A 57,671-nucleotide genomic window follows, 5' to 3' on the forward strand; every position below is an offset into this window, starting at 1 on the left:
TCTTGTACTCCTCGGGCGCGTCGGCCTGGATGACGAGCGTGATGTCATCCACGTGGATGCCACGGGCCGCAACATCGGTCGCCACGAGCACGTTGACCCGGCCGCTGGTGAGCAGCTGCAGGTTGCGCGTACGGCGCGACTGGTTGAGATCACCGTGAAGGCTGGTTGCCGGGATGCCGGCATCCTCCAGGTAGTCGCTCATTTCTTCGGCGAACGCACGCGTGCGGGTGAAGATGAGGGTCTTGCCCTCGCCGCGGGCGAGTTCCTGGATGATCTCGCGCTTGTCTCGCTGCTCGATGAGCAGCACACGGTGATCGATGGTGGATGACGCCTGGTCTTCACCGGCGACCTCGTGCACAGCCGGGTCGACGAGGAACTGCTTGACGAGGGTGGCGACGCCCTTATCGAGGGTGGCCGAGAACAGCAGCTTCTGGCCGCCCTTGCTCGTCTCCTGCAGGATGCGCTGCACGGGCTCGAGGAATCCGAGATCGCACATGTGGTCGGCCTCGTCGAGCACCGTCACGATGACGTTGCTGAGGTCGAGACGACCCTGCTCGATGAGGTCCTCGACGCGGCCGGGCGTGGCGATGACGATGTCGACGCCGCGCTGCAGCGCAGAAACCTGCTTGAACTGGGGAACGCCACCGACGATCGTCGTGGTGAACAGGCCGACCGAGCGGGCGATCGGCTGGACGGTACGGTCGATCTGCATCGCCAGTTCACGGGTCGGCGCCAGGATGAGTGCGCGAGGTTTGCGACCCATCTGGCGGTCCTTGCCACCGTTGTTCTCCATGAGGCGCTCCACCAGGGGGGCGCCGAAGGCGATCGTCTTGCCTGAGCCGGTCTTGCCGCGTCCGAGAACGTCGCGGCCCGAGAGCACATCCGGAATCGTCGCTGCCTGGATCGCGAAGGGGGCCTCAGCACCCATGCTCGCGAGCTGGCGGACGATGTTGCTGCCGAGGCCGAGGTCTGCGAAGCTCACGCCCTCGACATCCGTGGCCGTGATGACGGCGGCTTCGAGGCGCTCGAGCACGACATCCTCGACCGGGCCGGTCGTGGTGCGGGCCGTGTAATAGTCGCTTTCGCGCTTGGGGGCACGGTCGTCGAAGTCACGGCGGGGAGCGCGGTCTGCGCGGTCGTAGCTCGGGCGCTCGGTGCGGGCGCTGTACGCCGGACGCTCAGCGCGGTCGCTGTAGCTCGGGCGGTCGTTGCTGCGCGCCGGACGGTCGCTGTTGTAGCTCGGGCGATCGTTGGAACGTGCTGGACGATCTGCGTTGTACGCCGGACGATCGTTGCTGCGCGCCGGACGGTCCGCGTTGTACGCCGGACGATCGTTGGAACGTGCTGGACGATCTGCGTTGTACGCCGGTCGGTCATTGCTGCGCGCCGGACGGTCCGCGTTGTACGCCGGACGATCGTTGGAGCGCGCCGGACGATCGCTGTTGTACGCCGGTCGGTCATTGCTGCGCGCCGGACGGTCGCTGTTGTAGCTCGGGCGGTCATTGGAACGTGCCGGACGATCGGCGTTGTACGCGGGGCGATCGTTGCTGCGCGCCGGGCGATCCGCGTTGTATGCCGGACGGTCATTGCTGCGCGCCGGACGGTCGCTGTTGTAGCTCGGGCGGTCATTGGAACGTGCCGGACGATCGGCGTTGTAACTCGGACGATCGTTGGAACGTGCCGGACGATCGCTGTTGTAACTCGGGCGATCGTTGGAACGTGCCGGACGCTCGTTGCGGTCGCCGTATGACGGGCGGGCCGGACGATCCGAGTTGTAGGCCGGGCGCTCGGTCCGGGCGGGACGGTCGCCGTATGACGGGCGCTCTACTGCCGGGCGGTCGCCATACGAGGGACGGTCGGGCTTGCGGTCGCCGTATGACGGGCGGGTGCCGCGATCCTGGGCCTGGCGGTCCTGGTAGGACGGCTTCGAGTCGCGCGGGCTCCAGTCTGGACGACGGTCGTCGCGGGCCGGGCGTGCCAAACCGGTCGAGCGGTCGCCAGTACGGGCGGCGCGGTCATCCCCGGTCCAACGCTTCTTGGGAGCGCCGGATGCGCCACCGCGGGCGCTGGATGACGGAGTGGACTTATAGGGCTTCTTGCCGCCAGCGGGCGGCTTGGAGTAATTAGGCATAGCTCTTCCTGGGTTCTCTGTTGTGAATTAACACGCATGAACATCACGCGTGAGCAAACACAGAGCGCATGAAGGTAGGGCGCCGACTGAGCTGGATAGACACAGCCACGCAATACTGAACCCGGGCGATCTTTGACCGGGGCCGTCACATACATTCGTGTGATTGTCGCCAGCTCCTGCATCCATGACGCATTAGCTGGCAAACCGGCCCGCAAGACTACAAACCCATGCGCGATAGATCGCGCTGTCTTGAGCCGACTTGCCAACGTTACTCCATCGGAAGCCACACGGCTACAGCCGTGCCATGCCTCCATCCACCAGCCCGCCCCTCAGCCCACCCCACGACCCGCCCACATGAAGGAGTTTTCGGCAGGCGACCCCGCTGTGGCAGCAGAACGTGCCAGAAAGCGGGAAATCGCCTTCATTTGAGCGAGAAGGGGTGCACCAGACTGGCGGGATGCAGATCGAGATCGAAGCGGCCCGGCAGCCGGACGTCGAGGCCATGTTGGTCGCCGGCGAAGAATTCGCGCTCAGCGTCTACCCCGTCGACGAGTGCTTTTTGCTCGATGTCTCCGAACTCGAGCATCCAGGCGTTGCCGTGTGGGTCGCTCGTCGGAACGGTGTCGCGCTCGGCATGGCCTCGCTCGTCACGAGCGGCGAACTCCCCGAGCTGAAGCGCCTCTTCGTCTACGACAGTGCCCGCGGCTCAGGCGTTGCCGGCCGGCTTCTCGACGCTATCGAGAATCAGGCGCGGGATGCCGCGGCAGCGGTCGACCGCGGCGGTCGCGCTCTACGAAAAGCGCGGTTACCGTCACATCCCGCGCTTCGGCGACTACGTCGATTCGGCCTCGAGCGTCTGCATGGAGCTGGCGCTCTAGAAGCCCCGGCCCTCGCGCCGCTATGCGGCCGCAGGCTCTGCCGCTGCGCGGACGGCGCGCTTGTCTTCGCGCCGCTCCCTGGCGCCCTCGACCAGATAGTAGAGCACCGGCAGCACCACGAGTGTGAGCAGCGTGGATGACACGAGTCCGCCGATCACGATGATCGCGAGAGGCTGTGAGATGAATCCGCCGCTGCCGGTGAGCCCGATCCCCAGGGGAAGCAGCGCGAAGATCGTTGCGGTCGCGGTCATCAGAATGGGCCGCAGACGCCGGGACGCTCCCTGCAGGATCGCCTCCCGAACCTTCATGCCTCGCGTGCGGTACTGGTTGATCAGGTCGACCAACACGATGGCGTTGGTCACGACGATCCCGATCAGCATGAGCACGCCGATGAGCGATGCAACACCGAGCGGGATGCCCGAGATGACCTGGAGCGCGATGGCACCGGTCGCCGCGAACGGCACAGACACAAGCAGCAGCAGCGGCTGGCGCAGGCTCTTGAATGTGGCCACCATCACGACGTAGACGATCAGGATGGCGACCAGCAACGCGAGGCCGAGCTGGCTGAACGCGTCACCCTGCTGGGAGGTGACTCCACCGAGTTCGGCGTCCGCACCGATCGGCAGCGTGGCATCCTGAAGCGCCGCAGCGACAACAGTCGAGGCCGTACCGACGTCGTCACCGTTCGGGGTGACGCTGACCGTGGCGCTGCGCACGCCCCTGATCGCCGTGATCGAGGCCGGGCCGTTCTGCTGGTCGACGGTCGCAAGGTCAGACAGCGGCACGAGCCCCGTGGCGGTGGGGATCGTGAAGTCGCGCAATTGCTGGATCGTCGTCGGGGCGCTCTCGTTGAGGATGTAGATCGACAGCGTCTTCTCGTCGATGACGACAGAACCGACGGCAGAGGGATTCATCGCCGCCGTGACGATTCCGCCGACCTGAATCTCGCTGAGCCCGGCGGCCGCGGCCTTGGCGCGATCGACGGTGATCGCGATGAACGGCTGGTCGTTGGACAGGTTGCTCGAGGCCTCGGCGACGACGTCGAGACCCTGCACCGCCGCGAGCACCGCGTCAGCGGCATCCCGAAGCTCCTGATCCGACGTGGCGGTGATGTTCACTTCGATATTGGATGACGCGAACCCGCTGCCGGCCGCTGTCAGCGAGATGTTCCCGCCGTCCCTAATGTCGGCTACGGCTGCTCGCACATCGGCCTGCAGCCTGGCCTGGTCGGCGTCGGGATCGGTTGTCAGGGAGAAGGTAGAGCTTGCCGTGCCGGAGAAGGCGGCACGCAGCGAACTCCCGCTGGAGCCGATCGACAACTGGATCGTCTCGACACCATCGATGCCCTGCAGCACCTCCTCGACCTTCCCGGCCGCGGTGTCGCGCGCGTCGAGGCTGGTACCTGGCGGGAGGGTCTGGCTGACCGTGAGGGTGTTCTGGCCGCTGTCGCCGATGAAGTTGGTCTTCATGAAGGGCAGCAGTGCGGCGGTTCCTCCGAGCAGCAGGACGGCCGCGAGGATCACCGCGATCGGCCGCTTGAGCGTGAACTCGAGCACCGGGAGGTAACCCTTCTGTAGGCGTGTCGGCGTTTCCAGCTCGCCGGCGGGCCGGCCATCCGCCGCGACGGCACCCACGTGCTTGTGCGGCTGCTTGCTTCCGAGGAACCAGTATGCGAGCACCGGGACGATGGTCAACGAGACGAAGAGGGATGCCGCCAGCGCAATGGTGACAGTCAGCGCGAAAGGACGGAACAGCTCGCCGGTGATGTCGCCGACGAGCGCGATCGGCAGGAACACCGCCACCGTGGTGGCCGTCGATGCTGTGACGGCTCCGGCGACCTCCTTGACCGCGCTGAGGATGGCTGGCAGCTTCTCCTCCCCCAGGCCGATGTGTCTCTTGATGTTCTCGATGACGACGATGGAGTCGTCGACCACTCGCCCGATCGCGATCGTGAGGGCACCGAGGGTGATGATGTTGAGCGTGTAACCGGCAGCCTGCATTCCGATGAAGGTGATCAGCACCGACGCTGGGATCGAGATGGCCGTGACGAGGGTCGAGCGCACCGAGAGCAGGAACAGCAAAATTACGATCACGGCGAAAGCGAGCCCGAGCAAGCCCTCGGTAGCGAGCGAGTTGATTGACTCCTCGATGAACGGCGCCTGGTCGAAGGCGATCGTGAACTTCGTGTTCTGGCCAAGAGCCTTCTCGAGCTCGGGGATGAGATCGCGCACGTCCTGCGACACGGCAACGGTGTTGCCGGCCGGGGTTTTCGTGATCGCCATGGTCAGCGCAAGCTCGCCATCGACCCGCGAGATGCCCGTCACCGGGTCGGTGGCGAGAGCGACGGTGGCGACGTCTGACAGCGGGATAACCGCGCCGGTGTTGCCGCCGAGCAGCGGAAGGGCTGCGATCTCATCGGTCGACGAGATACGCGCACCGGCCTGCACGGTCAGGGTCGTGTCGTTCTCGGTGATCTGCCCGGCCGGCAGCAGCACACCGTTGGCGTCGAGCGCCTCGGTGATGGCCTGGTTGCTGATGCCGCGCTCTCGGAGCGCATCCTGGTTGGGAGTGATCACGAGTCGCTGTGCCGTGGTGCCGAGCAGGCTGACGTCGCTCACGTCGGCGACCTTCTTGAGGTCGACGATCGTCGAGCTCTCGAGTTTCGCCGAGAGGCCGTCGGCGTTCATGTCACTGGATACGGCGATCTGGATCACCGGGAGGTCGGAGAAGCTGAACGTCAGCACCTGGGTGGTTGCGGCATCCGGCAGGCTGGCGAGGCGGTTGATCGCGAGCTGAACCTTCTGCTCTGCGGTGGCGATGTCGGTGCCGTAGGCGAACCCGGCTGTCACGCTCGACAGGTTCGCACTCGAGGTCGAGGTGCTCGACTCGAGCCCGGCGACGCCCTGGATGGCCGCTTCGATCGGGGTCGAGACATCGCTGTCGACAACGGCAGGCGAAGCGCCGGGATAGTTCGTGATGATGAAGATCTGAGGCAGCGAGAGGCTGGGGATCAGCTCCTGCTTCAGCGAGGTCAGCGAGAGGCCACCGAACACGCCGATGACGATCGTGACAAGCGCGATGAGAGCGCGATTGCGCAGGCTGAAGACGGAAAAAAGGTGCACGTGATTACTCTCTGCTGCTCGGAGGTCGTACTGCTTAGCGAGAATCAGCTCGCTCGTGTGCCTGCGTCGAATTATCCCTGCGGATGCTGTGAACCACATGCTCCGTGCGGATTACACCGTGCGGCCCTGCCCATCACACGACGTGCCTCACACGACACTCGATGCGAAGTCGGGTGCGGGCTGGGCGAATGGATGGCGGCCCACGGTCGCCCAGGCTCGCACGAGGGCATCCACGCCCCGCTCGGTCTCGTCGGCGGAATACGAGAATGGGATGCGCAGGAACCGCTCGAAAGCGCCGTCGACGCCGAAGCGCGGACCGGCCGCGATGACCAGCCCCTCGTTGCGCGCCGCGAGTGCGAGCTGCGAGCTGACGGCATGGCCGAGATTCACCCACGTGGTGAGGCCACCCCCGGCGTGCGGAACTGTCCACTCCGGCAGGCGTTCATGCAGCAGTCGCTCAAGCCTGGCGCGACCCTCGCGCAGGTAGGCCCTGCGGGAGTCGAGAATCGAGTCGAAGTCGCGCAGGAGGTTCAATACGATCAGCTGCTCGAGCAGCGGAGTGCCGAGGTCGCCGGCCGATCGCGCTCGCACCAGTCGCTGGATGACCGTGCGATCGGCCCGGATCCAGCCCACCCGCACGCCGCCCCACACGGTCTTACCGACCGAGCCGACGAGGATGGCACTGCCGTGCGCCGCGAATGGCAGCACCCGGCCGTCGTTGCCCAGTCCCAGCTCGCCCATCGTCTCGTCGGCGATGATCGTGGTGCCGTGCCTCGCGGCAAGGGACAGCACTTTCTGCTTCAGTTCCACAGGCATGGTGACGCCGGTGGGGTTGTGGTTGTCTGGCATGAGGTAGCCGAGCGACGGGCTGGTGCGCTGGATGGCCTGTTCGATCGCGAGCTCATCCCAGCCGCCATCCGAGGTGACGCTGACGGGCACGAGTCGCGCTCCCGCCGCTTTCAGGGAGTCGAGCGCGTGCGGATACGTTGGATTCTCGATCAGGGCCCGGTCACCCCTCGCCATGACGGTGCGGGCGATCAGGGCGATCGCGTGCTGGGCGCCGATGGTCACCATGATCTGGTCGGATTCCGTGGGCAGGCCCCTGGCCGTGTAGCGCTCCGCGAGCGCCTCTCTCAGCGCGGGGATGCCCACGGGGTCGAATCCGGAGTCGCCGAGGTAGGTGGGTAGTTGCTCCACCGATTGCTGCGCGGCCGCCACGATCCCCGGGATAGCGGGCAGGGTCGCTTTGCTGAAGTCGAGAAACCCCGGCTGGAACTCGGTCTGCACGGGCACCTTGAAGGGAAGCTGCACCACGCTGCCCGATCCCCGGGTACTGAGCAGGTATCCGGCCTCCCGCAACTCCGCGTACGCCGCGGTGACCGTCGTGCGGCTGACCGCAAGCTGGGCCGCGAGTTCGCGTTCCGCCGGCAGTCGGGTACCGGCAGCGACCCTCCCGTCGAGGGCGAGCAGCCGGATGCGGCCCGCAAGCGAGGTGTAAGCGACTCCGCCGTCGCGCCACCCGGTCAGCATCGAGGCCAAAACGCGTGAGGAAACCAAATTCATGATGCCACTATACGGAATTGGCATCTTGATTACAGTCCAATCCTGCAATTGGATTGCTTTCGTGCTCATGACTCGGCGTATCGCGCAACTGCTCACCGGATTATTCCTCTACGGATTCGCGATCGCGATGATGCTTCGCGGCGGGCTTGGCGCCTCACCCTGGGACGTGCTGAGCCAGGGAGTCGTGCTGAAAACCGGTCTCAACTTCGCCATCGTCACCAACATCATCGGGGTTCTGGTCCTGCTGCTGTGGATCCCCCTCCGCCAGCGGCCAGGGGTCGGTACCGTCATGAACGTGCTGCTGATCGGTCCGTCCATCGAGGTCGGCCTGTGGATACTGCCGGAGCCCGATGGGCTCTGGGCGCAGATCCTGCTGCTCGCGAGCGGCCTGGCGCTGCTGGCTGTGGCCACGGGGCTGTACATCGGGGCCAGGTTCGGCCCCGGCCCACGCGATGGGCTGATGATGGGCATCCATCGTCGAACCGGCCTGCCGATTTGGGCCGTACGCACCTCCATCGAGGTGACGGTGCTCGCCATCGGCTGGCTGCTCGGCGGCACGGTCGGGCTGGGGACCCTCGCGTTCGCATTGCTCATCGGCCCGATGGTGGGCGTCACGCTGCCACTGCTGCGAATTCCGGAAGCGCAGGTTTCGGAAGCGATTGGTCGCGTCGACGGGCCGGCCCCGGACGAGCAGCAACCAAAGGAATGGTCGGCTGGGCATCTCGGAAAGAGCGTCAGCGCCACACGACGGGGTGACGGCGTCCAGTAGCAAAATCACCAGCCCGCCGGTGCTCTCCGATCCGGACTGGGAATACTGGGCGCGCGGTAATTGTTGACAGCGCCTCCGCGAGGAGTAGGGTCGACCCTCGTGACAAACGAAGCGCGGTCGCCCAAGAGGTGGATCATCGGGGAGCCTCTTGCCTCCGAAAAACTCGAGGGCCAGCTGCTTCCGAAGCACCTCGCGCTGCCCATCTTCGCCAGCGACCCGCTCTCATCTGTGGCATACGCTCCCCAGGAACTCCTGATGATCCTGCTGATCGGCGGGCTCGCGTTCCTCTCCTTCGCGCCATGGGTAGCGATGGCCGTCGTCATCCTGCTGATCGTCGTCGTGCTCTCATACCGCCAGCTGATCAAGGCATATCCGAGCGGGGGCGGCGACTACGAGGTCGCGTCGAAGAACCTCGGCGAAAAGGCCGGGCTGGTGGTGGCGTCTGCCCTGCTGGTCGACTACGTGCTGACGGTCGCGGTGTCTGTGGCATCCGGTGTCGACAACATCATCTCGGCCATCCCGGCATTGAACCCCTTCCGCATCGAGATCGCGGTCGGATTCATCATCCTGCTGGCCGCCGTCAACCTGCGCGGAGTTCGCGAATCGAGCAAAGCGTTCGCCATACCGACCTACCTCTTTATCGGCAGCATCGCCCTCATGGTTGTGGTCGGCATCGCCCGCACCATCGCCGGCGACCCTCCCGTCGCCGAGAGCGCCGGCTACGTCGTGCAGGCCGAGAACCTGGCCCAGGCGGGCATGATCCTGCTGCTGCTGCGCTCGTTCGCCAGCGGATGCGCCGCCCTCACCGGCGTCGAGGCCATCTCCAACGGCGTTCCCGCGTTCCGCAAGCCGCACGTGCAAAACGCCCAGAAGACCCTCGTCGCGATGGGTGCGATCGCCATCACCCTCTTCGTCGGACTGATCACACTCGCCCTCATCGCCGGCGTTCACTACGCCGAAGACGCCTGCAGCCTCATCGGCTACGCGAGTTGCGAAGACGTCCCGCAGCGCAGCCTGGTCGCGCAGCTGGCGGCATCCACCTTCGGCAACAACAGCATCCTGTTCTTCATCATCCAGGGCGCCACCGCCGCTGTGCTGCTGCTCGCGGCCAACACCGCGTTCAACGGATTCCCGCTACTCGGTTCGGTGCTCGCCACTGACCGCTACGCACCCAAGTCGCTCTCCACCCGCGGCGACCGACTGATCTTCTCAAACGGTGTGCTCATCCTCGCGGTCGTCGCGGCCATCATCCTGGTGATCTACCAGGCCGAGGTGACCGCACTCATCCAGCTGTACATCATCGGGGTTTTCCTCTCGTTCACGCTCGGCCAGATCGGCATGGTGCGACACTGGCTCAGGGTGCTTCGCGACGGCTGCCCGGATCGCGCCGCAGTGTGGCGCAGCCTCGCCATCAACGCTCTCGGTGCGACCATGACCGCGATCGTGCTGATCGTCGTGACGGTCACCAAGTTCACCCACGGTGCGTGGCTCGTCTACGTGATCATGCCCATCCTGTTCCTGCTGATGCTCGGCGTGAACCGCTACTACCGCGACGTCGACAAAGAGATCGCCGCAGACCCGACGACCATGTTCGGCTCGGACGGCGACCACGCGATCGTGCTTGTCGGCCGCATGCAGAAGCCCGTGCTGAAAGCCCTCGACTATGCGATCGCCGCCCGCCACAAGTCGATCGAGGCCGTGCACGTCTCGATCGACGATGCTGCCACGGACCAGCTCGAGAAAGACTGGATCGCGCAGAACATCACGGTGCCCCTCAACATCCTCGAATCGCCGTATCGCGACATCAGCGCGCCGCTGGCCAAGTACATCCGGTTCCGCCGCGAGCAGCACGGCTCAGAGGTGATCACCGTCTACACACCGCACTACATCGTGGGTCACTGGTGGGAGAACCTCCTGCACAACCACACGGCGAGGCGCATCCGCCACAAGCTCGCACTGACCCATGGCGTGGTCATCGCCCTGGTTCCGTGGCTGCTGGACTCGTCGACGCTCATCTACGGTCGGCGATCGCGGCCGCTGCCCGGCCAGGATCGCCGAGGCGAACTGCGCCGACCTGTCGCCCGCAAGCCGATGCCCCCCGCAGCAGCGGTGGTGCGGCCGAAGTCCCCCGCAGCCAAGGGTGGGCTTTCGAAGGCTACCGCCAAGCCCACGAGCAAGACCGCCACGGCCGTGAAGAAACCACCGAAATCGCCGAAAGAGCCGGAATGACACGTGACCTCGCCGCCGTTATCGCGGGCGGCGCGGTCGGTACCACCCTGCGACTCATGCTCGATGCCCTCATCCCCCACGGCGACGACACGTTTCCCGTGTCGACCCTCGTCGTCAACGTGGTGGGAGCGTTCGCGCTGGGGCTGCTCGTGGCGCGGCTCCGGAGCTCCGCACCGTCCTGGTTGCTGGCCGGACTCGGCCCTGGCCTCCTCGGATCGTTCACGACCTTCTCGGCGTTCGTGATCCCACTCGTCACCCTGGCGTCATCCGACCGATGGATGACCGCGATCGGCTACCTCGCAGCGACCCTGCTGCTCGGCTTCGGTGCTGCTGCCGCAGGCCTCGCGCTCGGGCGCGGGCGCGGGCGGGCCGCCGTGGCTCCCCTTGCTCCCGTGGCTCCCCGGGCTCCCCGGGACGAGGTCGACGAGTGAACGGATCCCTGCCTGACAACGTCCGCGAGCTGCACTCATGATCGTCGTACCCATGACCGTCGCACTCATCACCGTGGCGGCCGGAGCCGTCGGCGCGATGATCCGCTACCTCGTCTCCCGTGCTGTCGCGGGACACGACGGATTTCCGTGGGCTGTGCTCGTCGTGAACGTGGTCGGCTCGGCCATCGGCGGAGTCGTCGTGGGGCTCGCCACCAGCGGGGGCGTGAGTAGCGACATCCGGCTCATTCTGGTCTCGGGGCTCTGCGGCGGGCTCACCACCTTCAGCACCTGGAGCGTCGAGACCATCCAGCTCGTACAGGACGGCAGGTGGCGCATCGCCGCGGCGAGTGTGACCGCGAATCTCGTGCTCGGCAGCGGCGCCGCAGCGCTCGGGTACCTGCTCGCGAGCTGATCCTGCGCGTCGGCCGGCTGCACTCTCCTCCGGTATCCGTGGCTCGGTGCCACCGCCGAATGAAGGAGATCCGGCCGCCACCCGCGCGGATGACCGGCGAGGCAGCCCTCATCCGGGAATTCTCCTTCATTTGGGCGGCCAGGGTGTTCGTTTCGGCAGCGAGGGCGTTCATTTCGGCGGCGGCGGGAGGCAGAGAGTCGGCGCCCTGGCCGCCGTCAGCCCTTCTCGCCGCCGTCCGTCGTGTTCATGAGCCGCTTCTGGAAGATGAAGAAGATCACGACCACCGGGATCGACATGAGTACGGCCGCCGCCAGTTGCAGCGGATACTGGTTTCCTGTGCCGAGTTCGCCCGAGGTGAGGGATGCCACACCCGTCGTCAGCGTGTTCAGGGCGGGGTCCTGGCGGGAGATGACAAAGTGCGAGAACTCATTCCACGAACCCTGGAAGCTCAGGATGAACAGCGTGATGATCGCGGGTCGCGCCATCGGCAGCACGACTGTCCAGAAGGTGCGGAAGACCCCGGCCCCGTCGATCCTGGCCGCTTCCTCCACACTGACCGGAATCGATTCGAAGAACTGCTTCATGATGAATATGCCGGCCGCGTCGATGACCAGCGGCAGGATCATCCCTCCGAAGCTGTCGTAGAGCCCGAGCTCTTTCAGCATCAGGAAGCGCGGGATGAGGAGCACCACGCCGGGGACGGCCATGACTGCCACGACGCCCGCGAAGATGATGGTGCGGCCGCGGAACCGCAGCCTCGACAGCGCGTAGCCTGCGAGCGAGTCGAAGAACACCCTGCCGATCGTGACGATCACAGTGATGAATGCGGAGTTCGCCGTCCACTGCAGCAGCGGAACGCTCGTGAAGAGCCGCTCATAGGCTGCAGAGGTCCACGTCGCCGGGATCAGCGATAGCGGATCCTGGGTCGCGTCACTGTCGGTCTTGAAGCTTCCCGCGATCGAGATGAGGAACGGGTAGATGTAGATGAGCGCCAGCAGGATGAGCACGAGGTAGCTCAGCACTGCGGTGGTTCGGACCCGCGCAGAGAGCTGATGCTTCCGGTTGGGCGGGGTGAGTGTGGCCGGCGGTGTCGCCACTCGGATCGCCTGCTCTGTGGTGGTCATCGTCGTTCTCCCTGCGAAATGGAGTCTTCTTGTTTCCGGGCGATCTGGGCCGCCCCTACGGCTGCTTCGTTTCTGAACTGCTTCTCTCGCTTCGCGGCCCGACGCTCGCCGGATCGGCCGAGGTCACGGTCGCGCAGCACGTAGCGCTGCAACAGCGTGAACGACACGATGATGATGAACAGGATGAACGAGATCGCGGCACCCTCGCCCCAGTTGAGTCCCTTGAAGGACGTGTCGTATGCGAGATAGGCGGGGGTCAGGAGGGTCTTGCCCGGGGCGCCTTTGCCGGTGAGATAGATCTGGTCGAAGACCTGCCAGGTGCCGATGAGGCCGAGGGTGAGCACGGTGAAGAGTGTCGGCTTCAGCATGGGCAGTGTCACCGAGAAGAACTTGCGGAACGGCCCGGCACCATCCACCATCGCTGCTTCGTCGATATCTCCGCTCACATTCTGGAGGGCCGCGAGGAAGAGCAGCATGAACGTGCCGGAGGTGGTGAAGATCGCGAGGATGATGAGCACGCACATCGCCACCGAGGGTCCGCTGAGCCACGACCACCAGTCGAGCCCGAGCGGGCCCGCCGCGAGCAGGGCATCCGGAGCACTCGTGACTCCGACGCCGGCCAACAGGTTGTGGATGATGCCGCTGGGGTCAGCGAACCAGTTGGGGCCGTCTGCGCCGAAGAAGCCAAGGATGGCGTTGACCGCGCCAGAGGCGGTGAACAGGAAAATGAAGATGGTCACGATTGCCACCGAGCTGGTCACCGAGGGGAAGTAGAACGCGGTACGGAAGAAGCCACGGCCGCGCAGGATGCGCCGGTTCACCTGCACCGCGAGGAACAGGGCGAGCGCGGTCTGCAGCGGAACAACGATGATCACGTAGTAGAGGTTGTTGCGAATTGAGAGGCCGAAGTCGCGCTGGGCGAGCCCTGGTTCGACGAGCACCTTGGCATAGTTATCCACTCCGACCAGCGCGGAGTTGTTCAGCGGTGAACCGAGTCCGTTCCAGTTGCTGAAGCTCACGAACAGCGCGAGGAAAATCGGTATGACGAGAAAGACGCCGATGATGAGAATGGCGGGTGCCACGAAGGCCCAGCCGTAGCGGGCCTCAGCGCCACGGATGCCCCTGCCTCGAAAAGTTGTGCCCCGAAGACTCTGTGCCATGGCGCTCTCCCTGGTCAGGTTGGACCGGATAATCAGGATGGTCGGGCCCACCGGAGCTCTCGCTCCAGCGGGCCTGGCTCACTGGTATCGCTATTCGTCGGCTCGCTAGTTGCCGTTGGCTTCGTCGAGCGCAGCCTGCAGGTTGGTCTGCAGGGTGCCGAGGATCTGCTTCGCATCCCCTCCGATGAGGCTTTCGAGCTGTGCATTGAAGTCGCTGATCACGGTCGCGGACCCGGCGAAGTTCACCGGGCTCACGGCATAGTCGGCGCCGGCGACGAACGAGGCGTTCTCCGGGTATTTCGTCGCGTACTCCGCGGCGCCGGACTCGGTCGACGGGATGACGCCGAACGCGTCAGCTGCAGCGAGCTGCTGCGCATCCGAGGTGAGGAACTCGACCAGCGATACCGCGGCATCCTTCGTGTCGGAGTTGGCGGGGATTCCCCAGCAGTTGGTGAACGTGAACGTCGACGGGCCAGCCGGACCTGCCGGAAGCTCGAACGCCGCGTAGTTCGTGTCGGGGAAGTCGCCCTGGATGCCCTTGATCCACGGGCCCTCGATCACCATCGCCGCTTTTCCTGCACCGAGTGCTTCGCCAGCCCAGCCCGCGGAGATCTCGGACGGCCACTTCAGCACGCCGGCATCGTGCAGCTTTTGCAGGTATTCGAGCCCGGCGACGTTCTCGTCGCTGTCGGCGACAACCGTGTCACCGTCGACGAGCTGGCCGCCGGCCTGGTTCATGAAGACACCGGCGCGGGCATATTCGAGCCCGAACGACAGCCCGACGGTGGTCGGCGTGGTCAGCTTCGTGGCGACCGCCTCGAGACCGTCCCAATCGGTCGGCACGTCAGCATCGGTCAGTCCAGCGGCCGCCCACAGGTCGGTGTTGATGATCAGGCCGAGGGTCGAGAAGTCTTTCGGCGCACACGTGAAGGTGTCGTCGTAGGTGAAGGTATCGACGAGGGACGGGTAGAACTCCCCGGCGTTGGCGAGGTCGGCCGCGTACGGCTCGAGGTAGCCGTTGCTTGCGTAGGTCGAGAACTGGTCCCATCCCATGTAGAACACGTCGGGAGCGTCATCGCCCGCGAAACCCTGGCTGAGTTGCTGCGTGAGGTCGCTCGCCGCGATCACCTCGACGGTGGCGTTGTTGTCTGCGGCCCACGCTGTGGTGGCGCTCTCGACAGCCGAGGTCTCGGCGTCACCGCTCGATCCGATCAGCATGGTCAGCTTCTGCGGCCCGTCAGCCGAGTCGCCGCCTCCGCTCGCGCACGCTCCGAGGCTGGCCACTACGCCAGCCGCGAGCAGCACAGCGCTCCATTTCCTGTACTTCATTGCATTTCCTCTCGATGGTGACGGCCGGCCGGGGCAATCCCGGCGTCGGCGCTCTCGGTCTCCTCGACGGGCGCCAGGTGACTCGACCGGCGAACGACAAGTTTCGGGGTGACGAGGCGATGGCGCATGTCTGCTGCGCCTTCCTCGTCGCCAGGCCGTTTTTCCCCGGGGGGAAGCACGCGTCGGCCCGTCGCGCCCATGAGCAGCTCGAGCGTTGCTGCTGCGACCTGGTCGAGCCTTTGTTCCACGCTCGACAGGCCGACCGCCTGGGCGACCGGGGTGTTGTCGAACCCGATGACGGGAAAGGATCTGCGGCCGGCCTCGTTGACGGCCATCATGGCCCCGAGCGCGACAGAGTCGCTGACGCACACCAGCGCCTCGAGGTCGTGTTCGGCAGCGAACATCGTCTCGATGAGGCGGCGCGCCTCAGGAACGCCCTCCTCTGTCCTGGTGGTGAGCAACTCAAGCTCCGCCTCATCCAGTCCGAATGCCTCGTTCATGGCGACGGCCCAGCCACGCCTGCGCTCGTCGCCGGTTCCAGATCCGGCGGGCCAGCCGATGTATCCGATGCGTGTGTGGCCCCGACCGATCAGGTGCCGGGTTGCCTCGTAGTGGCCTGCGAAACCGTCGACATCCACCCACAGGTGATTCGCGGCATCCATGTCGGCACCCCAGGGACGGCCGAAGCTGACGAACGGCACCCGCTCGGCGGTGAGCCAGTCGATGCGAGGGTCTGCGTGCCGGGTCGCGGTCACGACGAAGGCGTCGACATCAGCTCCATCGCGCAGGGTGCGATATTGGTCGATCTCATCGACGAGGTCGTTCGCCGTGAACAGCATGATGCGCATGCCGCGCTCGGCGGCCTGTTCCGTCAGGGCATGGAGGTAACGGTCGAGCACCGAACCCGAGATGCCGTTCGTCACAGGGTCGAGGCGCACCCCGATGGTCGACGACTGGCGAGTGCGAAGCCGGCGCGCTGAGGCGTGGGGGCGATAGCCGAGCTCGGCGATCGCGGCCTCGACACGACCTCGAGTCGTCGGCTTGACGATCCCAGGAGAATTCAGCACATTCGAGACGGTCTGGCGGGAGACGTTCGCTACACGAGCGACATCATCAACAGTCGGCAGCTGTGTCACCCCGGCCTCCTTTGGCCTGTTTCCTGCGATTCTTGAACGATCTAAACACGAAAGTTTGATCGTTCAAATTACAAGTGTTACGTTACCTCGGTAGACGCAAATGTCAACCCGTCGCCCATCGACCGAATCAATGAGGAGTCGTGAGAATACTCATGGATGCCCCGCAGAACACCGAAAACACCGTTCTCCAGCCGCCGATGGAAGCAGCAGCACAGCCGCCACTGCAGCCATTGCTGCACGACGAGACGGTCGTGCTGCGAGCGCCCACGCAGGCCTGGTCGGCAGCCGACGGCTCGATCGGCGGCCAGCCGATCCACGGCATCTATTTCTCCGACGTGCGCATACTTTCGGCGCAGGCCATCCTGGTCGCGGGAGCGCCGCTCGAGCACCTGGCGAGCGTGTCCAGGGGCGCGGATTCCTCCGCCTTCGTCTCGCTTGCCCGCCAGCTCGACGACACGACAGCAGACCCAGGAGTGCGGGCCGAGCACGTTCGTACCGCCACCACCACCGGCATCGAGGAGCGCCTCGAGATCACCTCGAGGCTCGATCATGAACTCGTCACCGAGGTCCGAGTCGACTTCGTCGCGGATGCGACGGGGATGGACTTCATCAAGTCCGGGGCCGGTCAGTCGACGGCTCCCCCGGTCTCGATAGGAGGCGGGACTTCCCACACCGCCCTCTGGAACGGAGAAGACGTCTCGGTGCAGCTCGAGGCTCGCGGCGCATCCATCACCGCCGACTCCGTTTCATGGATCGTGACGGTTCCCGCACGCGGCAGTGCCAGCGTCTCATGGTCGTATAACGCCACCGATCAGCTCGCCGTCGTGAACGGCGCATTGGGACCGGTGCCCTGGGTCGTACCCGAGCTGCACGCCGACGACGACCGGCTGAGCCGGTGGGTCGCGCGAGCGCTCAGCGACCTCGATGCCCTTCGGCTCTCTGCCACCGCGAATCCTGACCAGCAGTTCCTCGCAGCAGGAGCCCCCTGGTTCTTCACGCTGTTCGGACGCGATTCGATCTGGGCCGCGCGGTTCATGCTGCCCCTGGGCACGCGCATCGCCGCAGACACACTCCGCGTGCTCGCGAGCCTGCAGGGCACGGCGCCCGTGGCTGACACCGCCGAGGAGCCAGGCAAGATCATGCACGAGCTGAGGCGCGTCTCCCTCGAGATGCCCGCGGAAGGGCTGCACCTTCCACCGCTGTACTACGGCACTGTCGACTCGACCGCGCTGTGGGTCTGCCTGCTGCACGACGCCTGGAAGTGGGGGATGCCCGTCGACGAGGTCCGCGCGCTGCTACCGCATCTCGAGCGAGCGCTCGAATGGATGCGCGACTTCGGTGACTCCGACGGTGACGGCCTGCTCGAATACGCCGACAAGTCCGGTCGCGGACTCTCGAACCAGGGCTGGAAAGACTCTGGCGACTCCGTGCAGTGGCGTGATGGCACGCTCGCAACGGGGCCGATCGCTCTCGTCGAGGTGCAGGCGTACGCCTACGAAGCAGCGATGCACGGCGCAGACCTGCTCGACGCCTTCGGTGCAGACGGTTCACCGTGGCGCGGGTGGGCGTCGCGACTGCGCACAGCATTCCATGACAAGTTCTGGATCCATGATGCGACCGGAGCCCATCTCGCCATTGCGCTCGACGCCGCCAAGAACCCCGTCGACACGGTCACGAGCAATATCGGGCACGTGCTCGGGACCGGGATACTCGACGAGCACCAGGCCGCACTCGTGGCCGCGCGACTCGTCGCACCCACGTTGAGCTCCGGATACGGCCTGCGCACGATGTCCACCGATTCCGCTGGATACTGGCCCCTGAGCTACCACGGCGGCTCCGTCTGGACGCACGACACCGCGATCGCGATCGCCGGACTGGCACGGGAGGGCTTCAGGAGCGAGGCCGATGAGTTGACCCGTGGACTGCTCGCCGCGGCATCCGGATTCGACTACAGGATGCCCGAGCTGCACTCCGGCGACCCCGCGACCGAGTTCGCACGACCCGTGCCGTACGCCGCAGCGTGCCGGCCCCAGGCGTGGTCGGCGGCGGCGGCGGTCTCGGTGCTGTCGAGCGTGCTGGGCCTGGTTCCGGATGCGCCTGCGGGAACGCTCGGGATCGCTCCCACGGGTGTGGTCGGCGGAGTGACGATGAATGGCCTGGTCTTCGACGGCGTCTCCGGCGGCGTTGCAACTAACGGAGCCGGAGAGGTGACCGCGGGGAACCTGCCGTTCGTGGTCGGCTGACCGGCAACGCGATAGTCCCCGAAGTGGGGCAGGCCTGAGGCATCCTCCAGTTCCTAGACTGTTGCCACACGACAGGGCCGGGGGAACAGTGTCGACGACAACTACAGCACCAGCAGGGTGGTATCCGAACCGATTGGACGCGACAACCCAGCGATGGTGGGACGGCTTTTCGTGGACGGAACACGTAACGCCCGTGATGGTCGCTGCAGAAGAAACGGCCCCGGTAGCAGCAATCGAACCCGCTTTTTCCACTGAGCCGTCAAAACTGACCCTGCCCTCATTCGACACGCTGCCCGGCGGCGGGACTTCCTACTCACCGTTCCCGAAGTCGATTCCGTCCGTGCCGTGGGCCCCGGCAGCCAGTACGACGGCCTGGCCGACCACCGTCCAGTCACCCAATACCATCTGGATCTGGCTGCTCGCCTTCGCGCCGCTCATCACCGGGATCGCCGTCGGCGTTGCCCAGGGGTTGCTGCTCGTCATCGGAACGGCCACCGCGGGCGCAGGAAGCTCTCCCGGGGTGCCTCTCTTCATCGGGCTCGTCATCGGCCTGATCCCCGTCTGGGTCTTCGCCGGCCTCGACATCCGCGCCCTGCGGCAGCGTGGTTACCACACCACGAGCATCCTGTTCATGCTGCTGGCCCCACCCCTGGTCTATTTCGCGGTACGAGGGCGGAGGCTCAGTCGGGATGGAGTTCGCTCGCGAGGACCAGAGATCGCGTTCCTGATCGTCATCTCGATCAATATCGCGCTCGCCATCATCAGGGGGATCGGCCTGGTAGCCTCCAGCACGCTGCTGCTCTAGGCACCCGTGCGCGAGCCTGCGCTGTCGAGGTCGCTACGAGCGCAGCGCCTGCAGTTTACTGAGGGTCGCGATGACCTGGCGAGCGATCATGCGGCCGGCACGGTTCGCGCCGATCGTGCTCGCCTGCGGACCGTAGCCGGCGAAGAACACGCGGGAGTCGCCTAGCGCGACACCGGCCGCGACCGACATCCCGCCCCCCTTCTCACGCAGCTTCAGGGATGCCAGGTGCCGCAGTTCCGGCCGGAAACCCGTCGACCAGATGATGGCGTCGGCCTCCTGGAAGGATCCGTCGGCCCAGCGCACGCAGGTCGGTTCGATAGCGCTGAACATCGGCCGCGGCGTGAGCAGCCCACGATCGATACCGGACTGGATGCGACGGGTGCGTGGCACGCCCGTGCCGCTGACGATGCTCGGAAGCGCCCGCCCGGCGCGCGCCGCTTCATCCTGCAACCGCACCGCTTCGACGCGTGCCTCCAGGTTGAGACCACCGTCGTCAAGGAAGTCGATGGGACGGCGACTCACCCAGGTCGTGTGTGCAGCGACGTTTTCGAGTTCGAGCAGGAATCCGATCGCAGAGGTTCCACCACCGACCACGACGACGTTCTCGCCCTCGAACTGCCGGGCAGAGACGTAATCGTTCGTGTGCACGTGCCTGCCCTGGAACGAGCGCAGGCCCGGGTACCACGGAATGAACGGGGCTCCCCAGGTGCCCGTGGCGTTGACCACGGTCTCGGTCGTGACCTGCTGCACGTGGTCACCGTCGGCGAGGGTGACGATCAGATCTGCGTCATGATTCTCGACGGCCGTGACATCCGCCGGCCTGACGACCTGGAACCCGTGGTGGTCTTCGTACCGCTGGTAGTAGTCGGCTACGACCTCTTTCGCGGGAGCCTGGCGATCGGCTGTCTCGAAGCTGAGGTCCAGCTCGTCCATCCCTGGCAGATCGTTGATCTTGTGGGCGGAACCGATGCGCAGAGCCTCCCAGCGAAACTGCCAGGCGCCACCGGTTCCCGGCCCGCGATCGAGCAGGACGAAGTCGTTCCCCGGGTCGAGCCCGAGTCGCTTGAGGTAGTACGCGACCGACAGTCCGGCCTGGCCCGCACCGATGACGACGACAGAGGTGTCGGTCGCAGCTGAGGTCACGCGCCAACGTTACCCGCCGCGGCGAACATCGGTGATCCCGGCGGCAATCCGTCGGGGGCCGCATGCTAAACTCATGGTTGGTTTTCATCCATCCCTGTTCGCTCGTTCGTCGGCCTGCGCCGTACTGCGCATCCCGGCGCACCGGGACAGACATCTGAGGGGGTCTCGCATGGGACGCGGCCGTCAAAAGGCGAAGCACACGAAGGTTGCACGCGACCTCAAGTACTTCAGCCCGGACACCAATTACGGTGCCCTCGCGAAAGAGCTCGGCACGCCGGGCGCAGCAATCGATCCCAAGCTCGAGGAAGACCTCGGTAAGTGGCCCGAGTTTGCCGGCGCAGCTCCGGCCGACGACGGTGACGAAGATGACCTCTACGTCGACCACTACGCCACCGACGAAGACGACGAAGACGAAGACGAGCCGAAGAGCGCCTAGCCGGCCACGCAAACTTCGCCGATCCTGATGCCAGCGATGGCCGGGCGGCGTACTGTCGCAGTGTGAGAATCACCGTAACCGGCGCAGCCGGCCAGATCGGCTACGCCCTCCTGTTCCGCATCGCATCCGGCGCGATGCTCGGCCCCGACGAACCGATCCAGCTTCGCCTGCTCGAAGTGCCACAGGCGATGCGGGCTGCGGAAGGGATCGCCATGGAACTCGACGACTGCGCGTTCCCGCAGCTGGCATCCATCGATATCTCGGATGACGCGACCAGTGCCTTCGACGGAGCCAGCATCGCGCTGCTGGTCGGCTCCCGCCCCCGTACGGCAGGCATGGAGCGCGGCGACCTCCTGGCGGCCAACGGTGGCATCTTCGGGCCGCAGGGCCGCGCGATCAATGACACGGCCGCAGAAGACATCCGTGTGCTCGTCGTCGGCAATCCGGCTAACACCAACGCCCTGATCGCGGCATCGCATGCTCCGGATGTTCCGGCCAGCCGCTTCACAGCGATGACCCGACTCGACCACAATCGTGCGCTCTCCCAGCTTGCCCGTCACACCGGGGCACCGGTCTCGTCCCTGACCCGGATGACGATCTGGGGAAACCATTCCGCCACGCAGTATCCGGATCTGAGCCATGCGCTCGTCGCCGGTGATCCCGTCTCGGTGCAGCAGGACTGGGTCGAGAGCGAGTTCATCCCCACCGTCGCCCGGCGCGGGGCCGCGATCATCGAGGCGCGCGGTTCGTCGTCGGCGGCCTCTGCCGCCAATGCCGCCATCGAACACCTGCGGGACTGGATCGGAGGCACCCCAGACGGAGACTGGACCTCCGCGGGCATCGTCTCTGACGGCTCGTATGGCGTTCCGGCCGGTCTCGTAAGCTCGTTCCCCGTCACCTCCTCGGGCGGAGAGTGGGCGCTGGTCCCGGATCTCTCGATCGACGCATTCTCTCGGTCACGGATCGACGCATCGGTGGCCGAGTTGCTCGATGAGCGCAATGCCGTCGAGGCTCTTGGACTGTTGGCGGGTCGCGCCTAGCTGTGGATCCCGCTCAGCTGGCGTAAGCGCCGGCCAGGCGAACTGCGCCCCCGTCGACGCCCTTGGCGCCCTGGGTGAAGCCGCTGAGGTCGCGCGCGGCCATGCCCACCCGACCGATCTCCCACGAGGGGATGCCGTCTGCCGACAGCTGGGCGATGACACCGTCTGCCGCCTCGGCACTGACAACCGCGATCATGCCGATGCCGAGATTCCAGGTGCCTTCGGCGCTTTCCAGCGTGGAACCGGCGAACTCGGAGAGCACCCTGAACACCGGCGGCGGCGACCAGGTCGAGCGTTCGACCTCGACCCATGAACCGACGGGAAGCACCCGCGCGAGGTTGGCGGCGATACCACCACCCGTGACGTGACTGAGGGCGTGCACGCCCCCGGTCGGCAGCACCCGCAGCAACGGCGACGTGTAGAGGCGCGTCGGCACGAGCAACACTTCGCCGACGATGCCGCCGAGGTCATCGGACCGATCCAGGTAGCCGATGTTACGTGACGCCAGGATGTGCCGCACGAGTGAGAAACCGTTGCTGTGGAGGCCTGACGATTCCATCGCGATGACGACGTCGCCATCCTGAACCAGATGCGCGCCGAGCAGGTCGTCGGCCTCGACGGCTCCGACCGCCGCACCGGCCACGTCATAGTCATCCGGCCCGAGGAGCCCCGGATGCTCGGCGGTCTCGCCCCCGACCAACGCCGTTCCGGTGGCTGAGCAGGCCCGCGCGATGCCGGCGACGATGTCGGCGATGCGGGCCGGGACCACCCGTCCGCACGCGATGTAATCCGTCATGAAGAGAGGCTGGGCGCCAACCACGATGATGTCGTCGACGACCATGCCGACGAGATCCTGGCCGATCGTGTCGTGCTTGTCGAGCGCCTGCGCGATGGCGACCTTGGTGCCGACCCCGTCCGTGGAGGTCGCGAGCAGGGGCCGCTCGAAGCTCTTCAGGAACGACACGTCGAAGAGCCCGGCGAACCCACCGAAACCGCCAAACACGCCGGGGCCGTGTGTCGCAGCCACCGCCGACTTCATCAGCTCGACCGCGAGGTCGCCCGCTTCAGTGTCGACTCCGGCGTCGCGATAGCTGGTGGATGCGTCGTCAGTCACGGCTCAAGCGTACCGGCGGCGCCGACGCGGTCGATCAACGTGTGAGAAACTTGAACGTACCCGCGCCGGGTACTCCCCCTCGAGCTCGGGAGACCCGCTTATTCATGTGCGGCATCGTCGGAATAGTGTCATCCCAGCCGGTCAACCAGCAGGTCTATGACGCGCTGCTGCTGCTGCAGCACCGCGGGCAGGATTCCACCGGAATCGCCACGGCAGAGGGCAACACCCTGCACATGCAAAAAGCCCGCGGCCAGGTTCGCGAGGCGTATCGCACGCGGGACATGCGCAACCTGCCCGGCAACATGGGCCTCGGACACGTGCGTTACGCCACCAAAGGCAACGCCGCCGACGAGCAGGAGGCGCAGCCGTTCTATGTCAATGCGCCGTACGGCATCACCCTCATCCACAACGGCAACCTCACCAACACCCGTGAACTGACCGCGCAGCTGTTTCACATCGACCGTCGTCATCTCAACACCTCGAGCGACACCGAACTGCTCGTGAACGTGCTCGCCAACGAACTGCAGTCCCAGGTGTCAGGCAGTGATCTCGACCCCGACCAGGTGTTCAACGCCATCTCCCGCGTCCACGAGCGCGTCGAAGGCTCCTATGCCGCCATCGCCCTGATCGCCGGCCATGGGTTGCTCGCCTTCCGCGATCCGTTCGGCATCAGGCCGCTCGTGCTGGGGCGCCGCCAGGTCGGATTCGCCGGGGACGAGTGGATCGTCGCATCCGAGTCTCTCGTGCTGGAAAGCGCCGGTTACGAGTTCGTGCGCGACATCGCCCCGGGCGAGGCCATCTTCATCGCACCGGATGGCGAGATTGCGAGCCGGCAGTGCGCCACCAACCCACGATTGATTCCGTGCTCGTTCGAGTACGTGTACCTCGCACGCCCCGACTCGATCATGAACGGCATCTCGGTCTACGAGGCCAGGCTGCGACTCGGTGACCGCCTCGCCGACACCATCGCCCGATACACGCCCGAGGGTGATATCGATGTCGTCATGCCGATCCCCGACTCGTCGAGGCCCGCCGCCATGCAGGTCGCACAGAAGCTCGGCGTCGAATACCGCGAGGGGTTCTACAAGAACCGCTACGTCGGCCGCACCTTCATCATGCCGGGTCAGGCCGAGCGCAAAAAGAGCGTGAAGCAGAAACTGAACGCGATGGGCAGCGAGTTCAGGGGCAAGAACATCCTGATCGTGGATGACTCGATCGTGCGTGGCACGACCTCGAAAGAGATCGTGCAGATGGCTCGCGAGGCCGGCGCCAACAAGGTCACGTTCACCTCTGCCGCGCCGCCCGTGCGCTTTCCGCACGTGTACGGGATCAACATGCCCTCCCGCCAGGAGCTGGTCGCCCATGGCCGCAAGATCCCCGATATCAACCGCGAGCTCGGCAGCGACTACCTGATCTACCAGGAGGTCGCAGACATGCAGGCGGCCATCATCGAGGGTTCGGATGTCGCCGCGCTGGAGATGAGCTGCTTCACGGGCGACTATGTGACGGGCACCGTCTCACCCGAGTACCTGGACTGGGTCGAGCGCACGCAGTTCAGCTAGCGGGCAGCTCAGGCGGTTGGTTCTTCCGGCCGCTTCTCGGTGATGAATTCGGCCTCACCCGTCTTCGCGCGCTTCTTGGAGCGATAGTCGACGATGAGCGCCAGGATCGCACCGAGCAATACACCTGCCGTCACGCCGAACAATGAGAAGTAGGCGAACAGCGGCCCGAATCCGACAAGCGGGTCGATCGGGAACATCGAAGTGAGGATGAGGGTCGCGATCGCACCGACCCCGCCGCCCCCGATCAGGAAGGCCGGAATCTTCGGTGCGCGGCGCACCGTCACCTTCTCGGTGCCGGCCTCTGGCGCTGGGGTCTCGGGGGTAGCGTCGCTCACGCCCCCATTCTCCCCCACCCGCCTGAGCGCTGCTGCCGAGGCGCCACTCTCGCCGCACGATTCGGGACCCGGTGACACCACCGGCGCCTCGCGGGCCGGTTGGGGACGGTTGGGGACGGGCGGTCAGACCGCTGTGGGCGCAGCGGGTCCGTCGCGCCAGGCGATCGGCAGGTAGTCGCTGAGGTCAGCTCTCTGGCCGGATGCCGCAACACGGCCCGCGCGCACGGCATCGGCCCACGCCAGCCCTCCGGTGGCGAGGGCGAGCCAGGTCGCGGCATCCATCTCGACGACATTGGGCGGAGTCCCGCGGGTATGCCGGGGCCCCTGGATGGCCTGCACTGCCCCGAATGGCGGCACCCGGATCTCGACGGTGTTGCCTTCCGCGCTGTCAGCCAGCAGCTGCAGCAGGTAGCGCACCGCGGTAGCCGTCGAATCGCGAGGGGCTGGGTCGACCATGGCGGCGATGACCGCGCTGTGACCGGCATCGTCGGCTATGCGTTTGGGGGGCATGCTCTTACGGTACTTCGCTGGGTAGTGTTGACCCGTGCGAATCCTGGTTCTCGGCTCCGGTGCGCGAGAGCACGCCATCATCCAATCTCTCCTGAGGGAGAGCCCGGCCCACCACATCACCGCGGCTCCCGGCAATGCCGGCATCGCCGCCGTCGTGCCCGTGGTCGCACTCGATCCGACCCGGGGCGACATCGTCTCGCAGTACGCCCTCGACAGCGACATCGACCTGGTCATCATCGGCCCAGAGGCTCCCCTGGTGGCGGGCGTCGCAGACAAGCTGCGCCAGCGCGGGATTCCGGTCTTCGGGCCCGGCCGCGCCGCAGCTGCCCTCGAGGGCAGCAAGACGTTCGCCAAACGGATCATGGATGACGCCGGGGTTCCGACGGGTCGCGCCACCCGCGTCGGCTCCCTCGAGGAGGCGATCGACGCGATCGACGAGTTCGGCGCGCCCTACGTGGTGAAAGCTGATGGGCTGGCCGCCGGGAAGGGCGTGCTGGTCACCGAGAGCCGTGCCGATGCCGTCGCCCACGCCACATTCTGGCTCACCCACGGCAGCGTGCTGGTGGAGGAGTTTCTCGCTGGCCAGGAGGTCTCGCTCTTCCTGCTGAGCGACGGCCATACTGTGCTCCCGCTGTCTCCCGCGCAGGACTACAAACGGGCCCTCGACGGCGACCTCGGGCCCAATACCGGCGGCATGGGTGCGTACTCGCCCCTGCCGTGGCTGCCCGACACGTTCGTCGACGAGGTCATCGAGTCGGTCGCGCTGCCCACCATCCGCCAACTCGCGAGCGAAAACACCCCGTTCATCGGCCTGCTTTACTGCGGCCTGATCGTCACGGATGCCGGCGTGCGCGTGATCGAATTTAACGCGCGATTCGGCGATCCCGAGACCCAGGTCGTGCTGCCGAGGCTCATCACTCCGCTGAGCGGACTGCTGCTGGCGGCCGCGACCGGCCAGCTCGGTTCGACGCCCCGCCCGGAGTTCTCAACGGATGTCGCGGTGACGGTGGTGCTCGCGAGTGAGGGCTACCCCGAGAATCCGATCACCAACCGACCCATCGGCGGCCTCGCGGACATCGAGAAGGTCACGATCGCCCACGCCGCAACCGCTCTCGTCGGCGGGGAGTTCGTCGCTACCGGCGGTCGCGTGCTGAGCGTCGTGGCGCTCGGAGCCGACTTCACCGAGGCCAGGGCGCGCGCATACGCCGCGCTCGATACCATCACGCTCGAGGGTGGGCATTACCGCACCGACATCGCCCTGCGGGTCGCGCAGTGAGCGCAGTGCCCGAGGGCTGGACACTGTTCTACTCCGGCAAGGTACGTGACCTGTATCGCTCGGACGAACACGAGGGTCGCGTGCTGATGGTCGCCAGCGATCGTGTCAGTGCGTTCGACCACGTGCTGGAGCCGGGCATCCCGGGCAAGGGCGCGCTGCTTACGAGCCTGAGCCTGTGGTGGTTTGCGCAGCTCGATGTTCCGAACCACCTGGCGCCTCATGATTCGGTGCCGGATGCCGCGACCGAGCTTCCCGCGAGCGCCATGCTCGTCACCACCCTCGACATGTACCCCGTGGAATGCGTTGTGCGAGGCTACCTGTCCGGCAGCGGCTGGCTCGAATACCAGCAGTCGGGGAGCGTCTGTGGAGTGCAGCTCCCCGCTGGCCTGAATGATGGCGATCGCCTGCCGGAGCCGATCTACACCCCGGCGTGGAAAGCCCCACTGGGCGAGCACGACGAGAACATCACGTTCGAACGCACCGTCGAGCTGGTCGGCGCCGAGGCCGCCGCAGCCCTGCGCGACACGTCGCTCGCGATCTTCCGGGCGGCGTCTGCGATCGCTGAGAAGCGCGGCATCATCCTGGCCGACACGAAATTCGAGTTCGGGGCAGACCCCGCGACGGGCGAGCTCACTCTCGCCGACGAGGTGCTCACGAGCGACTCGAGCCGCTACTGGGATGCCGCGCTCTATGAGACGGGCAACCGGACGGCGAGCTTCGACAAGCAGATCGTGCGCGACTGGCTCGCCGCCCACTGGGACAAGACCGGCACGCCTCCTGAACTTCCGGCCGAGATCGTGGAGCGCACCGCGGCCCGATACCGGGAGTTGATCGAGAGGCTGACGGGAGCGTGATCGTGCGCGAGGTCGAGTGGGAACATCCTGATTCCGTCGCCATGCGCACCGGCCAGCGGCTCGACCTGGATGTGCGCTACGGCAGCCCGGACTCCGAGCCTGGGCCGCACCCGACTGCCGACGACATCTCGGTGTTCTTCGTGGCATACACCGATGACGGTGAGGCGATCGGCAGCGGCGCCCTGCGGAAGCTCGACGACCAGCACGCCGAGATCAAGCGGATGTTCGTCGAGCCGGCCCATCGCGGATCCGGTGCCGCGAGCGCTATCCTGCGGCGACTCGAAGAGTTTGCCCGCGAGCGCGACTGGCACAGGCTCGTGCTGGAGACCGGCCACCGCCAGCCGGACGCCGTGCGCTTCTACGAGCGGGAGGGGTATCGCCCGATCCCGAAGTTCGGCTACTACGTCGACAGCCAGCACTCCCTCTGCTTCGAAAAGGTGCTCTGAGAGCAGGCCCAGGCGCTGCCGCGTGACCGCGCGCCCGGGTCTTTCGGCAGCACCCAATCCGATGCGCGAAGCGCGCCGAATCTTCTGCGATGGCTCGCTGCCCCAGACGGCGGGCCATCGCCATGCCCAGCGGCATTCTCTTGCGGAATAGTTGAAGCGACAACCGAGTTGTGCTGACCATGTCCGATCACCTGCTTGCCGCAGACACCGCGATGGGCCCGGTCACCCTGAGTGTCGGCGATCTCGACGCCATGACGGCCTACTATCGCGACGCTGTCGCACTCGAGGTGATGGACGCCGCGGGTGACACCGTCACGCTCGGTCGCGGCACCACGCCCGTCGTCATCCTGAAGCACACCCCGGCCCTGAAGCATGCCAGCGGCCGCGACGCGGGACTGTTCCACACCGCGATCCTCTTCGAGACCGAGGAGGCTCTCGCCGCGTCGGTCAACTCGGTGGCCCACAAGTACCCGGCTGCGTTCACGGGCAGCTCGGACCACCTCGTCAGCAAAGCTTTCTACTTCACCGACCCGGAGGGCAACGGCGTCGAGCTCTACTGGGACAGGGAGCGCTCGGCATGGAGCTGGGTGCACGGCAGCATCGAGATGTCGACGCTCTACCTCGACCCGAACACGTTCCTGCAGGAGAACCTCACCGAGAGGGCAGCCACAGAGCCCATGATCGGCGGGGCGGCGGTCGGGCACGTGCACCTGAGAGTGGGAGACGTCGCGACCGCGCGCGAGTTCTATGTCGGCCGACTCGGCTTCGACGAGACCGTCGCATTCGGCGACCAGGCGCTCTTCGTCAGTGCCGGCGGCTACCACCACCACATGGCCATGAACACCTGGAGCTCCCGGGGAGCCGGCCCCCGCCTGCCCGCGCTGGGGCTCGCGCAGGTCGACATCGAGGTTCCTGCGGCAGACGACCTGTTGGCACTGGCCGATCGGATGACTCACTTCGGCATCCAGACCAGGAACGACGGACAGGCCGTCAGCTTCAACGACCCGTGGGCGAATGCCATCAGGGTCGGCGTTGCATCCGCCTGATAGGCCGAGGCGAGAGAAAGCCCGACCGGGTTCTGGATGCGTCCCACTGCAGCCGTCGGTTGCAGCGAAAGTCGAGCGTGCCAGCAGCCTCGATGGGGCGGCGGCTCACCCGGTCGGCGCTAGCCGTCGAGGCGCTCGTCGATCTGTTGGATGACCTCCCAGGCACCCTCCTCCGAGTTCGAGAGCACGACAACGTCGAGCCCGTCATCCAGGTAGTGGCGCACGATTCCCGAGGCTCCGGGATTGATCCCGTCTTTGTAGTACGAGCGCACGGTGCCGTCTTCATGCATGTCGAATTCGAGGCCGAACCCGTACCACGTCGCCTCGTCGTGTTCCACCTGCGGGGAGAAGAACTCGTCGGTGAACTCCTGGTTCAGCAGCTCGCCGTTGCGCAGGGCCTGGAGGAACGTCACGAGGTCTGCGGCGGTGGCGTGGGCGCCGCCATCGGGGGAACCGATCGACGGATAGCTGTAGATATTCTGCACCCACGTGCCATCCACCAGGTCCCAGCCTTCGGCAACCCGGGGCGCGGCATCCCGGCGATCATAGAAGCCCGAATCGTGCATGCCCGACTTCGTGAACACCTCGTCGAACACGTATTGCCGGAACGCGACTCCCGTGACCTTCTCGAGCGCCAGCCCCGCCAGAATGTAGCCGGCGTTGTTGTAGCGGCAGTCGACACCGGGCGCGTTCAGGGGTGGTTTGTTGACGAACTGCGGCAGGAAATCCCTGGTCTCGATCACCGAATAGTTGGGGGTCTCTCGCCACAGGTCGTCATAGTTCTCGCCGTCTTCCTCGTCTGCGTCATCCGCAATGCCGCTCGTATGGGTCAGAAGGTGCAGAAGCGTCACGTCGATGCCGATAGCCGTGCCCTCGAGGTCGACATAGTGGTGGATGGAGGTCTCGAGATCCAGGTTGCCTTTACCCACCTGTTGCAACACAGCCACGCTCGTGAACAGCTTCGTGATCGAGGCTGTGTCGAAGCGGGTGTCCACATCGTTCCGAACGCCCCAGCGCTGGGTGGCGAGGCCCGTCGCAGCTTCGAAGACCGTACGGTTTCCGTCGCGGATGAGCACCATCCCGGCGAAATCCTGGTCGGCGAGAAAGTGATCGAGGCCGGTGGTATCCATGGGAGGAGCCTACCGACCCGGCATCACTGTTCATCTGGTGCTGCTCTCGATCTGGTGTTGCTCTCGATCTAGCATTGGACCATGAGGGCGATCCGCAGGCTGAGCATGGTCGCGATGCTTCCGACCGCCCCCGTGCTGCTGGCGCAGGGCCGACGACTGCGCCGGGACACCATCAGGCTCCCGGATGCCGCGCAGCCCTGGCAGGGAACCCTCAACGGTCCCGATGCGCTGAGACTTCTCGTGCTCGGCGACTCGACGGCGGCCGGCGTGGGGGCGACCACCCAGGATGACGCCCTGCCGGGAAACCTCGCGCGGCAACTGGGTGCGCGCACCGGCAGGGGCGTCCAGTGGACGGCGGCCGGTCGCAACGGTGCCACCTCGCGCGACCTCATCACGGACTACCTCGACACGGCGGTCGCCGAGCGGTGGGATGTCGTGTTCCTCACGATCGGGGCCAACGACGCGCTGGGGTTGCGGACCCGCTCGGCGTTCGCGCGCGACATGCGCGTCATCCTGAACGCACTCACCGCCGTGAGCCCCGTCGTGCTGGTGTCGTCGCTGCCGGCGTTCTTCAGGTTCGAGCTGCTGCCGAACCCGCTGCGTTTCAACCTCTACCTGCATTCGCGCAGCCTCGAAGACGCGGCCCGCGCCGTCGCGGCGACGTTCGACACCGTGCACATGTCGCCGCCGCCACCGCCCTACACCGATGGGTTCTTCGCGACAGACCTGTTCCACCCAAGTGCAACCGGGTACCACGACTGGGCAGAATTCGCGGTAGCGGATGCCGCGGCCGCCGGCATCCTGTGATCCTCGGCTCGCTCGCCGCCGTCGCCACCCTCGTCACCGAGGCGCGCGCTTCGACCCCCGCCGCGCGGCGGCTTCTCGTGGGAATCGTCGGACCGCCTGGGGCCGGCAAATCGACCATCGCCGCGGCTCTGGTCGAGCTGCTGCCGGCAGTGGCGCTGCTGCCGATGGATGGCTTCCACCTCCCCCAGGCCGAGCTGCGTCGCCTCGGCCGCCGCGAGCGTATGGGCGCACCTGACACCTTCGACGTCGACGGGTTCGTGGCAACCCTCGCCGATGTTCGTAATTCGGGCCTTTCGGTCCCGGCCCCCGGCTTCGACCGCGGAATCGAGGAGCCGGTGCCCGGCGCGATCGTCATTTCGCAGGAGCTGTCAACTGTGGTGGTGGATGGCAACTACCTATTGCTGTGGGAGACAGCCGCGGCCCACCTCGACCTGGCGTTCTTCGTGGACGTCGATCACGACACCCGGATCGGCCGGCTCGTCGAACGTCACGAGAAATTCGGCAAGTCGCCGGAACAGGCCCGGGCCTGGGCGCTCGGGCCCGACGAGGCCAATGCCGAGGTCATCACGGCGACGGCGACCCGCGCGGATCACGTCATCCGGCTGTAACAACTACACCAACGGCGCGATCGGCATCGCGCAGGTACACGTGATCGGGACCCCCCATTCAGAAATGGCATGATGGTCTGGCCCCTTGCAGGGCCATGACGTAATGGAGAACCGCCGTGAGCAGACCGAAGGTCATCGAGTTCCCGTCCCGTGTGGCGGGAGCGGGCGTCGCACCACCGCCCACCAACCGGTTCGCGCGATGGCTGCTCACTGACAAGGTGCAGCCCAACGGTCCCGAGGTCGCGGAATCGACAGCGCGCACACACTCCTGGTGGAAGGTCATGACCCTCACCGGAGTCGACTACTTCTCGACCCTCTCCTACCTTCCGGGCATTGCCGCGTTGGCGGCCGGTGCGCTCTCGCCTCTCGCCACGCTGCTGATCGTGGCGCTGACGCTCCTCGGCATGTTGCCGATGTATCGACGAGTGGCGAAGGAGAGTCCCCACGGGCAGGGATCCGTCGCGATGCTCGAGAGACTGCTGCCATTCTGGCGGGGAAAATTCTTCGTACTCGTGCTGCTCGGCTTTGTGGCGACATCCTGGATCATCACGATCACCCTGTCATCGGCTGATGCCACGGTGCACCTTCTCGAAAACCCCTTCGTCCCCGATGCCCTCAGCGGACAGGCCGTGCCGATCACCATCGTGCTGCTGCTGATCCTCGGCGGTGTGTTTTTGAAGGGCTTCACCGAAGCGGTCAATGTGGCCATCCCGCTGGTCGCGGTGTTCCTTGGGCTCAACGCGGCCGTGATCGTGGCCGCATTCATCGACATAGCAGCGAACCCGATCGCCGTGGATGACTGGATTGCCGCGCTGGGTTCGAGCGGTGGCGGCTGGAGCGGCGTCATTCTTCCCGCCCTCCTGGCGTTCCCCCTTCTGGTGCTCGGACTGTCCGGGTTCGAGACCGGCGTCAGCATGATGCCACTGGTCGCCGCCAAGGGTGCAACACCCGAGGAGCGGCTCGAGTCGCGCATCAGTAACACCCGTAAGTTACTCACCTCCGCGGCACTGATCATGAGCGTGTACCTGCTCTCATCGAGCCTGGTGACGACATTGCTGATCCCGGCGAAGGAGTTCGCCGCCGGCGGCGAGGCAAATGGTCGCGCGCTCGCCTACCTCGCGCACGGGTTGCTCGGGGAGGGCTTCGGAACCGTCTACGACATCAGCAGCGTGCTCATCCTCTGGTTTGCTGGCGCCTCCGCCATGGCCGGCCTGATCAACATCGTTCCGCGATACCTGCCCTCCTACGGCATGGCGCCGGAATGGAGCCGCGCGGTGCGTCCCGTGGTGCTGATCTATACGGCAATCAGTATCGTGCTGACGATCGGCTTCAATGCCGATGTCAATGCGCAGGCTGGCGCATACGCCACCGGAATTCTCGCGATGATGGTCTCCGGAGCGGTCGCGGTGACGATCTCGGCGATCCGAAAGAAACAGCGCGCGGCAAGCATCGGTTTCGGCGTGCTCACCCTCGTCATGCTCTTCGCACTCATCGAGAACATCCGCGAGAAGCCCGATGGCATCGCGATCTCAGCCCTGTTCATCGCCGGGATCGTCACCATCTCCCTGATCTCACGCGTCTCCCGCACCACAGAGTTGAGAGCGACGCGCATCGAGTTCGACGGTGAAGCCCAACGTTTCATCGAAGAGTCAGCCCGACACGACGGGGAATTGAACATCATCGCCAACAAGATGGATGGCGGCGATCACGCAGAGTACCGGGCGAAGGAGAGGGAGCAGCGCGGGGTCAACCCCGTGCCTGGGCGCGCCAGCGTGCTTTTTCTCGAAATCCAAGTTGTCGATCCTTCCGAGTTCGGGGATGTCCTGTACGTTCGCGGGATCGACGTCGACGGTCATCGAATCCTGCGCGCAGCGAGCCCTGCCATACCCAACGCGATCGCCGCTATCTTGCTCGCGTTGAGGGACGGTTCCGGGCTCAAACCTCACGCCTACTTCCAGTGGTCTGAGGGAAACCCCCTGGGACACCTGCTGCGCTACCTCATTCTTGGCAGGGGAGACACGGCACCGATTGTGCGGGAGATCCTGCGCGAAGTGGAGAAGGATCCGAAGAAGAGGCCGGGCATCCACGTCGGCTGAGCTCCCCCACCAGCGTCGGCCCCGCCACGGCGGAGTTCAGGCCACCTCGTTGATGGTGATCGCGGCATTCACGAGAGCCAGGTGGCTTAGGCCCTGTGGCAGATTCCCCAGAAACGCGCCATCGCCCGGCTCGATCATCTCGGCGAGGATACCGACGTCGTTGCTGAGCTCGACCAGCTCATCCATCATGGCGACCGCTTCATCGCGGCGCCCGACGCAGGCCAGCGATGCGGCCATCCAGAAGGAGCACGCGACGAAGGCGCCCTCCTCGGCATCGACCCCGGTGTACCGGTAGAGCAGGTGCCCTCGACCGAGCCGTGCCCTCAGCGCGTCGATAGTGGTCGACATCCGCTCGCCGCGGTCGAAGCCACTCGGCGCATGAAGCAGCACTGACGCGTCGAGAGACTCCGCACCAGGCCACGCCACGTACGACTGCATCGCCTCAGACCAGCAGTTCTCGGCGACCCACTGCACGATCACGTCCCGCTCGATACGCCAGTGTTCTGAAGAGCCCGGGATCTGCCCGAGTTCATGGAGTTCGATCGCGCTGTCGAGAGCCTGCCAGCATCCCATCGCCGAGGAGGTGTAACGCTGCAGCTCCGGGAGCTCCCACATGCCCGAGTCTGGCTGCTGCCAGATGTCGCAGACACGGTCGGCAACGGATGCCAGCATCCTGCCCGTCGCGACATCGAGCACGTTGCCCGCACGCACGTAGTTGAGCATCAGCGAGAGGAGGTCGCCGAAGATGCCGTGCTGCGACTGCTCGCCGGCCGGATTACCTTCGACGACGGGACCAATCCCCCGCCATCCCGGCACGCTCAGCCTGGTCGTGCCCGCGGGAAGATCGCCAGCCAGCGTGTAGAAGATGTCGAGTTCGGATTCGCCGCCATGAGCCCGGATGGTGCGCATGAGCCAGGCGACCGCTGCCTGGGTCTCCTCGCGCAGGCCGAACCTCGTGAGGGCGTGCACCGTGTACGCGAGGTCGCGAATCCACGCGAATCGGTAGTCCCAGTTCTTATTGCCGTCGATGTTCTCTGGAACGGATGTCGTGGCCGCGGCCGCGATCGACCCGGTCGGCGCGTAGATCAGCAGCTTGAGTGCGAGCGCGCTGCGCTGCACGTCGGCCGCCCACGGCCCGTCGTAACCGAAGTCTCGCGACCATTCCTGCCAGCCGTGGATCGTGCGGTCGAGCGCTACATCCGTCAGCTCGGGACTCGGCACGTGCAGCGGTTCATCGGCCGCACCCGCGACGACCAGCAGGTGGCGCGACTTCGGCGCAGTCGTGAAGCTACCCACAACCGCTCGACTGCCGCCTCCCCTCGGTCCATGGTCGATTCCGCGCACCGCCATCGTGACGCCGCCCACCCTCAGGATCTTGCCGTGCGTCGTGGTGTCGACCCACGGGGTGGCTGTGGCCAGCGCCGTGCCGGGCGCCACCCTCCATCGGAACGTGACGGCGCCCTTGACCCCGTCGATGCGCCTTGCAAGCTCTACCCACGGCAGGCGCCCGGCAAACCCGGTGATGAGAGCATCGGTGACGATAGCGACTCCGGATTTCGTCGTGAACGTTGTCGTCAGCACATTGGTCGACTCGATGTATTCGCGAGTGACGATGAAATCGTCAGCGGGCGCGAGTTCGATCGATCCGCCGTGCTCAGCGTCGAGCAACCTCGCGAACACCGGGCGTGAGTCGATGCTCGGGATGGGCAGCCAGTCGATGCCTCCGTCGCAGGCGACCAGCGCGATGCTGCGGCCGTCACCGATCGCGGCATAGGAACGCAGATCGACGTAGCCATCGACGCGATCGGTACTCAACTGCTGCGATGACTTTCTCGGTGCGGCCATCTTTCGATCCTAAGTTGGGGGCCAATGCTTGCGCATGGGCTTGACGTCGCCGCTTACAGGCTGCCGGCCGCCCGCTCTGCAAAGACGACCACCTCGTCGTGGTCGCTGTCATAGACGAACTGCAGCGCCGGCGCTCCGGGAAACGCCGTCGTCAGCTCGTCGGGTAAACCCTCCCTCGTCATCACGAACTGGACGGTTGCGGGAAATCCGCCAGCTGAGCAGCCGTTGAAAGCCGGCCCAGAGAACGAGTTGGAATCCGGATCTGAGATGTCTGTATCCACATAGAGGATCAGGCAGTCGTCATCGGGCCCCGAAGCAAAAGCGCCGTACCGGGCGTGCACGATCCTGAGACCGTAGAAGAGCTGAAACCCCTCTGACGTGCTGAAAGTGCTGGTCCGGGGGCCGCTGAAGATGCTCGGCACCTCGTATTCGGGGGCCGCTGACAGGCGGGCAACCTGGTCGGCACCGGTTCGCAGCGGATCGGTTTGCACGCGCTCAACCAGGGTCGGCGACACGGCGACGATCGATCCGATGAACGCCACACCGAGCACGAGCAGGAGGGTGGAACGGCGGATTCTCCACGACTGTTCACGCCGACGGCGCGCCGGAGGTTCCGTGCCGTCCTCGATGGCGGTGACCAGCTTCGGAACCGGGCCAGAAGTCGGGTCAGAAGTCGGGTCAGAAACGCCCTCGACCACGGGCGGCTGCTGTTCACGCTCCTCGCCCTCCAGTTCACGAAGCCGTTCGAGCGCGTCAGGATCCAGATGGATATCTGCGTCCGGCCCGTAGGCCCTTATCCGCAAGGCCCGCAGCTCGTCGTCACTTCCTCGCGCCATACCCCGATCTTGTCACCGCGTCCGCTCGGGGTGGAAGGGTTCGGGGTTTCCCTGCTGGGTGTCATCCGATGACCCGTGAGATCGTTGGGTGCATGGATGGTGATCCTGGGCGGGGCCCCTGATCGGCACGCGACGCAGTCCTGCTCGTTGATCACCCGAACCGCTGTCGCAGTTCGGGTCGATCTGACCCGAGTCCAGCGCCGCCGCTCGACGCCCTTCGTCAGCCCAGCATCCTGTCGGCGGTCCGCAGCGAGAGTGCCATCTGCGTGAGGCACGGGTTCGCACTGAGCGCGCTGGGGAATGTGGAGTTGTCGCAGATCCAGAGGTTGGGGATGTCATGGCTGCGCCCGTCTGCATCCACGACGCCCTGAGCCGGGTCGGCGCTCATGCGGCAGGTACCGAGGGTGTGTGCGGTGCGGGCCAGCACCCGTGTCTCGAGCGCACCCGCCGCGTCGAGAATACGAGTCATGACTGCCGTCGCGTGCTCGTTGATCGCCTGCTCATTCGGGCCGGTTGTGACGGTGACGATCGCGCGCGGGACGCCCCATTCGTCTATCTCGTCGGCCAGCACGAGCCTGTTGTTCTCTGTGGGAAGGCATTCGCCGTTCATGCCGATGCCGGCAGTGAAGCGCCAGGCGTCGAGCTCATCCATCAGCTCGCTGCCCCAGAGCCCGCCTCCTCGTACGAGGCCGGTGGCGTAGGTCAGCGGCATCGCGCCGAGGCTTTGCAGGAGGTATCCGCCCGCGAAGTCGACGCTGTCGGGGCGCACGAAGTCTTCGCTGATGAGGCCGGAGGGATAGCCGCGATAGCTCCGCATCTGCTCGTCGAACCGGCCCCACACCTGCACGGCGCCATGGGCGAGGAAGTTGCTCCCCACCTGGCCACTCGAGTTGGCGAGCCCGGTGTTCAGCAGCAGGCGCGGAGTCTCGATGCCGCCGCCGGCGAGCACGAGGTTCGCGCAGCGCTGCCGGAACTCCCGGCCGTCGTGCCGGTATACGACCGCCGAAACTCGGCCGAGTATGTCTCGTTCGATGCCGTGCACCATGGAGTCGGGCCTGATCTCCGCCCCGGCCGCGACGGCCACGGGAAGATAGGTGTTCGCCGTGGTCGCCTTGGTACCGTAGCGCTCGCCCTGGTGAATAGTGCCGAGGTTCTGGCTGGCACGGCGCCGCCCGTGATGGGGCTGGTCGCGTTCGCGACTCAGGATGGCAGCCGGGGCATCAGTGGCCCGGATCCCGAGGCGCGCGCATCCGGCGGCCATGATGTCGGCTGAAGCATTGCGGTCGACGGGCGGTTCGAGATACTCCCGCTCCGGATCCCATGGATACGGGGTCGCGCCCGAGACGCCGATGGTGCGCTCGACGTCGATAATGTATCGGATCAGCTCGTCGTGGTCGACGGGCCAGTCTGCCCCGAGCCCGGACTCGGTGAAGAGGTTCATGTCGCGGGGGTCGGGTCGGGGCGTGAAGGCACCCCAGTGCAACGTTCCCCCGCCGACACCCCAGCCGCTGTTGTTGAGGCCGAACGCGGTCGGTGAGTCACCACCGCTGAGCCGCTCCGACATCCAGTTGATTCGCGGGGCTTCGACCTCGTCGTTGGTGAATTCGTCGGGGTCGAAGTTGGGCCCGGCCTCGAGGGCGACGACGCGGAGGCCACGTTCCGCGAGCCGCGCCAGCAGGGGGGCGCCGCCCGCGCCGGTTCCGATCACGACGAAGTCGACTACGTCGTCGTGCGCGTAGGTGCGCATGTCATGTAAGTTCACAAGTTGCTTTCCTTGATTAGCTGGTCGGAGCCCAGCTCTGCGGGCTCCCAGGAGTCGCGCGTGCCTGCGCCCAGGTTCACATAGCCGGCGGGCTTGGCGCCTGGGCCACTGGTCGCGAATCCGTCGTAGCCGACGCGGGCAAGCGATGCAGGATGCGCCAGCCAGGTGCGAGCCAGGTCGGTGCGCACATCGTCGAACCATCGCCGCAGCACATCACCGCTCCATGGCCCATCACCGTCGGACCTGCCGCCGTCGAATCTGCCACCATCGAACTCAGCGCCGTCTAACTTGCCGGCATCGAACTCGCCGGCAAGGATCGTGCGGATGAGGTCGTCCTGCTGCGCCCGACCGCCAGGCCAGACGGATGCCACGGTGTCGAGCCCGCGCCGGTAGGCGGTTGCATCATCCGGAAGCTCCGCGGGCCGCCACCCATCACCGCGGCCCGTCGCCAGGTCGGCGTCGATGCGCGCGGCAAGGTCGATGCGTCGATCTCCGGATTGAGGCACCAGCCGGTCTGCAAGCGTGCGAAGTGTCGCGAGCTGCTCCGGCGACAGTGTCGTCGGCGAGTAGTTGGCGTCGTCGGCTATTGCGCGCTGTGCCAGGAGGGCGCGCGCCTCGACTGCGGTGCGGCTGGAGGCGATCATGCGACTCCACTCGGGAGCGACCGCTGGGGCTGCCGACGCCGTCGATTCCCAGAAATGCACGATCTCCGCAGCGACCTCGGGTGCGCGCTCGTAGGCAAGCAGGTGACCCGTCGCCGCGAACGACACGAAGCGTGCCCGCGGGTACACGGCGCTGAGGAGGCCCGGCTGTACCGAAGCCCCGAGATCGTCGTCATCCTCACCCGCCAGCACGATGACAGGAAGGTCGATCACACCGACGGCGGCCGAGACATCCTCCCGGCTGCCCTCGCTGATCCATCGCTGCCAGGCGAGCGGCGACATCCGTCGAACCAGGGCGACGGCATCCTGTTCCAGGTTTACTGCCAGTGGTGTGGCCACGTTCTGCGCCACGTACTCGCGCGCGTCGATCTCCGATAACGCGCCGTCTTCCGCCCAGGAGAGCATGAGGGCACGCTTCTCGTCGCCCATGGGCTCGGGCGTTGGCGGGGATGGCGCGAGCAGGACGGCGCCGGTGAGGCCGAAGACGTTCGCGTGGCCGCTCAACGTGCGTGCGGCCACGAGTGCCGCGGCCTTGCCACCCATGCTGTGGGCTGCGAGCAGCCATGGCCCGCCATCGGCTTCGGCCTCGATCACCGCGAGCGCGGCATCGGCGAGGGCATTCACCGAGCCGTCCGCGGCATCCGGAGCTTCACCGTGCCCCGGCAGATCGATGCCGATAACGCGGAATCGGTCACCGAGAGCCGCGGCCAGCGGTGCCGCCGATGCGCCACCGAAACCGAGGCCGTGGAGAAAGAAGACCGTGCAGTCGTGCCGGGTCACGGGGTGACCATGCCGCCGTTGACGTTGAGGGTCGCGCCAGAGACATAGCTCGATTCGGCGGAAGCGAGGAAGACATAGGCGGGGGCGAGCTCCGCTGGCTGCCCGGAACGGCGGTAGGCGCTCTCGTCGTCGAACGCCTCCATCTGCTCATCTGACACGCCGCCCGAAACCTGCAGCGCAGTCCACACGGGGCCGGGTGCGACCACATTGACCCGGATACCCCGGGGCGCCAACTGCAGCGCGAGCCCCTTGGACAGGTTGTTGATCGCCGCTTTCGTCGCGGCGTAATCGAGGCGATCCGGTGCAGGCTTATAGGCCTCCAACGACGCCGTGTTGATGATGCTGGCACCCTCCGGCAGGTGAGCGAGGGCAGACTTCGTGATCCAGAAATTCGCGAACACGTTCGTTCGGAACGTCAGCTCGAACTGCTCGTCAGTCAGATCTTCGATGCGATCGACGGCGACCTGTTTGCCGGCATTATTGACGAGGATGTCGAGACCACCGAGCACGCGCACGGTTTCATCGACGATCTCGCGACACCGGGCCGGGTCAGTGATGTCCGCGGCAATCGAGTGACCCTTCGTTCCCGCCTCCTCGATGAGGCCCAGGATACGCTCGGCGTCCTGCTGCTCAGCGGGCAGGTGCACGATGACCACATCAGCCCCTTCGCGGGCGAACGCGATCGCCACGGCACCGCCGATGCCGGAGTCGCCGCCCGTGATGAGCGCCTTGCGTCCGGTGAGCCGCCCAGTGCCGCGGTAGGTCGATTCCCCGAGGTCGGGCACCGGCGTCATCTGCGCCTGCACCCCCGGGACGGGCTGATGCTGCACGGGCGGCTCGACGCGCCCATAGCGCTTCACAGGATTTCCGAAGGTGTACTGGTCAGGCATCGTCATAGCTCCTTATTAGGTTGTTCGTTGCATCTCCGGCACGAGGTCTTCGCGCAGGTGGCGGGCGTATCCGCCGGGGGTCCTGCCGACCGCACGGCCGGAGGTGACGACCTCACATGTGGCGCAGGCCACAGCGCGGCCCACGTGCCTGAGCTTCGCGACGAGTTCCACATCCTCGTGCTCGGGCACCGCGTCGTAACCGCCAGATTTGAGGTAGATGGATGCTCGAATTCCGAGGTTCGCACCGTGCACGTGGCCGTTGGCCTCGCCGGGAAGGTGGCTCGCCCGCCACGCGCGAACCTGCTCGTCAGTGAGGTCGTAAAACTCCGGACGAACAGTGCCGATCATCACGTCTGTCCCGGAATCCGCGAGCCGCACCTGCTCGACAAGCCAGTTCGGCGGCACGACGGAGTCGGCGTCGGTGTTTGCCATCCATACCCGTGCGGGATCGGCGGTGATCAGCGACAGCGCGGCCCTGGCCGCCGAAGCTCGAGCGGTTCCGACGTTCGATGAGTCGATCTCGACCACGAGCACGCCGGGGTAGCCACGGGCGACGTGGGCCGTGGCATCCAGGCATCCATCGGCAACGACCACGACCCGCACCGGTATCTCGACGAGGTCGCGAGCCACCAGAACGGACTCGAGGCACCGGCCGATCAGTACTTCTTCATCTCTCGCGGGGATCATCACCACGAGTTCGGCGATCGCTTTCACAGCAGCCTCGTCCGTCGCGCGACGGACCGGGCATCCCGGCTGAAGACCTCGAGCACGAAGTCCTCCTCCTCGTGCCGCACGAGCCGGTGGAGGCCGAGCCCGGCGATCGCCTCGTGAACGGCATCACCGCTCAGCGGAACATCGGAGACGGGATGGCGCCAGTGGCAGGCGACGAGCGTGCCCTGCTCGGGCAGCGCGGCCACAATCGACGCGAGCACGGCGGCGAGTCCCGCGGCGCCGAAATAGTATCCGACCTCGGACAGCACGACGAGGTCGAATTCTCCTTCGGGAAAGTCAGTCGTGACATCCCGAACTTCGATAATCGCCCGATCGCCGACCCGCTCCCGGGCGCGCTGCACCGCCGTGGCCGAGACGTCGACGGAGAGCAGGCTGGTCGCGCGGTCGGCGAGAGCCTCCGTTGTCACGCCGATGGATGGCCCGATCTCGAGCACCCTTTCGTACGACTCCTGCGGCAGCGACGCAAGCAGGATCGCGCGCTTGCGCGACTCGTACCAGCGGGTCGCCAACCCCCACGGGTCGTCGTGGCGTTCATAGGTGGCGTCGAAATACTCGGCTCCGAGCGCGCGATCCCCGGTCACGAAGAACTCCCTGTCACGAAGAACTCTCTGTCGCCGGTGAAGTTCTCGAGAAAGTCGGCCCTGAGCACGGGGTGTTCACCGGTGGTCTGCGAGCTGTAGTGGTCGAGCGCGCGCTGCTTCGTGGCATCCACCGTGACGCTCACCATCCGGTGCCACGGCATGTCGACAGATTCGGGATGGCCCCAATGCCACAGCCAGACCGGATACTCGGCGAACCGCCGCCCCGCCGCCAGCTCGGCCGCGATCTCGCCGACGACCCGGTGGTCGCGATGGCCATCCCCGCGCCACGGCGCAACGACGAGAGCGGAGCGCGACGCCCGCGAGATGTGCTTGAGCAGCGCGGCGGTTATCTCGGCCCGATGCTCCCTGGTCGCACCGTCGGCGAATCCCAGCTCGACGACGTCAGCGCCGAGAATCACAGCGGCCGCCGCCAGTTCAGCCGACCGCGCAGTCGCGATTCCCTCGGCACCACTCGCGGCTCCATCGGTGACCACCACGATCGTGACCCGGATGCCGCGGCCAGAGCACAGCGCGATCAGCCCGCCAGCGCCCAGGGTTTCGTCATCGGGGTGGGCGGCCACGACCAGCAGCTCATCCACCCCGAGCAGGTCGAGCGGAGGGCGGTCGTCGAGGCGGGGATCTGCTCGCCAGGTCGCGGCGGAAGTTCCGGCGACGCCCGCGTCAAAGCTCACCATGGTGCCGGCGCCTCGGCGATCGCACGACCCAGCGACTCGTCGTCGCGTTCGGCGTGGTGTTGGCGGATGTACAACTGCAGGTCGGCGACGCGCTTTGCGTGCGCCTCGTCGAGTGCGAGCGGCGCCGGCCCGAGGGCGTGCCCGGCTCGCTCGATGATCTCCTCGCAGGATTTCGCGACCCGCGCCCGAACCCGTTTTGCCAGCAGCCGGCCGTCGGTCGACCGGTCACCCACCAGCTGGGTCGCCTCGAGTAGCGCTCGCCGGCAGGACTGCAGCAGGTCATCGATGGCGCCGAGGTGGGCGAGAAGGAATGGATCCCGCTCGGCCGCCGCCGTCGCCGCAGTCGCAGCGTGCACAGTGCGTCCAATTCCGACTGCCCCGCCGAACCAGCAGGCGGCGACCCCAATGCCGCCGAATGCGAAGCCCGGGCGCTCGAGGTACCAGCCGGGCCCACCGACGGGCATCGCCGGAACCCCGCTAAAGCTCACGGGCCCGCTCGGGATCTCACTGAGACCCCTCGCCATCCACGTCGCCGGTGCGACCCTGACCCCGGGGTGCTTCAGGTCGACGGCATACAACTGCTTTTGGCCCGTGCTCGTGCTGGCCGTGACGAGAGCCGAGTCGAGTCGATCGGCAAGAGAGCACCACGCTTTGGTGCCGGATAGCGTGACCGCGTCGCCGGTCGATGCCGTGAGCGGATCATCCCCACCCTCTGCCGCGAAGACCCCCCAGGTGCCGCCGCCGGGTTCCATCCCCGCCTGCGCGAGGATCCCCACAGCATCGAGGTGTGGCTCCACAGCTCGCACCACCCCGAGATCATCGGCGCCGAGTGTCGCGAATGCCTCCCAGAGATCCCGGGTGGATGCCTCGGCCGCAACGGGCCCGGACAGCCCCGGCCGGCGTGCAAGCGTCAGCCTGCGTGCAAGCCCCAGCCTGCGTGCAAGCCCCAGTGCAGCATCCACGCCCCCGGTCGTATCGACGTTGGCTGCATCGACGACGGCTGCCGCAGCGAGCGCCCCAGGAGCCTGGGGAACGGGAGACAACGACACGTACACGTATTCCAGCTTGGATGCCCCTGCGACAACCCACTAGGGGTTGCCGCGCGGGCGATCCGGGGCTAAGCGGGGAGACGGTCGTAACTCATCGACCGTAGTCTTGGCGTATGACGAGCGCGGTGATGACGATCGGCCTCCTCGCCGAGGTCTTCACCATCGTCGGCCTGGCGTCCGCTGCGTTCTGTTTCGCGATCCTCTTCATCATGACCTGCGCCCGTGGGCCCTGGCTGAAAACGCCGGCGGCCATCTCCGAAGGCCAGCTCAACTGGCTGTCTCCTGTTGGGCAGGTGCACTCCCGCGAGCTCACGGATTCGGAGCTCGCCATGGACCACGACCACGACAAGCTCGAGGTGTTCCACCGCAAGCGCAAGAGCGCTCACGCTTACTTCACCGCAAGCGCACCAGACGAGAAACTCCTACGCACGCTCGGCCTGATCTTCGCGGGCATCGGCGTGCTGGCCGTGGTCGCCTCGATCGCGGTTCTCTTCTTCGAGTAGAATCGGGGTATTCGCCCTCGAACTCCTGGAGTGTTTCGGTGCCCACCATTCTCGTTGAGGTCATGCCCAAGGCAGAGATCCTCGACCCACAGGGCAAGGCTGTCGCCGGCGCCCTCAGCAGGCTCGGCAAAGACAGGTACACCGCGGTTCGCATCGGCAAGCGATTCGAACTGACTGTCGATGGACCGGTGGATGACGCCATGCTCGCCGAGGTTCGCGGGATCGCCGAAGACATCCTCGCCAACACCGTCATCGAGGATGTCGTCAGCATCACGGTCACCGAATGAGGATCGGGGTCATCACCTTCCCCGGCTCCCTCGACGACCGGGACGCCCAGCGTGCCGTCCGCCTCGCCGGAGCCGAGCCGGTCGCACTCTGGCACGGTGACCACGACCTGGCCGGAGTCGACGCGATCGTGCTCCCCGGCGGTTTCAGCTACGGCGACTACCTGCGCGCAGGCGCCATCGCCAGCCACGCGCCGATCATGGCCGAGGTCATCGATGCAGCCAACGCCGGGATGCCCGTGCTCGGCATCTGCAACGGATTCCAGATGCTGGCCGAGGCCCGCCTGCTGCCGGGAGCCCACACACGCAATGCGCACCAGCAGTTCATACGCCGCGACCAAAAGCTGAGCGTCGAGAACGCCGACACCGCGTGGACCAACCAGTTCGAGACCGGCGCCGAGATCATCATCCCGCTCAAGAACGCCGACGGTCGCTTCGTCGCAGACGACGAGACGATCCGGCGCATCGAGGGCAACGGCCAAGTGGTGTTCCGCTACGTCGACGTAAACCCCAACGGCTCGATGAACGACATCGCGGGGGTGTCGAACGAGCGTGGAAACGTGGTCGGGCTGATGCCGCATCCTGAGCATGCCACCGAGCCCGGCTTCGGCCCCGACATGACGGATGCGATGCGGTCGGGCACCGATGGGCTCGCCTTCTTCACGAGCGCGATCGCGGCACTGACCCGGGCGTAACAATGGTGACACCCCGGTCGCTATGCGGCGCCCTCGCGATTGCCGAGGCCATCACCTGGACGCTGCTGATCACCGGGCTCATCCTGCGGGCGACCGCCGGGCTCGATGTCGCGGTGTCGGTCGGTGGCGGAATCCACGGTTTCGTATTTCTCGCCTACGGCGCAACAGCGGTGCTGCTCGCCGTCAACCAGCGTTGGAGCCTGGGCGTCTCGCTGCTCGCGATCGGTAGCGCGGTCATCCCGTTCGCGACGATCCCCGTCGAGCTGTGGCTTGCGCGCACCGGACGCCTCGACGGTGGATGGCGGGTCGACGCGACCCACGATCCCCGTGACCGGTCGTGGATCAACCGCGCACTGCGCGCGTTTCTGCAGCGACCACGACGGCTGGTCGGGCTCATCATCGTCGCGGTCATCGTTCTGTTCATCGTGCTTCTGTCGTTGGGGCCGCCGCAACTCGACCAGGCCGCACATCACCCGCTGATGGGCACCGGTGCCCATCGTGAGCCCGCTGTCACGCCCCCTATTGTCGACTCGACCTATCAACTCGACAACAGTTGAATTGTCGTCTCGTTAGCCCATTCCTCCGCGGTGCCTGACATGACCGAACGCCGGCCCGATGCCGACCAAGCATGATGCGGCCACGCTCGCGGCCGCTCTGGATGGCGACGCCGCGCAACTCCGCTTCGACAGCGTCACGCTGCAGGCGTTCATCCGGTCCCTTCTCCCTGCCGATGCCGATGCCGATGCCGATGCCGATGCCGATCATGCTGACCGTTTTCAGCCCGCGCGACCTGCGGATGACTCCCGCCACGGGTACGTCCCCGAACGCGATCATGCAGATGCTGCGGCTCAGACTCACCCAGCTGGAGGTCGAGGGCATCGACAACGCGGCCGAGTTGTCGATCGAGGGATCCGAGATACTGCGCATTCGTCGCGAGCAGGTCGAGCCGATGCATCCTGACGCGCCAGGCCACCTCATCACCAACCTCGTGGTCGACTACTGGTATTCGGTGCCCGACAGCAAACAGGTCGTCCTGGCGAACTTCTCGACGCCCCTGGCCGACATCCCCGAAATCATGGTGTCGTTCTTCGACGCGACAGTGCTCGCGTCGTCATTCGCGCGCTGATGACCGAGGTGCGCCGCTAAGGCGACACCAGGAAGAACGGGAACACCCCGTCATTGCGTGCGTGCACGATGACCAGGAAGACCACCGCATCCAGCAGAAGATGCACGGTCAGCACATAGGGCAGGGATTTGGTCTGCGAAAAAATCCAGCCCTGCAGCAGCGCGAAGGGGATCATCAGCAGCGGACCCCACGCCTGGTAGCCGAGCTCCCAGAGGAACGACACGAAGATCACCATCTGCAGCAGGTTCGACTGCCACACCGGGAAATGACGCTTGAACAAGACGAAGACGGTGAGGATGAAGAACAGTTCATCCCAGGTTCCGACCGCGTTCACGCCAACGAAAAGGCGGCCGATCTCGTCGGCCGTGACCGTGTTCGGCCAGTTCAGGTAGACGCCGGAGGTGATGAAGTAGAAAGGCAGGATGAGCCAGCCCAGGACCAGCACGAGAGCGATGTAGCCCCACTGCACCCTGCTCCACGGCCATCCGCCGCGCCAGGGAAAACGGATCAGGCGATCCCGGAACACGAATCGCGAGATCAGGTACGGAACGGTCACAGCGGCCCCGAGCACGACTCCGGTGAGGAAGAAGTTGCCCCAGCTGATGTCGGCCTTCACCGAGATGGTCGAGACGATCACCATCCCGATGGCGATCAGCAGCAGGTCACGGAACAGTCCGTCGGAGCGGCTGGACCGGTCGAACAGCCACGCGATGACGAGCGCCGTGACGAGCATGCCGTATCCCGTGAGAGTCACGGCCAGCGACGTTCCTCTCAGCGCGAAGAGCAGCACTGCCGAGCTGCTGAGCAGCGTCGCAGGGATGAGCCCCCAGCTCAGGGCGGGGCGGACTGTCGTGTCTGGGCTGGTGGCGGCGGGCACACCCCGATTCTGTCACGGAGCCCTCGCGGGCGCCCGGACTTCTCCGCCGCTCACCGCGCGCCACCCGTCACCCGTCACCCGCCACCCGCCGCCCGTTACCTGTTACCCGTTACCAAATGAAGGAGATTCCGCCGCTGGACGCAGATCCGCCGCTAAAACGTGCCCCAGAAGGCGAAATCTCCTTCATTTGGCAATGAGAGCGGGAGAGAGCGGGAGCGCGCGGGGCGCGAGGAGCGGGAGAGCGCGGGGCGCGGGGGCGGGGGGCCGGGGCCCACCGCCGGAGGGCCTGCTCAGGGCCTCGCGGTCGGGGTGGGCATGGTGATGGCGCCGGTGAAGTCGTTTCCGCGCGCCTCGGCCTCCGGCGTTCCACTGAAGAATCCCGACTTGGCTGCGGTGTCTGACGAAGCTTTCGTGCGCGGCTTCTTCTCCTGCGCCTGCTCCCGCTCCACCTCCTGCTCCACCATGATCACGCGGTTGCGCGGCAGTCCTGCCGGGCTCGACTTCTGCAGCCAGTCGACGAGCTTCTCACGCACGAGGCACCGCAGATCCCAGAGCCGGCCGGCATCAGACGCGCTGACCAGAACACGCACGCTCACGAATCCGCCCGTGGCATCCGTCACCTGCACGTTCGCGACGCGACCGTCGAACAGGTCGGTCTCGGCCAGCACCACGTCGAGCTGGGTGCGCAGGTGGCCCGGGTTCACGCGCCAGTCGAGGTCGAACAGGATCGCACCGGTCAGGGCACTACCCTGGCGGGTCCAGTTCTCGAACGGTGTCGTCGTGAAATAGGTGGATGGCAGCACAACGTGCCGCTCATCCCAGGTGCGCAGCACCACATAGGTGAGGGTGATCTCCTCGATGCGACCCCATTCACCGTTCGCCACGACGACGTCATCCACCCGGATCGCGTCACTGAAGGCGAGCTGCATGCCCGCGAACACGGCGGCGAGGGTCGACTGGGCAGCGAGACCGGCGACGATAGTCGCGACCCCGGCCGACGCCAGCAGGCTCGCACCGACGGTCTGCACTTCAGGGAAGGTCAACAGGATCAAGCCGACCGCAAGAAGCACGATGATCGCCAGACCGAGTCGTCTCAGGATCATCACCTGCGTGCGCACGCGACGCGCGACGCGGTTGTCTGGCACATCGATGGGATACCGCGTCAGCGCGCGGTCGATAAGCAGCCCCATGACACCGGCCAGCAGCCAGGCTCCAGCGGCGATCGCAAGGATGCGGAACCCCTGGTCGATGAACGGTCGCCAGTCCATAGCAGGCAGGGTCAGCGAGACTGCGATCCAGATGCCGACAATCGCCAGCATGATGCGCGTTCGCCGCCGCACCCCGCCGAGGGACTCGTGCAGCCCCGGGTAGCGACGCGACGCGGCCCGCACCGCCACCGCCACAACGCCGACGATGACGAGAACGACGACAATGGCGATGATTACGGCGAAGCCGAGACCGATCCACGACTGCCATGAGAACTGTTCGAACATGAGACCTCCTGTCACGACCAAACTTTCAGCGTACGACACAGCTCTGGGCGCCCGATGGGAGCGCGCAGGCACAGCCGCCGATCGAAGTGTCCCACGCCGGTAGAATCGGGATGCATCCTGTCGACGACCCCTGGAGCTTTGTGACCACCTCGCAGTCTCGATCAAGCACATCTCTTCCCGATACAGTGACGAACGCCGCGGCCACCCCCGAAAAAATTCAGCCGTATGCCGCACTCGGGCTCAAGCAAGACGAGTACCTGAAGATCCGCGAGATTCTCGGCCGGCGACCCACGAGCGGAGAACTCGCCATGTACTCGGTGATGTGGAGCGAACACTGCTCCTACAAGAGCAGCAAGAACTACCTTCGACAGTTCGGCCAGAAGGTCAGCCCGAAGATGAAGAAGAACCTCATGGTCGGCATGGGCGAGAATGCCGGTGTCGTGGATGTCGGTGAAGGCTGGGCTGTCACCTTCAAGATCGAGAGCCACAACCACCCCAGCTTCATCGAGCCGTTCCAGGGCGCAGCGACGGGTGTTGGCGGCATCGTCCGCGACATCATCTCCATGGGCGCCAGGCCAGTCGCCGTGATGGATGCCCTGCGCTTCGGCCACATCGACGACCCCGATACCGCCCGCATCGTGCACGGCGTCGTCTCGGGCATTTCGTTCTACGCGAACTGCCTCGGCCTGCCGAACATCGGTGGAGAGACCTACTTCGACTCCGTCTACCAGGCCAACCCTCTCGTCAACGCCCTCGCCGTGGGTGTGCTGCGCCACGAGGACCTGCACCTGGCGAACGCCCGCGGCGTCGGCAACAAGGTGGTGCTGTTCGGTGCCCGCACCGGCGGAGATGGCATCGGCGGGGCATCCATTCTCGCGTCAGACAGCTTCAGTGCTGGCGGTCCGACCAAGCGGCCGGCGGTGCAGGTCGGCGACCCCTTCGCCGAGAAGGTGCTCATCGAGTGCTGCCTCGAGCTCTTCAAGCTCGGGCTCGTAGAGGGAATCCAGGATCTGGGCGCCGCCGGAATCTCGTGCGCGACGAGCGAGCTCGCCTCCAACGGCGACGGTGGCATGTTCATCGACCTCGAGCAGGTGCTGCTGCGCGACCCGACGCTGACCGCCGAAGAGATCCTGATGTCGGAGAGCCAGGAGCGCATGATGGCGATCGTGACGCCCGAGAAGCTCGACGACTTCCTGGCAGTCGTGGCGAAATGGGATGTCGAGACGAGCGTGCTCGGCGAGGTCACCGACACCGGTCGACTCATCATCAACTGGCGAGGCGAAGAGATCGTCAACGTCGAGCCGCGCACCGTCGCCGTCGACGGTCCCGTCTACGACCGGCCCGTCGCTTATCCGACCTGGATCGACGCGCTACAGGCAGACACCACCGCCTCACTGCCCCGCTCCGCCGACCTCCGCACCGACATGCTCGCGCTGCTCGGCTCCGCCAACCTCAGCGACAAGAGCTGGATCACCAACCAATACGACAAGTACGTGCTCGGCAACACCGCGCTCAGCTTCCCCGACGACGGCGGAATGGTGCGCATCGACGAGGAATCCGGTCTCGGATTCGCCGTCGCTACCGACGCCAACGGTCGGTACAGCCAGCTCGACCCCTACCGCGGAGCCCAGCTCGCCCTCGCAGAGGCGTTCCGCAACGTGGCGGCGACCGGAGCGACACCGGTCGCGGTCAGCGACTGCCTGAACTTCGGCTCGCCCGAGAACCCGGAGGTGATGTGGCAGTTCAGCAAGACTGTCGAAGCCCTCTCTGATGGATGCCTCGAACTCGAGATCCCGGTCACCGGCGGCAACGTGTCGTTCTACAACCAGACGGGTGACCAGCCCATCCACCCGACACCGGTCATCGCCGTACTCGGAACCATCGCCAACGTCGGCCGCCGCATCCCCTCCGGATGGCAGGACGAGGGCAACAACATCTACCTGCTCGGCATCACCCGCAACGAGCTCGACGGCTCCGCCTGGGCCGGCACCGTGCACGATCACCTCGGCGGCATGCCGCCCATCGTCGACCTCGGCGGCGAGATGAAACTTGCGGCGCTGATCGCAGCCGGCGGGGAGCAGAGCCTCGTGGCATCCGCTCACGACCTTGCCGACGGTGGCCTCAGCCAGGCACTTGCCGAGGCCGTCATGCGCTTCGGCGTGGGCGCGCGCGTCTGGATCACCGAGATCATGGGCCGCGACAGCGTGGATGCCACGGCCGCCCTGTTCAGCGAATCGACGGGCCGCATGCTCGTGAGTGTGCCGCGTGAAGACGATGTTCGCTTTCAGGGGCTGTGCGAGGGGCGCAAGTATCCGTTCCTGCGCATCGGCGTCACCGAGAACAGCGGCGAGCTCGAGGTGCAGGATGAGTTCACGATCTCCATCGACGAGCTGCGCAGCGTGCACCGCGCGACCATGGCGAACCGGTTCGGGGCGGTCATCGGGCAGTAGCTCAACCCAGCAAGCGCAGGCAGCACTCGTGTTCGCCAGCACTCGTCTGCGCCAGCATTCGTCTGCGCTAGAACTCGTCGAGCAGGCCCAGCCTGTCGGCGAGGTAGATGTCGAGACGGCGCGGCGGATCCGTGGCGTGCCACCGCACCATGACGATCCCATCCTGCAGTGACAGGATGCCGCTGCCGCCCGCGAGGGCAACGGCACTGAGGTCGACCGGGCTGTAGTCGAAGTTCACCACCTCACCCTCGGGAAACTTCCCCCGTGCGGCGGCCCGGCGGTCGTCACGACGGGCCTCGGCCTCGGCGGACCTGTTCGTGACCGCGCGGAGCGGCACAATCGCGCGGGTGACGCTGCCGGTCTCGTAGAGCCGGGCATCCCGATCGATCAGCAGCACCCCCAGCCGCCAGGCCCGACCGGCGTTCACCATCTTCGTGGAGGTGGAGATCGGCCCGAGGCCGCGGCCGGCCTTCACCGTGCCGAGCGCTTCGTCGTGGGTGCCGCGCGCCTCGAGGTCAGCCACCGTGCGCTGCAGCAGCGCGGCGAGCACTGCGGCCGCCCCGGCCCCGGGATTCTCGTCAGGCTGATCCATCCCCCCAGTCTGCCCGGTCTGCGATGCGGTCTCCCCCAGTGCCAGTGATCTGCCCCAGCGCCATTGTTCTGCCCCGAGGCGCCAGTGAGGTGACGCAAACTGCTGTGTACCGCGCCGCATTACCGCTGTTCGCGTCACCTCGGTGGTATGCAGCAGAAGCTGGGGAGGGATCATCCCGTGCATCCCTGACAGCGCGCATACTCTCCGGATGTCCCGGCCGCCGTCACCGCTCCCCCATGACCTGACGGGCCGGGTGTTCACGACGGCGGAGGCTCACGAGCACAGGGTGACCGCGTCCCGGCTGCGCGGCTCGGACCTGCGCCATCCGTTCCATGGGGTGCACACCCTGCGTGCGCCCGTCTCCATCGTGGATCTCGCGCGCGCATACGCCGCACGGATGCCTCAGCACGAAATGTTTTCGCACACGACGGCGGCGAGCATCCATCGCCTGAGAATGCCGGAGAATTTCGCGGAACTGTCTCTCTACGTGGCTGCACTCGCGTCGCACCGTGCACCCAGGTCGCACGGCATCGTGGGGCACAAGAGCACCGTCACCCCAGCGACGGTGGACGGGCTTCGGGTCGCATCACCGATCGACACGTGGGTGCAGTGCGCCAGCATCCTGCCCCTCGACGACCTGGTCGTCATGGGCGATGGCCTGCTGAAGCGACACAGCCCGACCGCGACCATCGACAGGCTCGAGGGACATGTCGACTCGTTGCGCGGCGTGCGTGGGCTCAGGCTGTTGCGGTTGGCGCTGCGGGAGATGCGCCCGCGCACGGATTCACCGCGGGAGACGGTGCTGCGGCTGCTCATCGTGCGTGCGGGATTCCCCGAGCCCGAGGTCAATGGCCGCATCCACAATGAGTATGGCGCCCTGATCGCTCACGGCGACCTCGTGTTCCGCAGGCAGAAGGTCGTGCTCGAATACGACGGTGGCGGTCATCGGGGGAAGCGCCAGTACTTTCGCGACATCTACCGTCTCGACGACATCATGGAGGAGCAGTGGCGGGTCATCCGCGTCGACAACGACCTGCTGAACCGACCGGCCACCCTCTTCTCGAAGCTGCGTCGCGCTCTCGAGCCCTGACTCCGGATACCGCAGCGCGCCGGATGCACCGGATGCACCGAGGTGACCCAAACCGCTGTCATCCCTGCGCAATGACGACGGTTAGCGTCACCTCGGACAGTGCCGCGACGCGGCCGACAGGATGACCGCGCGGCTATACGTCGAAGTCGCGGCCAATCCACTCCTCGGCGAGGGCCCAGATGTGGCCGCCGAACTCACGCGAACCACTCGTTCCGGTGGGATGCTGCAGCACGGGCCGCCCGCGGGTCAGATACTGCGGTCCCACGAGTTCGCCACCGGTGAAGGATGGATCCAGCGCGGCGCGAACCGTGGGAGCGGCTCCACGGTTCTTGCCCTGCGTTGCGAACACGAGCGCCGCCGCACCGGCGCGCATGAGCGGGGTGCGATCCGCGATGCCCGGGCGCAGTGGCGTGAGGCCGTCGATGGCGTAGCCCGGGTGGGCGAGCACAGCCGTGACATCCGGAACCTTGCCGAACGTCGACGACTGACGAACGCGGCGGTCAAGTTCGATGATGAAGCCCTGCATCGCGTGCTTCGAGAGCGCGTAGGCGCGGAAGAAGGTGTAGCCGCGCTTGCTCAACATGTCACCAGGGTTCGGCAACATCAGAAGGGTGCTCAGGCTGCCGAGCCCGACGACCCGGCTGCCTTCGGTGCGGGTGAGGGCCGGCCAGGCCAGGGCGGTGAGCGCGAAGTGCCCGATGAAGTTGGTGGCCATCGTCAGTTCGAAGCCGTCGACCGATTCCTTGCGCTGCCCCGAACCCGTGGTGGCCCCGGCGTTCAGGATGAGCCCGTCGAGGCGACCGTAGTCCGCGAGCCTGCTTCCGGCTTCGTGCACGGAGTCGAGCGAGGCGAGGTCCAGGGTGAGCGTGTCGATGGATGCCCCGGCCACATTTCCGCGGATCGATGAGGCCGCCAACCCGGCCCGCGCGGGGCTGCGCGACGCAAGCACCACGTGGGCACCGGTCGACGCAAGTTGCTCGGCGGTGAAGTACCCGAGCCCGGCATTGCCGCCCGTCACCACGAACGTGCGGCCGTCCTGGCGGGGCGGGTGTGACGGGTTCCAGCTCATACGACGAGCGTACGCGGCGCAACTGGACGAAGGGCGACAGCGCCGCCTATTTCTGTGTTTCTATCGCGCCGGTGGAGGCGATCTGCTCGTGGTGGTGAATGACCTCCGCGACGATGAAGTTGAGAAACTTCTCCGCGAAGGCCGGATCGAGCCTGGCGTCTTCGGCGAGCGCCCTAAGCCTGGCGATCTGCACCTTCTCGCGCCCGGGGTCAGAAGCGGGCAGTCCGGTGCTGGCCTTGAGCCTGCCGACGGTCTGGGTGAACTTGAAGCGCTCGGCGAGGAGGTGGATCAGCGCCGCGTCGATGTTGTCGATGCTGCGTCGAAGGCTCGTGAGTTCGGCCGATGCCTCTTCCGCTTCGTCATTCATGCTCATGGTGACACGCTAGCGGCTGGGGGGATGCTGCGTGAATCTGCATCAGCTGGTGGCGGCAGCGAACCGGGCCACGCGGGCCACGAGCCCGGCCCTGACCTCGGGCCAGTCATCCACGATGATCGAATAGACCGCGGCGTCTCGCCAGGTGCCGTCAGCCCGGCGCTGGTCGCGCCTCGTGACTCCCTCGAATCGCGCACCGAGTTTGGCGATCGCAGCTCGAGATCGCGCATTGGCCGCATCGGCCTGCAGCTTGATCCTGCCAAAACCATGGTCGAAGGCCTCACCCAGCATGAGCAGTTTCGATTCCGGATTGACCGCAGAACCCCAGACCGACGGCGAATACGCCGTCCATCCGATGTGTGCGCGCTCCCTGTCGAGCTCGAAATCACCCAGCGTGGAGGTGCCGACCAGGGTTGGTTCCGGCATGGTGCCGTCGTGCAGCCAGACCCCGTAAACGTTGGCGACATCGCGGCGGTAGTAGTCATGGGCGAACTCGATGAAACCAGCCTCCGTCGATGGCAGCCCCGCCGTACCTCCGCCATACCCGCCTTCGAAGACGTCGGCCCTGCCGATCGCACGGAAAAGGGCCGGGAGGTGCTGCTCCTCGAGGGGAACGAGCCTGATGATGCTTCCTTCGAGCACGCGGGGGGCAGGTCTGGTAGTTGGCATACATCCATTATGTCGGCGCCCCGCCAACACGCCAGAACAGCGCGTCTGTCCCCCCAAGTGGAGCAAAGGTGCACCACAACAGGGGATACCCGTTTCGATGAGAGCGCGGGTTAATGGAACCTCCTGCACCACATGCTTCGAGGAGACCGGATGTCACAACCGCTCCGTCACGGCATCCCCAGGGTCGCAACCATCGCCGCGACAGAGTTCAGCGCACCCGCCCAGGCGGCACGAGTGACAATCCTGCACAGCGTCCCGCTGGTTCCGGTGCGCGACATCCTTGCCGCCGTGCTGGGGGGCGACCGCGACGATCGCGACATCCTCTGGATCGATTTCGAGGGGCACACCGCGCCCTGGGAGCATCTCAGGGCGACCGTGAACGACGCCTTCGGAATCGCTCTGCCAGGCGACCCATTCGGCGCTGTCGCAGGATTCCTGCTGACGCTCGAACGACCGCTGCTGCTGGCCGTGGACCTTCACCCCGGGGTCAGTGCAGCCGTGGATTCCGGCCTGCTCGACCTCCTCGCCACCGCCCCCCACCTGTCGATCGTGGCCGTCTGCACTGGCCGCCGTGCGCTGATGGCGCGAGGTCGTCTGGAGTTCGGTGCCGTCACGGTGTCGCCCTCCGCGCTGGTGCTCGACGCTCGGGGTATCCGTGATGCCGTAGCGAAGGCTGGCCTCACCCTGACCGAAGTCGCCGCGGCGGGGTTGGCCCAGACCGCCCTCGCCCAGGCCGATGTACTGCCTGCAGCACTGGCCATGATGGAATCGGATGCCAATGTCGGCGACGATCCCGACACATACGCGATCCGCCTTCGGGCCGAGATCTCGTTCGTGCTCGAGCTGAGGGCGCAGTCGATGTCAGACGAGCAGCTATCGGCGGCAGCATCCATCGCCGTTCCCGCTGTCATCAGCGCCCGGATGCTCGCCGACATCACCGGCCACGACGTCGACGACCTCCAGCTGCAGCAACTTATCCAGTCACGGGTCCTGCTGCGCGACGGACAGCTGCATCTCGAACCCACCCTGCGCCGGGCGGTGCTGGATGAGGCGCAGTCACGCATCCCTGGGACTCTCGCCGGGCTGCACCGAGCGGTCGCCCGGCATCTCCTCGCTTCGGGCAGGACGTTCGAGGCGCTCACCCACTTCGCGCACGCCGGAGACTGGAAGACGCTTATCGAGACGATCGATGAATCGCTCATCGGGCTGATGGCCGAAGACCCGCAAGCCCTGCAGCGGATCATCCTCGACCTGCCGCGAACGGTTCGCGACGAGCATCCACGACTGAGCCTGTATCTGGAATACGAGTGGAAGCGCAGCGACAACGATTCGCCGCCCTACCTTGCCGTCACCAGAAGAATGCCGGCCACACTCTCGCGGCTTCCTGACGTCATGGCACCGTGGGACCGGCTGCTTTCGCTACTCACGAGGTCGCTCATGCTCCGGCTGAAGAGCGACTATCCCGGTGCCCTGGAGACCGCCGACGAACTCGACGCGCTGCTGGCTACCGACGACATGATCGAGCAACCTTCGCTCGTGCTGGCGGAGGCGCACTTCCAGGGAGGAATGTGTCGGCTGCTCGGCCTCGATCTGGTCGGTGCGCGGGAGAGCTTCCACCGCAGCGCCGAGCTGGCGCGCGGGTTCGACAATGCGCTCCATCAGTCGTCAGCGCGGGCCACAGCAGCGCTCGCACTGACCCGTGCCCTCGAGGGTGAGATCGAGCAGGCATCCTCCCTGCTGCTGGCCCTCGATGTCGATGCGATGGTGGACACGTCCATGCTGGTGGCGAACGCACTGGTGGCCATCAGCAGGATGAATCCGCGGGACGCTCGCCACTGGATCGCCCAGCTCGGCGAACTGCGCGCCGGTGACGAATTCTGGCCCTTCGCGGTGCACGCCGGGAACCGTTACGGCCTCTACTGGGGCGACCCGGTAGAGACCGATTCCGACCTCGACCGCGCCTGGGCCGAGCACGGTGACCAACTCGTCGCGGGGTCGACCGCCCAGGTGCTGCTCACAAGCGATGCCGCAGACCTCGCGCTACTCCTCGGCCAGCTACCGAGAGCCGAAGCCGCCCTCGACCAGGCCACGGTTCGCAACACCTGGATCTCGGTGTGCCGGGCGAGGCTCGCGCTGCTGGCGGGCAACCCGAAACATGCGCTGCTGTTCATTCTCGAGGGGCAGGGGCGCGGCCGCACCGAGCGCCACGGCCAGCTCGACCTCGCTGTGCTGCGCGCGGCCTCCGAGCACGCCCTGGAACGCGATGAGGATGCGACGGCGTCGCTTCTGCGCGCCATCAACAAGTCGAACAGGTCGGGTGTGATCGTGCCGTTCCACCTGCTCCCGCTGGAGACACTGGGCTCGCTCGCTGCGCTTCATCCTGATGCCGAGGCTTTCGTCGCCCGGCACGGGCTGCGTGGCACCAGCTATCTCGCCCCGTACCAGACACTCGCGGGGGCACTCAGCGAGCGGGAACTCGTGGTACTGCGTGCGCTCGACCCTGCCGCCACCATCGAGCAGGTGGCTCGCAAACTATTCGTCGCCAGCAACACCGTGAAGGCGCAGTTGCGCAGCATCTACCGCAAGCTCAACGTCTCGACCCGCACTGAGGCTCTCCTGGTAGCCGCGGAACTCGGCCTGCTCGACGAGGATTCCCGCAGCGCCTGACCCGACTAGCCCCGTTGTTCTAGCTGTTCTCACTGTCCCTGATCGACCTCGGCAGGATCACCGTGTCTTCCAGGATCTCGTCGAGCGACCAATGCAGTTCACGCTGGCTCGCTTCGAGCTGCTCCCGGATGCGGCGCTCCACGAGCTGCTGCTCGAACGCGAGTCGTTCGTCGGCGGCACGCTCCAGTTCGCGGGACTTGAGCGCGTACGTCTCCC

At 66.2% G+C, this 57,671-nt stretch carries 54 protein-coding genes and 1 pseudogene (2 of these 55 running past the window's edge); 26 read left to right on the forward strand and 29 right to left on the reverse strand.

The window, feature by feature from the left end; genetic code table 11:
• Positions 1-2,131, reverse strand: the 5' portion of a protein-coding gene (locus IEW81_RS06320; protein ID WP_097059940.1) for a DEAD/DEAH box helicase. 179 nt of this gene lie to the left of the window's left edge; the window shows 2,131 of its 2,310 coding nt (coding positions 1-2,131); it begins with the start codon at positions 2,129-2,131; its stop codon lies off the left edge, out of view.
• Between the two features lie 421 nt (positions 2,132-2,552).
• Positions 2,553-2,717 carry a hypothetical protein gene (locus IEW81_RS14490; protein ID WP_229671289.1) on the reverse strand — a complete coding sequence of 55 codons (165 nt, stop codon included), beginning with the start codon at positions 2,715-2,717 and terminating at the stop codon, positions 2,553-2,555.
• A 48-nt stretch (positions 2,718-2,765) separates the two neighbouring features.
• Between IEW81_RS14490 and IEW81_RS14495 the strand changes: the two are divergent.
• Together IEW81_RS14495 and IEW81_RS14640 are read left to right on the forward strand one after the other, a co-directional pair.
• A pseudogene (locus IEW81_RS14495) lies at positions 2,766-2,831 on the forward strand (hypothetical protein); the annotation flags it as partial.
• Positions 2,832-2,886: 55 nt separating this feature from the next.
• Complete coding sequence (locus IEW81_RS14640; protein WP_268236635.1) at positions 2,887-3,009, forward strand: hypothetical protein; 123 nt, start codon at positions 2,887-2,889, stop codon at positions 3,007-3,009.
• A 20-nt stretch (positions 3,010-3,029) separates the two neighbouring features.
• On the opposite strand, the gene IEW81_RS06330 is transcribed toward IEW81_RS14640, so the two are convergent.
• Both IEW81_RS06330 and yczR read right to left on the reverse strand, forming a co-directional pair.
• Positions 3,030-6,131: an efflux RND transporter permease subunit gene (locus IEW81_RS06330; RefSeq protein WP_097060380.1), complete on the reverse strand. Its 3,102-nt coding sequence runs from the start codon at positions 6,129-6,131 to the stop codon at positions 3,030-3,032.
• A 147-nt stretch (positions 6,132-6,278) separates the two neighbouring features.
• Positions 6,279-7,694 (reverse strand): MocR-like transcription factor YczR, encoded by a 1,416-nt coding sequence (gene yczR / locus IEW81_RS06335; protein WP_097059939.1) that lies wholly within the window; start codon positions 7,692-7,694, stop codon positions 6,279-6,281.
• 67 nt (positions 7,695-7,761) lie between these two features.
• Between yczR and yczE the strand changes: the two genes are divergently transcribed.
• The 4 genes from yczE to crcB all read left to right on the forward strand — a co-directional run bounded on the left by yczE (position 7,762) and on the right by crcB (position 11,535).
• A complete protein-coding gene (gene yczE / locus IEW81_RS06340; protein WP_229671287.1) occupies positions 7,762-8,463 on the forward strand; it encodes a membrane protein YczE in 702 nt (233 codons plus the stop codon).
• A gap of 99 nt (positions 8,464-8,562) precedes the next feature.
• Complete coding sequence (locus IEW81_RS06345; protein WP_229671255.1) at positions 8,563-10,692, forward strand: APC family permease; 2,130 nt, start codon at positions 8,563-8,565, stop codon at positions 10,690-10,692.
• The gene (locus tag IEW81_RS06350) at positions 10,689-11,123 is read left to right on the forward strand and encodes a fluoride efflux transporter FluC (RefSeq protein WP_097059938.1); all 435 of its coding nucleotides are present in this window, start codon (positions 10,689-10,691) and stop codon (positions 11,121-11,123) included. The genes IEW81_RS06345 and IEW81_RS06350 overlap by 4 nt, the downstream gene beginning before the upstream one ends.
• Positions 11,124-11,160: 37 nt before the next feature.
• On the forward strand, positions 11,161-11,535 hold the full coding sequence (crcB, locus tag IEW81_RS06355; protein WP_229671256.1) for a fluoride efflux transporter CrcB: 375 nt from the start codon (positions 11,161-11,163) through the stop codon (positions 11,533-11,535).
• A gap of 215 nt (positions 11,536-11,750) precedes the next feature.
• On the opposite strand, the gene IEW81_RS06360 is transcribed toward crcB, so the two are convergent.
• From IEW81_RS06360 to IEW81_RS06375, 4 genes are all read right to left on the reverse strand, one after another.
• A complete protein-coding gene (locus tag IEW81_RS06360; protein ID WP_097059937.1) occupies positions 11,751-12,659 on the reverse strand; it encodes a carbohydrate ABC transporter permease in 909 nt (302 codons plus the stop codon).
• On the reverse strand, positions 12,656-13,819 hold the full coding sequence (locus IEW81_RS06365; RefSeq protein WP_097060377.1) for a carbohydrate ABC transporter permease: 1,164 nt from the start codon (positions 13,817-13,819) through the stop codon (positions 12,656-12,658). The genes IEW81_RS06360 and IEW81_RS06365 overlap by 4 nt, the downstream gene beginning before the upstream one ends.
• Before the next feature lie 105 nt (positions 13,820-13,924).
• On the reverse strand, positions 13,925-15,148 hold the full coding sequence (locus IEW81_RS06370; protein ID WP_097059936.1) for a sugar ABC transporter substrate-binding protein: 1,224 nt from the start codon (positions 15,146-15,148) through the stop codon (positions 13,925-13,927).
• Positions 15,145-16,284, reverse strand: coding sequence for a LacI family DNA-binding transcriptional regulator (locus tag IEW81_RS06375; protein ID WP_097059935.1), 1,140 nt, complete (start codon positions 16,282-16,284; stop codon positions 15,145-15,147). The genes IEW81_RS06370 and IEW81_RS06375 overlap by 4 nt, the downstream gene beginning before the upstream one ends.
• A gap of 140 nt (positions 16,285-16,424) precedes the next feature.
• Here IEW81_RS06375 and IEW81_RS06380 point away from each other — a divergent pair, with 140 nt between their 5' ends.
• Positions 16,425-18,527, forward strand: a complete 2,103-nt coding sequence (locus tag IEW81_RS06380) for a glycogen debranching N-terminal domain-containing protein (RefSeq protein WP_308421889.1) — start codon at positions 16,425-16,427, stop codon at positions 18,525-18,527.
• 88 nt (positions 18,528-18,615) lie between these two features.
• On the forward strand, positions 18,616-19,332 hold the full coding sequence (locus tag IEW81_RS06385; protein ID WP_188732690.1) for a DUF2510 domain-containing protein: 717 nt from the start codon (positions 18,616-18,618) through the stop codon (positions 19,330-19,332).
• 33 nt (positions 19,333-19,365) lie between these two features.
• Here the strand turns inward: IEW81_RS06385 and IEW81_RS06390 are convergent, their stop codons facing one another.
• Complete coding sequence (locus tag IEW81_RS06390; protein ID WP_097059932.1) at positions 19,366-20,475, reverse strand: NAD(P)-binding domain-containing protein; 1,110 nt, start codon at positions 20,473-20,475, stop codon at positions 19,366-19,368.
• Positions 20,476-20,644: 169 nt separating this feature from the next.
• On the opposite strand from IEW81_RS06390, the gene IEW81_RS06395 reads away from it, so the two are divergent.
• Both IEW81_RS06395 and IEW81_RS06400 read left to right on the forward strand, forming a co-directional pair.
• Positions 20,645-20,911, forward strand: a complete 267-nt coding sequence (locus IEW81_RS06395; RefSeq protein ID WP_097059931.1) for a DUF3073 domain-containing protein — start codon at positions 20,645-20,647, stop codon at positions 20,909-20,911.
• Between the two features lie 62 nt (positions 20,912-20,973).
• On the forward strand, positions 20,974-21,951 hold the full coding sequence (locus tag IEW81_RS06400; RefSeq protein WP_097059930.1) for a malate dehydrogenase: 978 nt from the start codon (positions 20,974-20,976) through the stop codon (positions 21,949-21,951).
• A 13-nt stretch (positions 21,952-21,964) separates the two neighbouring features.
• Here IEW81_RS06400 and purM read toward each other — a convergent pair whose 3' ends face one another.
• A complete protein-coding gene (purM, locus tag IEW81_RS06405) occupies positions 21,965-23,065 on the reverse strand; it encodes a phosphoribosylformylglycinamidine cyclo-ligase (protein WP_097059929.1) in 1,101 nt (366 codons plus the stop codon).
• Positions 23,066-23,169: 104 nt separating this feature from the next.
• Here purM and purF point away from each other — a divergent pair, with 104 nt between their 5' ends.
• On the forward strand, positions 23,170-24,627 hold the full coding sequence (gene purF, locus IEW81_RS06410) for an amidophosphoribosyltransferase (RefSeq protein WP_097059928.1): 1,458 nt from the start codon (positions 23,170-23,172) through the stop codon (positions 24,625-24,627).
• Positions 24,628-24,635: 8 nt separating this feature from the next.
• Here the strand turns inward: purF and IEW81_RS06415 are convergent, their stop codons facing one another.
• Together IEW81_RS06415 and IEW81_RS06420 are read right to left on the reverse strand one after the other, a co-directional pair.
• Positions 24,636-24,962 carry a hypothetical protein gene (locus IEW81_RS06415; protein ID WP_097059927.1) on the reverse strand — a complete coding sequence of 109 codons (327 nt, stop codon included), beginning with the start codon at positions 24,960-24,962 and terminating at the stop codon, positions 24,636-24,638.
• 123 nt (positions 24,963-25,085) lie between these two features.
• Positions 25,086-25,472 (reverse strand): sterol carrier family protein, encoded by a 387-nt coding sequence (locus IEW81_RS06420; RefSeq protein ID WP_097059926.1) that lies wholly within the window; start codon positions 25,470-25,472, stop codon positions 25,086-25,088.
• A 34-nt stretch (positions 25,473-25,506) separates the two neighbouring features.
• On the opposite strand from IEW81_RS06420, the gene purD reads away from it, so the two are divergent.
• The 4 genes from purD to IEW81_RS06440 all read left to right on the forward strand — a co-directional run bounded on the left by purD (position 25,507) and on the right by IEW81_RS06440 (position 29,094).
• Complete coding sequence (purD, locus tag IEW81_RS06425) at positions 25,507-26,748, forward strand: phosphoribosylamine--glycine ligase (protein ID WP_097059925.1); 1,242 nt, start codon at positions 25,507-25,509, stop codon at positions 26,746-26,748.
• Positions 26,745-27,602: a phosphoribosylaminoimidazolesuccinocarboxamide synthase gene (locus IEW81_RS06430; protein ID WP_097059924.1), complete on the forward strand. Its 858-nt coding sequence runs from the start codon at positions 26,745-26,747 to the stop codon at positions 27,600-27,602. The genes purD and IEW81_RS06430 overlap by 4 nt, the downstream gene beginning before the upstream one ends.
• A gap of 2 nt (positions 27,603-27,604) precedes the next feature.
• The gene (locus tag IEW81_RS06435; protein WP_229671258.1) at positions 27,605-28,048 is read left to right on the forward strand and encodes a GNAT family N-acetyltransferase; all 444 of its coding nucleotides are present in this window, start codon (positions 27,605-27,607) and stop codon (positions 28,046-28,048) included.
• Between the two features lie 179 nt (positions 28,049-28,227).
• A complete protein-coding gene (locus IEW81_RS06440) occupies positions 28,228-29,094 on the forward strand; it encodes a VOC family protein (protein ID WP_097060376.1) in 867 nt (288 codons plus the stop codon).
• Between the two features lie 119 nt (positions 29,095-29,213).
• Here IEW81_RS06440 and IEW81_RS06445 read toward each other — a convergent pair whose 3' ends face one another.
• Positions 29,214-30,224: a serine hydrolase domain-containing protein gene (locus tag IEW81_RS06445; RefSeq protein WP_097059922.1), complete on the reverse strand. Its 1,011-nt coding sequence runs from the start codon at positions 30,222-30,224 to the stop codon at positions 29,214-29,216.
• 81 nt (positions 30,225-30,305) lie between these two features.
• Between IEW81_RS06445 and IEW81_RS06450 the strand changes: the two genes are divergently transcribed.
• The 3 genes from IEW81_RS06450 to IEW81_RS06460 all read left to right on the forward strand — a co-directional run bounded on the left by IEW81_RS06450 (position 30,306) and on the right by IEW81_RS06460 (position 33,735).
• A complete protein-coding gene (locus IEW81_RS06450) occupies positions 30,306-31,031 on the forward strand; it encodes an SGNH/GDSL hydrolase family protein (protein WP_097059921.1) in 726 nt (241 codons plus the stop codon).
• The gene (locus IEW81_RS06455) at positions 31,028-31,639 is read left to right on the forward strand and encodes a nucleoside/nucleotide kinase family protein (RefSeq protein ID WP_229671259.1); all 612 of its coding nucleotides are present in this window, start codon (positions 31,028-31,030) and stop codon (positions 31,637-31,639) included. Before IEW81_RS06450 ends, IEW81_RS06455 begins: the two co-directional genes overlap by 4 nt.
• A gap of 116 nt (positions 31,640-31,755) precedes the next feature.
• Positions 31,756-33,735 carry an APC family permease gene (locus tag IEW81_RS06460; protein ID WP_229671260.1) on the forward strand — a complete coding sequence of 660 codons (1,980 nt, stop codon included), beginning with the start codon at positions 31,756-31,758 and terminating at the stop codon, positions 33,733-33,735.
• A gap of 36 nt (positions 33,736-33,771) precedes the next feature.
• Here IEW81_RS06460 and IEW81_RS06465 read toward each other — a convergent pair whose 3' ends face one another.
• The 9 genes from IEW81_RS06465 to IEW81_RS06505 all read right to left on the reverse strand — a co-directional run bounded on the left by IEW81_RS06465 (position 33,772) and on the right by IEW81_RS06505 (position 43,567).
• Positions 33,772-35,580, reverse strand: coding sequence for a glycoside hydrolase family 15 protein (locus tag IEW81_RS06465; protein WP_097059920.1), 1,809 nt, complete (start codon positions 35,578-35,580; stop codon positions 33,772-33,774).
• Positions 35,581-35,633: 53 nt separating this feature from the next.
• A complete protein-coding gene (locus IEW81_RS06470) occupies positions 35,634-36,416 on the reverse strand; it encodes a hypothetical protein (RefSeq protein ID WP_097059919.1) in 783 nt (260 codons plus the stop codon).
• A gap of 220 nt (positions 36,417-36,636) precedes the next feature.
• Positions 36,637-38,178, reverse strand: coding sequence for a GMC family oxidoreductase (locus tag IEW81_RS06475; protein WP_229671261.1), 1,542 nt, complete (start codon positions 38,176-38,178; stop codon positions 36,637-36,639).
• Entirely contained in the window at positions 38,175-39,620 is a 1,446-nt protein-coding gene (locus IEW81_RS06480) for an alpha/beta hydrolase (protein ID WP_097059917.1), read from the reverse strand. Before IEW81_RS06480 ends, IEW81_RS06475 begins: the two co-directional genes overlap by 4 nt.
• Complete coding sequence (locus IEW81_RS06485) at positions 39,617-40,510, reverse strand: SDR family oxidoreductase (protein WP_097060374.1); 894 nt, start codon at positions 40,508-40,510, stop codon at positions 39,617-39,619. Before IEW81_RS06485 ends, IEW81_RS06480 begins: the two co-directional genes overlap by 4 nt.
• Before the next feature lie 15 nt (positions 40,511-40,525).
• Positions 40,526-41,224 (reverse strand): glycosyltransferase family 2 protein, encoded by a 699-nt coding sequence (locus IEW81_RS06490; protein ID WP_229671262.1) that lies wholly within the window; start codon positions 41,222-41,224, stop codon positions 40,526-40,528.
• On the reverse strand, positions 41,221-41,823 hold the full coding sequence (locus IEW81_RS06495; protein WP_097059916.1) for an SAM-dependent methyltransferase: 603 nt from the start codon (positions 41,821-41,823) through the stop codon (positions 41,221-41,223). The genes IEW81_RS06490 and IEW81_RS06495 overlap by 4 nt, the downstream gene beginning before the upstream one ends.
• Complete coding sequence (locus IEW81_RS06500; protein ID WP_097059915.1) at positions 41,820-42,518, reverse strand: PIG-L deacetylase family protein; 699 nt, start codon at positions 42,516-42,518, stop codon at positions 41,820-41,822. The genes IEW81_RS06495 and IEW81_RS06500 overlap by 4 nt, the downstream gene beginning before the upstream one ends.
• A complete protein-coding gene (locus tag IEW81_RS06505) occupies positions 42,512-43,567 on the reverse strand; it encodes an acyl-CoA dehydrogenase family protein (RefSeq protein ID WP_097060372.1) in 1,056 nt (351 codons plus the stop codon). The genes IEW81_RS06500 and IEW81_RS06505 overlap by 7 nt, the downstream gene beginning before the upstream one ends.
• Positions 43,568-43,680: 113 nt before the next feature.
• On the opposite strand from IEW81_RS06505, the gene IEW81_RS06510 reads away from it, so the two are divergent.
• The 5 genes from IEW81_RS06510 to IEW81_RS06530 all read left to right on the forward strand — a co-directional run bounded on the left by IEW81_RS06510 (position 43,681) and on the right by IEW81_RS06530 (position 46,175).
• Positions 43,681-44,070, forward strand: coding sequence for a hypothetical protein (locus IEW81_RS06510; protein ID WP_097059914.1), 390 nt, complete (start codon positions 43,681-43,683; stop codon positions 44,068-44,070).
• 38 nt (positions 44,071-44,108) lie between these two features.
• On the forward strand, positions 44,109-44,357 hold the full coding sequence (purS, locus tag IEW81_RS06515; RefSeq protein ID WP_097059913.1) for a phosphoribosylformylglycinamidine synthase subunit PurS: 249 nt from the start codon (positions 44,109-44,111) through the stop codon (positions 44,355-44,357).
• Positions 44,354-45,049: a phosphoribosylformylglycinamidine synthase subunit PurQ gene (gene purQ, locus IEW81_RS06520; RefSeq protein ID WP_097059912.1), complete on the forward strand. Its 696-nt coding sequence runs from the start codon at positions 44,354-44,356 to the stop codon at positions 45,047-45,049. The genes purS and purQ overlap by 4 nt, the downstream gene beginning before the upstream one ends.
• 2 nt (positions 45,050-45,051) lie before the next feature.
• The gene (locus tag IEW81_RS06525) at positions 45,052-45,606 is read left to right on the forward strand and encodes a DUF3817 domain-containing protein (RefSeq protein ID WP_097059911.1); all 555 of its coding nucleotides are present in this window, start codon (positions 45,052-45,054) and stop codon (positions 45,604-45,606) included.
• A gap of 206 nt (positions 45,607-45,812) precedes the next feature.
• Positions 45,813-46,175, forward strand: coding sequence for a hypothetical protein (locus tag IEW81_RS06530; RefSeq protein ID WP_143544629.1), 363 nt, complete (start codon positions 45,813-45,815; stop codon positions 46,173-46,175).
• Positions 46,176-46,191: 16 nt separating this feature from the next.
• Here the strand turns inward: IEW81_RS06530 and IEW81_RS06535 are convergent, their stop codons facing one another.
• A complete protein-coding gene (locus IEW81_RS06535; RefSeq protein WP_097059909.1) occupies positions 46,192-47,052 on the reverse strand; it encodes a CPBP family glutamic-type intramembrane protease in 861 nt (286 codons plus the stop codon).
• A 290-nt stretch (positions 47,053-47,342) separates the two neighbouring features.
• On the reverse strand, positions 47,343-48,545 hold the full coding sequence (locus IEW81_RS06540; protein ID WP_097059908.1) for a mechanosensitive ion channel family protein: 1,203 nt from the start codon (positions 48,543-48,545) through the stop codon (positions 47,343-47,345).
• Between the two features lie 110 nt (positions 48,546-48,655).
• Here IEW81_RS06540 and purL point away from each other — a divergent pair, with 110 nt between their 5' ends.
• Positions 48,656-50,995, forward strand: a complete 2,340-nt coding sequence (gene purL, locus IEW81_RS06545; protein WP_097059907.1) for a phosphoribosylformylglycinamidine synthase subunit PurL — start codon at positions 48,656-48,658, stop codon at positions 50,993-50,995.
• A 67-nt stretch (positions 50,996-51,062) separates the two neighbouring features.
• Here the strand turns inward: purL and IEW81_RS06550 are convergent, their stop codons facing one another.
• Entirely contained in the window at positions 51,063-51,587 is a 525-nt protein-coding gene (locus tag IEW81_RS06550; RefSeq protein ID WP_097059906.1) for a hypothetical protein, read from the reverse strand.
• Between the two features lie 208 nt (positions 51,588-51,795).
• Between IEW81_RS06550 and IEW81_RS06555 the strand changes: the two genes are divergently transcribed.
• Positions 51,796-52,677 carry a putative endonuclease domain-containing protein gene (locus IEW81_RS06555; RefSeq protein ID WP_143544628.1) on the forward strand — a complete coding sequence of 294 codons (882 nt, stop codon included), beginning with the start codon at positions 51,796-51,798 and terminating at the stop codon, positions 52,675-52,677.
• 133 nt (positions 52,678-52,810) lie between these two features.
• Here IEW81_RS06555 and IEW81_RS06560 read toward each other — a convergent pair whose 3' ends face one another.
• Genes IEW81_RS06560 through IEW81_RS06570 form a run of 3 tightly spaced genes read right to left on the reverse strand, consistent with a single transcriptional unit; the run spans position 52,811 to position 54,788 of the window.
• Positions 52,811-53,746: an SDR family NAD(P)-dependent oxidoreductase gene (locus IEW81_RS06560; protein ID WP_097059904.1), complete on the reverse strand. Its 936-nt coding sequence runs from the start codon at positions 53,744-53,746 to the stop codon at positions 52,811-52,813.
• 46 nt (positions 53,747-53,792) lie between these two features.
• On the reverse strand, positions 53,793-54,119 hold the full coding sequence (locus IEW81_RS06565) for a chorismate mutase (protein WP_097059903.1): 327 nt from the start codon (positions 54,117-54,119) through the stop codon (positions 53,793-53,795).
• 42 nt (positions 54,120-54,161) lie between these two features.
• A complete protein-coding gene (locus IEW81_RS06570) occupies positions 54,162-54,788 on the reverse strand; it encodes a GNAT family N-acetyltransferase (protein WP_097059902.1) in 627 nt (208 codons plus the stop codon).
• A 150-nt stretch (positions 54,789-54,938) separates the two neighbouring features.
• On the opposite strand from IEW81_RS06570, the gene IEW81_RS06575 reads away from it, so the two are divergent.
• Positions 54,939-57,455 carry a helix-turn-helix transcriptional regulator gene (locus IEW81_RS06575; protein ID WP_179691776.1) on the forward strand — a complete coding sequence of 839 codons (2,517 nt, stop codon included), beginning with the start codon at positions 54,939-54,941 and terminating at the stop codon, positions 57,453-57,455.
• 19 nt (positions 57,456-57,474) lie between these two features.
• On the opposite strand, the gene IEW81_RS06580 is transcribed toward IEW81_RS06575, so the two are convergent.
• On the reverse strand, positions 57,475-57,671 hold the end of the coding sequence (locus IEW81_RS06580; RefSeq protein WP_179691775.1) for a hypothetical protein. It continues 496 nt past the right edge of the window; only the last 197 of its 693 coding nucleotides appear in the window; its start codon lies off the right edge, out of view; its stop codon occupies positions 57,475-57,477.

It is taken from the genome of Salinibacterium xinjiangense, from assembly GCF_014645015.1.
GTDB classification, from domain to species: domain Bacteria; phylum Actinomycetota; class Actinomycetes; order Actinomycetales; family Microbacteriaceae; genus Rhodoglobus; species Rhodoglobus xinjiangensis.

Coding starts and splice junctions, on each gene's coding strand:
- IEW81_RS14490 (WP_229671289.1), bottom strand. CDS start 2,717: ATGCTCGAGTTCGGAGACATCGAGCAAAAAGCACTCGTCGACGGGGTA.
- IEW81_RS14640 (WP_268236635.1), top strand. CDS start 2,887: ATGCCGCGGCAGCGGTCGACCGCGGCGGTCGCGCTCTACGAAAAGCGC.
- yczR (WP_097059939.1), bottom strand. CDS start 7,694: ATGAATTTGGTTTCCTCACGCGTTTTGGCCTCGATGCTGACCGGGTGG.
- yczE (WP_229671287.1), top strand. CDS start 7,762: ATGACTCGGCGTATCGCGCAACTGCTCACCGGATTATTCCTCTACGGA.
- IEW81_RS06350 (WP_097059938.1), top strand. CDS start 10,689: ATGACACGTGACCTCGCCGCCGTTATCGCGGGCGGCGCGGTCGGTACC.
- crcB (WP_229671256.1), top strand. CDS start 11,161: ATGATCGTCGTACCCATGACCGTCGCACTCATCACCGTGGCGGCCGGA.
- IEW81_RS06360 (WP_097059937.1), bottom strand. CDS start 12,659: ATGACCACCACAGAGCAGGCGATCCGAGTGGCGACACCGCCGGCCACA.
- IEW81_RS06365 (WP_097060377.1), bottom strand. CDS start 13,819: ATGGCACAGAGTCTTCGGGGCACAACTTTTCGAGGCAGGGGCATCCGT.
- IEW81_RS06370 (WP_097059936.1), bottom strand. CDS start 15,148: ATGAAGTACAGGAAATGGAGCGCTGTGCTGCTCGCGGCTGGCGTAGTG.
- IEW81_RS06395 (WP_097059931.1), top strand. CDS start 20,645: ATGGGACGCGGCCGTCAAAAGGCGAAGCACACGAAGGTTGCACGCGAC.
- purF (WP_097059928.1), top strand. CDS start 23,170: ATGTGCGGCATCGTCGGAATAGTGTCATCCCAGCCGGTCAACCAGCAG.
- IEW81_RS06420 (WP_097059926.1), bottom strand. CDS start 25,472: ATGCCCCCCAAACGCATAGCCGACGATGCCGGTCACAGCGCGGTCATC.
- IEW81_RS06440 (WP_097060376.1), top strand. CDS start 28,228: ATGTCCGATCACCTGCTTGCCGCAGACACCGCGATGGGCCCGGTCACC.
- IEW81_RS06445 (WP_097059922.1), bottom strand. CDS start 30,224: ATGGATACCACCGGCCTCGATCACTTTCTCGCCGACCAGGATTTCGCC.
- IEW81_RS06450 (WP_097059921.1), top strand. CDS start 30,306: ATGAGGGCGATCCGCAGGCTGAGCATGGTCGCGATGCTTCCGACCGCC.
- IEW81_RS06465 (WP_097059920.1), bottom strand. CDS start 35,580: ATGGCCGCACCGAGAAAGTCATCGCAGCAGTTGAGTACCGATCGCGTC.
- IEW81_RS06470 (WP_097059919.1), bottom strand. CDS start 36,416: ATGGCGCGAGGAAGTGACGACGAGCTGCGGGCCTTGCGGATAAGGGCC.
- IEW81_RS06485 (WP_097060374.1), bottom strand. CDS start 40,510: ATGCCTGACCAGTACACCTTCGGAAATCCTGTGAAGCGCTATGGGCGC.
- IEW81_RS06500 (WP_097059915.1), bottom strand. CDS start 42,518: ATGGTGAGCTTTGACGCGGGCGTCGCCGGAACTTCCGCCGCGACCTGG.
- IEW81_RS06510 (WP_097059914.1), top strand. CDS start 43,681: ATGACGAGCGCGGTGATGACGATCGGCCTCCTCGCCGAGGTCTTCACC.
- purQ (WP_097059912.1), top strand. CDS start 44,354: ATGAGGATCGGGGTCATCACCTTCCCCGGCTCCCTCGACGACCGGGAC.
- IEW81_RS06525 (WP_097059911.1), top strand. CDS start 45,052: ATGGTGACACCCCGGTCGCTATGCGGCGCCCTCGCGATTGCCGAGGCC.
- IEW81_RS06530 (WP_143544629.1), top strand. CDS start 45,813: ATGCTGACCGTTTTCAGCCCGCGCGACCTGCGGATGACTCCCGCCACG.
- IEW81_RS06540 (WP_097059908.1), bottom strand. CDS start 48,545: ATGTTCGAACAGTTCTCATGGCAGTCGTGGATCGGTCTCGGCTTCGCC.
- purL (WP_097059907.1), top strand. CDS start 48,656: ATGCATCCTGTCGACGACCCCTGGAGCTTTGTGACCACCTCGCAGTCT.
- IEW81_RS06550 (WP_097059906.1), bottom strand. CDS start 51,587: ATGGATCAGCCTGACGAGAATCCCGGGGCCGGGGCGGCCGCAGTGCTC.
- IEW81_RS06555 (WP_143544628.1), top strand. CDS start 51,796: ATGTCCCGGCCGCCGTCACCGCTCCCCCATGACCTGACGGGCCGGGTG.
- IEW81_RS06560 (WP_097059904.1), bottom strand. CDS start 53,746: ATGAGCTGGAACCCGTCACACCCGCCCCGCCAGGACGGCCGCACGTTC.
- IEW81_RS06565 (WP_097059903.1), bottom strand. CDS start 54,119: ATGAGCATGAATGACGAAGCGGAAGAGGCATCGGCCGAACTCACGAGC.
- IEW81_RS06570 (WP_097059902.1), bottom strand. CDS start 54,788: ATGCCAACTACCAGACCTGCCCCCCGCGTGCTCGAAGGAAGCATCATC.
- IEW81_RS06575 (WP_179691776.1), top strand. CDS start 54,939: ATGTCACAACCGCTCCGTCACGGCATCCCCAGGGTCGCAACCATCGCC.